Source organism: Nocardioides soli (assembly GCF_014191495.1).
In the GTDB taxonomy this organism is placed as follows: domain Bacteria; phylum Actinomycetota; class Actinomycetes; order Propionibacteriales; family Nocardioidaceae; genus Nocardioides; species Nocardioides soli.
In genome coordinates this window covers 1-55,463 of sequence record NZ_JACHWR010000002.1, presented here as the reverse complement: position 1 = coordinate 55,463, position 55,463 = coordinate 1, and the positions used below count along the sequence as shown (strand labels likewise).

55 protein-coding genes, 3 tRNA genes and 1 pseudogene (1 of these 59 running past the window's edge) are annotated in these 55,463 nt (G+C 73.3%); 24 read left to right on the top strand and 35 right to left on the bottom strand.

The window, feature by feature from the left end; all coding sequences use genetic code 11:
* From FHU40_RS10740 to FHU40_RS10705, 8 genes are all read right to left on the bottom strand, one after another.
* Positions 1-704: the 5' portion of an FAD binding domain-containing protein gene (locus FHU40_RS10740; protein WP_183592344.1), read on the bottom strand. Its footprint begins 175 nt before the window's first position; only the first 704 of its 879 coding nucleotides appear in the window; it begins with the start codon at positions 702-704; its stop codon lies off the left edge, out of view.
* The gene (locus FHU40_RS10735) at positions 704-946 is read right to left on the bottom strand and encodes a hypothetical protein (protein ID WP_183592343.1); all 243 of its coding nucleotides are present in this window, start codon (positions 944-946) and stop codon (positions 704-706) included. The genes FHU40_RS10740 and FHU40_RS10735 overlap by 1 nt, the downstream gene beginning before the upstream one ends.
* Before the next feature lie 163 nt (positions 947-1,109).
* Complete coding sequence (locus tag FHU40_RS10730; RefSeq protein WP_183592342.1) at positions 1,110-2,051, bottom strand: hypothetical protein; 942 nt, start codon at positions 2,049-2,051, stop codon at positions 1,110-1,112.
* A 168-nt stretch (positions 2,052-2,219) separates the two neighbouring features.
* On the bottom strand, positions 2,220-3,179 hold the full coding sequence (locus tag FHU40_RS10725) for a LysR family transcriptional regulator (protein WP_183592341.1): 960 nt from the start codon (positions 3,177-3,179) through the stop codon (positions 2,220-2,222).
* A 9-nt stretch (positions 3,180-3,188) separates the two neighbouring features.
* Positions 3,189-5,570 (bottom strand): aerobic carbon-monoxide dehydrogenase large subunit, encoded by a 2,382-nt coding sequence (locus FHU40_RS10720; protein ID WP_183592340.1) that lies wholly within the window; start codon positions 5,568-5,570, stop codon positions 3,189-3,191.
* On the bottom strand, positions 5,567-6,040 hold the full coding sequence (locus FHU40_RS10715; RefSeq protein ID WP_183592339.1) for a (2Fe-2S)-binding protein: 474 nt from the start codon (positions 6,038-6,040) through the stop codon (positions 5,567-5,569). The genes FHU40_RS10720 and FHU40_RS10715 overlap by 4 nt, the downstream gene beginning before the upstream one ends.
* Positions 6,040-6,924 (bottom strand): FAD binding domain-containing protein, encoded by an 885-nt coding sequence (locus FHU40_RS29455; RefSeq protein WP_183592338.1) that lies wholly within the window; start codon positions 6,922-6,924, stop codon positions 6,040-6,042. Before FHU40_RS29455 ends, FHU40_RS10715 begins: the two co-directional genes overlap by 1 nt.
* Before the next feature lie 40 nt (positions 6,925-6,964).
* Entirely contained in the window at positions 6,965-7,681 is a 717-nt protein-coding gene (locus tag FHU40_RS10705; RefSeq protein ID WP_183592337.1) for a TetR family transcriptional regulator, read from the bottom strand.
* Here FHU40_RS10705 and FHU40_RS10700 point away from each other — a divergent pair.
* Positions 7,666-8,421: a phosphatase PAP2 family protein gene (locus tag FHU40_RS10700; protein ID WP_183592336.1), complete on the top strand. Its 756-nt coding sequence runs from the start codon at positions 7,666-7,668 to the stop codon at positions 8,419-8,421. The genes FHU40_RS10705 and FHU40_RS10700 overlap by 16 nt on opposite strands.
* Positions 8,422-8,473: 52 nt before the next feature.
* On the opposite strand, the gene FHU40_RS10695 is transcribed toward FHU40_RS10700, so the two are convergent.
* Positions 8,474-10,306 carry a phosphoenolpyruvate carboxykinase (GTP) gene (locus FHU40_RS10695; protein WP_183592335.1) on the bottom strand — a complete coding sequence of 611 codons (1,833 nt, stop codon included), beginning with the start codon at positions 10,304-10,306 and terminating at the stop codon, positions 8,474-8,476.
* Positions 10,307-10,494: 188 nt separating this feature from the next.
* Between FHU40_RS10695 and FHU40_RS10690 the strand changes: the two genes are divergently transcribed.
* Positions 10,495-12,261 carry an N-acetylmuramoyl-L-alanine amidase gene (locus FHU40_RS10690; protein ID WP_183592334.1) on the top strand — a complete coding sequence of 589 codons (1,767 nt, stop codon included), beginning with the start codon at positions 10,495-10,497 and terminating at the stop codon, positions 12,259-12,261.
* Positions 12,262-12,264: 3 nt separating this feature from the next.
* Here FHU40_RS10690 and pgfA read toward each other — a convergent pair whose 3' ends face one another.
* Positions 12,265-13,146 carry a cell envelope lipid trafficking protein PgfA gene (pgfA, locus tag FHU40_RS10685; protein WP_183592333.1) on the bottom strand — a complete coding sequence of 294 codons (882 nt, stop codon included), beginning with the start codon at positions 13,144-13,146 and terminating at the stop codon, positions 12,265-12,267.
* Between the two features lie 159 nt (positions 13,147-13,305).
* Positions 13,306-13,378 (bottom strand) — tRNA-Arg (locus FHU40_RS10680).
* A 445-nt stretch (positions 13,379-13,823) separates the two neighbouring features.
* Here FHU40_RS10680 and FHU40_RS10675 point away from each other — a divergent pair.
* On the top strand, positions 13,824-14,858 hold the full coding sequence (locus FHU40_RS10675; protein WP_183592332.1) for a phospholipase D-like domain-containing protein: 1,035 nt from the start codon (positions 13,824-13,826) through the stop codon (positions 14,856-14,858).
* Between the two features lie 478 nt (positions 14,859-15,336).
* Here FHU40_RS10675 and FHU40_RS10670 read toward each other — a convergent pair.
* Both FHU40_RS10670 and FHU40_RS10665 read right to left on the bottom strand, forming a co-directional pair.
* Positions 15,337-15,429 (bottom strand) — tRNA-Ser (locus FHU40_RS10670).
* A gap of 91 nt (positions 15,430-15,520) precedes the next feature.
* On the bottom strand, positions 15,521-16,021 hold the full coding sequence (locus tag FHU40_RS10665; protein ID WP_183592331.1) for a hypothetical protein: 501 nt from the start codon (positions 16,019-16,021) through the stop codon (positions 15,521-15,523).
* Positions 16,022-16,130: 109 nt separating this feature from the next.
* Between FHU40_RS10665 and FHU40_RS10660 the strand changes: the two genes are divergently transcribed.
* Both FHU40_RS10660 and FHU40_RS10655 read left to right on the top strand, forming a co-directional pair.
* A complete protein-coding gene (locus FHU40_RS10660; protein WP_183592330.1) occupies positions 16,131-16,514 on the top strand; it encodes a hypothetical protein in 384 nt (127 codons plus the stop codon).
* A gap of 84 nt (positions 16,515-16,598) precedes the next feature.
* A tRNA-Ser gene (locus tag FHU40_RS10655) sits at positions 16,599-16,683 on the top strand.
* A 309-nt stretch (positions 16,684-16,992) separates the two neighbouring features.
* Here FHU40_RS10655 and FHU40_RS10650 read toward each other — a convergent pair.
* Positions 16,993-17,226, bottom strand: coding sequence for a biotin/lipoyl-binding carrier protein (locus FHU40_RS10650; protein ID WP_183592329.1), 234 nt, complete (start codon positions 17,224-17,226; stop codon positions 16,993-16,995).
* Between the two features lie 68 nt (positions 17,227-17,294).
* Here FHU40_RS10650 and FHU40_RS10645 point away from each other — a divergent pair, with 68 nt between their 5' ends.
* Complete coding sequence (locus FHU40_RS10645) at positions 17,295-17,924, top strand: hypothetical protein (RefSeq protein ID WP_183592328.1); 630 nt, start codon at positions 17,295-17,297, stop codon at positions 17,922-17,924.
* Here the strand turns inward: FHU40_RS10645 and FHU40_RS10640 are convergent.
* Positions 17,836-19,032, bottom strand: a complete 1,197-nt coding sequence (locus FHU40_RS10640; RefSeq protein WP_183592327.1) for a hypothetical protein — start codon at positions 19,030-19,032, stop codon at positions 17,836-17,838. The genes FHU40_RS10645 and FHU40_RS10640 overlap by 89 nt on opposite strands.
* Positions 19,033-19,043: 11 nt before the next feature.
* A complete protein-coding gene (locus FHU40_RS10635; protein ID WP_343057819.1) occupies positions 19,044-19,808 on the bottom strand; it encodes a carbon-nitrogen hydrolase family protein in 765 nt (254 codons plus the stop codon).
* A gap of 18 nt (positions 19,809-19,826) precedes the next feature.
* Between FHU40_RS10635 and FHU40_RS10630 the strand changes: the two genes are divergently transcribed.
* From FHU40_RS10630 to FHU40_RS10615, 4 genes are all read left to right on the top strand, one after another.
* On the top strand, positions 19,827-20,375 hold the full coding sequence (locus FHU40_RS10630) for an NTP transferase domain-containing protein (RefSeq protein ID WP_183592326.1): 549 nt from the start codon (positions 19,827-19,829) through the stop codon (positions 20,373-20,375).
* A 93-nt stretch (positions 20,376-20,468) separates the two neighbouring features.
* Positions 20,469-20,795, top strand: a complete 327-nt coding sequence (locus tag FHU40_RS10625; protein ID WP_183592325.1) for a DUF6457 domain-containing protein — start codon at positions 20,469-20,471, stop codon at positions 20,793-20,795.
* A 179-nt stretch (positions 20,796-20,974) separates the two neighbouring features.
* On the top strand, positions 20,975-21,952 hold the full coding sequence (locus FHU40_RS10620) for an NAD(P)H-quinone oxidoreductase (RefSeq protein WP_183592324.1): 978 nt from the start codon (positions 20,975-20,977) through the stop codon (positions 21,950-21,952).
* Positions 21,953-21,994: 42 nt separating this feature from the next.
* Complete coding sequence (locus tag FHU40_RS10615) at positions 21,995-22,582, top strand: bacterial proteasome activator family protein (protein WP_183592323.1); 588 nt, start codon at positions 21,995-21,997, stop codon at positions 22,580-22,582.
* 90 nt (positions 22,583-22,672) lie between these two features.
* On the opposite strand, the gene FHU40_RS10610 is transcribed toward FHU40_RS10615, so the two are convergent.
* From FHU40_RS10610 to serS, 5 genes are all read right to left on the bottom strand, one after another.
* Entirely contained in the window at positions 22,673-23,248 is a 576-nt protein-coding gene (locus FHU40_RS10610; RefSeq protein WP_183592322.1) for a hypothetical protein, read from the bottom strand.
* A gap of 18 nt (positions 23,249-23,266) precedes the next feature.
* Complete coding sequence (locus FHU40_RS10605) at positions 23,267-24,076, bottom strand: HAD family hydrolase (RefSeq protein WP_343057818.1); 810 nt, start codon at positions 24,074-24,076, stop codon at positions 23,267-23,269.
* Positions 24,069-24,560, bottom strand: coding sequence for a GNAT family N-acetyltransferase (locus FHU40_RS10600; RefSeq protein WP_183592321.1), 492 nt, complete (start codon positions 24,558-24,560; stop codon positions 24,069-24,071). The genes FHU40_RS10605 and FHU40_RS10600 overlap by 8 nt, the downstream gene beginning before the upstream one ends.
* Positions 24,557-25,393 carry an HAD-IIB family hydrolase gene (locus FHU40_RS10595; RefSeq protein WP_183592320.1) on the bottom strand — a complete coding sequence of 279 codons (837 nt, stop codon included), beginning with the start codon at positions 25,391-25,393 and terminating at the stop codon, positions 24,557-24,559. Before FHU40_RS10595 ends, FHU40_RS10600 begins: the two co-directional genes overlap by 4 nt.
* Before the next feature lie 67 nt (positions 25,394-25,460).
* Complete coding sequence (gene serS, locus FHU40_RS10590) at positions 25,461-26,744, bottom strand: serine--tRNA ligase (protein ID WP_183592319.1); 1,284 nt, start codon at positions 26,742-26,744, stop codon at positions 25,461-25,463.
* A 170-nt stretch (positions 26,745-26,914) separates the two neighbouring features.
* On the opposite strand from serS, the gene FHU40_RS10585 reads away from it, so the two are divergent.
* From FHU40_RS10585 to FHU40_RS10560, 6 genes are all read left to right on the top strand, one after another.
* The gene (locus FHU40_RS10585) at positions 26,915-28,486 is read left to right on the top strand and encodes a diacylglycerol kinase family protein (RefSeq protein WP_183592318.1); all 1,572 of its coding nucleotides are present in this window, start codon (positions 26,915-26,917) and stop codon (positions 28,484-28,486) included.
* 352 nt (positions 28,487-28,838) lie between these two features.
* Entirely contained in the window at positions 28,839-30,503 is a 1,665-nt protein-coding gene (gene kdpA / locus FHU40_RS10580; RefSeq protein WP_183592317.1) for a potassium-transporting ATPase subunit KdpA, read from the top strand.
* Complete coding sequence (kdpB, locus tag FHU40_RS10575; protein ID WP_183592316.1) at positions 30,500-32,551, top strand: potassium-transporting ATPase subunit KdpB; 2,052 nt, start codon at positions 30,500-30,502, stop codon at positions 32,549-32,551. The genes kdpA and kdpB overlap by 4 nt, the downstream gene beginning before the upstream one ends.
* An 8-nt stretch (positions 32,552-32,559) precedes the next feature.
* Complete coding sequence (gene kdpC / locus FHU40_RS10570; protein ID WP_183592315.1) at positions 32,560-33,174, top strand: potassium-transporting ATPase subunit KdpC; 615 nt, start codon at positions 32,560-32,562, stop codon at positions 33,172-33,174.
* Position 33,175: 1 nt separating this feature from the next.
* Positions 33,176-35,665 carry a DUF4118 domain-containing protein gene (locus tag FHU40_RS10565; RefSeq protein ID WP_183592314.1) on the top strand — a complete coding sequence of 830 codons (2,490 nt, stop codon included), beginning with the start codon at positions 33,176-33,178 and terminating at the stop codon, positions 35,663-35,665.
* 187 nt (positions 35,666-35,852) lie between these two features.
* Complete coding sequence (locus tag FHU40_RS10560; RefSeq protein WP_183592313.1) at positions 35,853-36,530, top strand: response regulator; 678 nt, start codon at positions 35,853-35,855, stop codon at positions 36,528-36,530.
* 446 nt (positions 36,531-36,976) lie between these two features.
* Here FHU40_RS10560 and FHU40_RS10555 read toward each other — a convergent pair whose 3' ends face one another.
* The 4 genes from FHU40_RS10555 to FHU40_RS10540 are packed head-to-tail and all read right to left on the bottom strand — an operon-like array spanning position 36,977 to position 39,986.
* Positions 36,977-37,444, bottom strand: coding sequence for a nitroreductase family deazaflavin-dependent oxidoreductase (locus FHU40_RS10555; RefSeq protein ID WP_183592312.1), 468 nt, complete (start codon positions 37,442-37,444; stop codon positions 36,977-36,979).
* A 21-nt stretch (positions 37,445-37,465) separates the two neighbouring features.
* The gene (locus tag FHU40_RS10550; RefSeq protein WP_183592311.1) at positions 37,466-38,935 is read right to left on the bottom strand and encodes a DUF6297 family protein; all 1,470 of its coding nucleotides are present in this window, start codon (positions 38,933-38,935) and stop codon (positions 37,466-37,468) included.
* Entirely contained in the window at positions 38,932-39,597 is a 666-nt protein-coding gene (locus FHU40_RS10545) for an ATP-binding cassette domain-containing protein (RefSeq protein WP_183592310.1), read from the bottom strand. Before FHU40_RS10545 ends, FHU40_RS10550 begins: the two co-directional genes overlap by 4 nt.
* Positions 39,594-39,986, bottom strand: coding sequence for a DUF4446 family protein (locus tag FHU40_RS10540; protein WP_252274951.1), 393 nt, complete (start codon positions 39,984-39,986; stop codon positions 39,594-39,596). Before FHU40_RS10540 ends, FHU40_RS10545 begins: the two co-directional genes overlap by 4 nt.
* A gap of 52 nt (positions 39,987-40,038) precedes the next feature.
* Here FHU40_RS10540 and FHU40_RS10535 point away from each other — a divergent pair, with 52 nt between their 5' ends.
* Positions 40,039-40,899, top strand: coding sequence for a prephenate dehydratase (locus FHU40_RS10535; RefSeq protein WP_425490173.1), 861 nt, complete (start codon positions 40,039-40,041; stop codon positions 40,897-40,899).
* A gap of 30 nt (positions 40,900-40,929) precedes the next feature.
* Here FHU40_RS10535 and FHU40_RS10530 read toward each other — a convergent pair whose 3' ends face one another.
* Positions 40,930-41,697, bottom strand: a complete 768-nt coding sequence (locus FHU40_RS10530) for a VOC family protein (protein WP_183592307.1) — start codon at positions 41,695-41,697, stop codon at positions 40,930-40,932.
* A gap of 97 nt (positions 41,698-41,794) precedes the next feature.
* On the opposite strand from FHU40_RS10530, the gene larB reads away from it, so the two are divergent.
* From larB to FHU40_RS10515, 3 genes are read left to right on the top strand one after another with little or no spacing between them, the layout of a single operon-like run.
* Positions 41,795-42,481, top strand: coding sequence for a nickel pincer cofactor biosynthesis protein LarB (larB, locus tag FHU40_RS10525; protein ID WP_183592306.1), 687 nt, complete (start codon positions 41,795-41,797; stop codon positions 42,479-42,481).
* Positions 42,478-43,635 carry a nickel pincer cofactor biosynthesis protein LarC gene (larC, locus tag FHU40_RS10520; RefSeq protein ID WP_183592305.1) on the top strand — a complete coding sequence of 386 codons (1,158 nt, stop codon included), beginning with the start codon at positions 42,478-42,480 and terminating at the stop codon, positions 43,633-43,635. Before larB ends, larC begins: the two co-directional genes overlap by 4 nt.
* Before the next feature lie 9 nt (positions 43,636-43,644).
* Positions 43,645-44,847 carry an arginine deiminase gene (locus FHU40_RS10515; protein ID WP_183592304.1) on the top strand — a complete coding sequence of 401 codons (1,203 nt, stop codon included), beginning with the start codon at positions 43,645-43,647 and terminating at the stop codon, positions 44,845-44,847.
* Positions 44,848-44,978: 131 nt separating this feature from the next.
* Here the strand turns inward: FHU40_RS10515 and FHU40_RS10510 are convergent, their stop codons facing one another.
* From FHU40_RS10510 to FHU40_RS10495, 4 genes are all read right to left on the bottom strand, one after another.
* Positions 44,979-45,926: a DUF5926 family protein gene (locus FHU40_RS10510; protein ID WP_183592303.1), complete on the bottom strand. Its 948-nt coding sequence runs from the start codon at positions 45,924-45,926 to the stop codon at positions 44,979-44,981.
* A gap of 9 nt (positions 45,927-45,935) precedes the next feature.
* A complete protein-coding gene (locus FHU40_RS10505) occupies positions 45,936-46,742 on the bottom strand; it encodes a glycerophosphodiester phosphodiesterase family protein (RefSeq protein ID WP_183592302.1) in 807 nt (268 codons plus the stop codon).
* Between the two features lie 13 nt (positions 46,743-46,755).
* On the bottom strand, positions 46,756-47,958 hold the full coding sequence (locus FHU40_RS10500; RefSeq protein ID WP_183592301.1) for an ATP-binding protein: 1,203 nt from the start codon (positions 47,956-47,958) through the stop codon (positions 46,756-46,758).
* 178 nt (positions 47,959-48,136) lie between these two features.
* Positions 48,137-48,406 carry a hypothetical protein gene (locus FHU40_RS10495; RefSeq protein WP_215526043.1) on the bottom strand — a complete coding sequence of 90 codons (270 nt, stop codon included), beginning with the start codon at positions 48,404-48,406 and terminating at the stop codon, positions 48,137-48,139.
* Positions 48,407-48,490: 84 nt separating this feature from the next.
* Here FHU40_RS10495 and FHU40_RS10490 point away from each other — a divergent pair, with 84 nt between their 5' ends.
* A complete protein-coding gene (locus tag FHU40_RS10490; RefSeq protein WP_183592300.1) occupies positions 48,491-49,357 on the top strand; it encodes an Fpg/Nei family DNA glycosylase in 867 nt (288 codons plus the stop codon).
* Positions 49,358-49,375: 18 nt separating this feature from the next.
* On the opposite strand, the gene FHU40_RS10485 is transcribed toward FHU40_RS10490, so the two are convergent.
* Positions 49,376-50,065 (bottom strand): hypothetical protein, encoded by a 690-nt coding sequence (locus tag FHU40_RS10485; RefSeq protein ID WP_183592299.1) that lies wholly within the window; start codon positions 50,063-50,065, stop codon positions 49,376-49,378.
* 298 nt (positions 50,066-50,363) lie between these two features.
* Between FHU40_RS10485 and FHU40_RS10480 the strand changes: the two genes are divergently transcribed.
* Together FHU40_RS10480 and FHU40_RS10475 are read left to right on the top strand one after the other, a co-directional pair.
* Entirely contained in the window at positions 50,364-50,699 is a 336-nt protein-coding gene (locus FHU40_RS10480; protein WP_183592298.1) for a rhodanese-like domain-containing protein, read from the top strand.
* 155 nt (positions 50,700-50,854) lie between these two features.
* Positions 50,855-51,415, top strand: a complete 561-nt coding sequence (locus tag FHU40_RS10475) for a hypothetical protein (protein WP_183592297.1) — start codon at positions 50,855-50,857, stop codon at positions 51,413-51,415.
* A gap of 79 nt (positions 51,416-51,494) precedes the next feature.
* Here FHU40_RS10475 and aat read toward each other — a convergent pair whose 3' ends face one another.
* Positions 51,495-52,172 (bottom strand): leucyl/phenylalanyl-tRNA--protein transferase, encoded by a 678-nt coding sequence (gene aat, locus FHU40_RS10470; RefSeq protein WP_252274947.1) that lies wholly within the window; start codon positions 52,170-52,172, stop codon positions 51,495-51,497.
* 33 nt (positions 52,173-52,205) lie between these two features.
* Here aat and FHU40_RS10465 point away from each other — a divergent pair, with 33 nt between their 5' ends.
* On the top strand, positions 52,206-52,898 hold the full coding sequence (locus tag FHU40_RS10465; protein ID WP_183592296.1) for an EcsC family protein: 693 nt from the start codon (positions 52,206-52,208) through the stop codon (positions 52,896-52,898).
* On the opposite strand, the gene FHU40_RS10460 is transcribed toward FHU40_RS10465, so the two are convergent.
* The 3 genes and pseudogenes from FHU40_RS10460 to FHU40_RS10450 all read right to left on the bottom strand — a co-directional run.
* Complete coding sequence (locus FHU40_RS10460; RefSeq protein WP_183592295.1) at positions 52,859-54,073, bottom strand: hypothetical protein; 1,215 nt, start codon at positions 54,071-54,073, stop codon at positions 52,859-52,861. The genes FHU40_RS10465 and FHU40_RS10460 overlap by 40 nt on opposite strands.
* Positions 54,070-55,173, bottom strand: coding sequence for a hypothetical protein (locus FHU40_RS10455; RefSeq protein ID WP_183592294.1), 1,104 nt, complete (start codon positions 55,171-55,173; stop codon positions 54,070-54,072). Before FHU40_RS10455 ends, FHU40_RS10460 begins: the two co-directional genes overlap by 4 nt.
* Positions 55,170-55,463, bottom strand: a pseudogene (locus tag FHU40_RS10450) (hypothetical protein); the annotation flags it as partial. The gene FHU40_RS10455 and the pseudogene FHU40_RS10450, both read right to left, overlap by 4 nt.

The following is a 55,463-nucleotide window of genomic DNA, read 5'->3' as shown; positions in this document are numbered from 1 at the left end:
AGCAGCGAGTCGGCGGCGGCCCGCGCATCCAGGGTGCGACTGCCGACGCCGGTGAGCGCGATGCCGGCACGGGTGACCCGGTCGCCGTCGAGCTCCAGCGCGACCGCGGTGCCGGCCGTCGCGAAGTCGCCGACCCGGCGCTCCAGCTTCAGGAAGCCGCCGGCCACCCGGTCGCGGGCGGCCGGGATCGTGGCCTCGACCGCGACCTCGTCGTACTCCAGGACGTTCTGGAACGGGCCGACGACGAACTCGCCCACCGGGATGCTCCGGCGGCCGTGCGGCCCCTGGGCGACGACCTGCCCGCCGGCCGCGAGCACCGCCGCCGCCCAGTCGCCCTGGGGGTCGGCGTGGCACAGCGAGCCCACGAGCGTGCCGCGGGTGCGCACGATCGGGTCCGCGATCAGTGGCGCGGCCGCCGCCATGACCGGCTGCGCGCTCGCCAGTGCGGTGGCCCGCTCGAGGTCTCGGTGGCGGACGAGGGCGCCGACGCGGACGCCGCCGTCGGCCGCGATGGCGAGGTGGTCGAGGCCGGGCAGGTTGTTGATGTCGACGAGCAGGTCGGGGTTGGCGAAGCGGAGCTTGAGCAGCGGCACCAGGCTCTGCCCGCCGGCCAGCACCTTGGCCTCGCCCCGGCCCTGCGCCAACAGGTCGATGGCCTCGTCGAGGGTGCGGGGCGCCTCGTAGGCGAAGCGGGAGGGGTACATCAGGCCCCCTCGCTCGCCGGATCGGGCACGGCGACCGGCATCGAGTCGACCTCGGTCGGGTCCGGCCGGGGCTGCTGGTGCGGCGGCCACGGACCCTGCACCGGCTGGCCCGCGACCTTGAGGAACTCGACGAACTGCGGGAACGCCCAGACCGTCGGGCTCTTCCCCTCCTTCGGGGCGCCCTCGATCAGCTCGTACATCCGCGGGTTCCCCCGGCTGTGCCCGTCCGACTCGATCGGCACGCGCGCCACCTCCCCCTAGAGCCGCGTCAGGATTGACGCCACTGTGCTCCCGGTCACACCCGGCCGCAACAGCGAATCAACACTTCGCTTAGGTGCCGCCCGCGGCCGGGACGTCATACGGACGGTGGAAGGGGACACACTGTCCGTATGACGTCCGCGGGGGTCAGGCGGCGGCGGGGCGCCAGCCACCGGCGCGGAGCGCGTGCTCGACCTGGGCGAAGAAGTCGCCGGGGCGCAGCCGCAGCCCGAGCAGGGGCAGCCGGAGGAAGGTCTCGCCCTGGAGCACGACGGCGTTCTGGCGCAGCGCGTCGCCGACGACGTTCTCGGCCCAGGCGTGGTGGATGCCGTCGATCTCGAGGACCAGGGCGTAGTCGGGCCAGTAGAGGTCGAGGTAGTAGCGGTTGCGACCGTCCTGGCGCAGCACCTGGCGCGCCGGCGGCGGCAGTCCGCGCCGACGCAGCTCGCGGGCGACGTCGATCTCGCCCAGGGATCGGGCGCCGTCGAGGAGCTCGTTGACGACCGCGTGGAGCAGCAGCCGGCGCCGGTCGCGCCGGATCCTCAGCAGCTCCTCACCCAGCTCGTGAGGTGGCACCAGCCCCTGCTGGACCGCGATCGTCAGCACGTAGGTCGCCTCCCGGTCGGTGCGGGCCCACAGGCCGGCGCGCACCGCCGCGGTCGGCGTCCGGGTCCGCGGGATCCCGACCCGCACGATGTCGGCGGCGTCCCAGCGCCGGGTCTGCCTGATGTTGAACCGCCGGTTGCGGCGCACCCGTGCCCCGCGGGGCACCGACACCCGCACGCGATCCATCTCGAAGCGCTCGAGCCCGGCCGCGATCAGCGCGGAGCCGGCGTCGAGGCTGGCCCGCGGCCCACCCTGGAACACCGCGCCCCACATCTCACCCCACGCCGACAGCGTGCTGTTGTGCAGCTGCACCGACTGGTCGCCGACCAGCAGCCAGCGCCGGGCCCGCACCTGGCCGGTGATCTCCCAGCGGGTGATGCCCAGCGCATAGAGCTGGCGCCGCGACAGCAGGCCACCCTGCTCCTCGGCGAGCTCGCGCGCGGCGGCGAACCTGCGGTCGTCGTACGAAGGTCCTCGTGGCATGCCGACACCATGCGCACCGCTGCCCGCACCGCGTGGCTGCTCGCCACTCACCTGTGGACGACCGCGCCCGAGCCGCCGCTGTGGACGATTCGCGGCGCGCTGCTGTCGCGGGACGTCATACGGACGGTGGAAGGGGACACACTGACCGTATGACGTCCGCGGGGGCGGTCAGCTCCAGAGGGTGACGTGCACCGCCGGCTTGAACCGGCCGTGGGTGACCCCGCGACCGCGCAGCATCGCCTGGGTGGCCCGCGGCGTGGTCACGAACCGGGCCATCTCCTCCGCCGCCGGGGTGGCGCGCTGGCCGGCGAGGATCGAGAGGTTCCAGGACCCCTGGCCCTGGAGCAGCCGGCCGGGCACGCGGGCCAGCGCGCCGGCGGCGAGGTCCTGGGCGACCGCGAAGGAGACGGCGAGGCCGATGCCGGTGCCGCGCTTGGCCTCCTCGACGGCGGCGGCGTGGGACTGGAAGATCTGCTGCCGGTCCTCCGGTACGCCGATGCGGTGCAGCATCGCGGGGATCACGCCGGAGTCGTCGGCGGCCGACGGCCCGAGCAGCCAGGTCTGGTCGCGCAGCAGCGCGGTGCCCGGCTGGCCGGTGCGGGTCAGCGGGTGGTCGGGGGTGACCACGGCCAGGATCTGGTAGTGCAGGAACAGCGTGCTGGTCACCGCCGGGTCCGACGTCGCGGGCCGCGGGCCGATGGTGGCGTCGACGGTGCGGGTGAGCAGCATCGACTCGAAGTCCCGGGCGCGGTGGACACTCAGCTCCACGTCGAGGTCGCGGGCGCGGTCGGCGAAGAGGCCGATCAGGCCCGGCGCGGCGTACTCCGCGAAGAGCGAGGTGGTGCCGAGCCGCAGCAGCCGGCGGCCGGCGCCGGCGGCGCGCACCTCGAGCACGGTCCGGTCCTGCAGCCCGAGCAGCTCGACCGCGCGGCTGGCGAGCCGCAGTCCGCCTGGAGTGAACGCCAGCCCGGACGACGTCCGGTTGAAGAGCTGGTCGCCGAGCTCCTTGCGCAGCTGGCCGACGTGCAGCGAGACCGCGGCCTCGGTCACGCCCAGGTCGGCGGCGGCGGCCTTCACCGAGCCGAGCCGGACCACGGACGCGAAGGCCCGCAGCTGCGTGGGTGTCATGAGGGCACCTCAGAAGGGAGGAGCGGCACGGCCCTGCATCGCCTCCCAGACTCGTGACGGGGTGAGCGGCATGTCGGCGTGCCGGACGCCGTACAGCGCCAGCGCGTCGACCACCGCGTTCACGACCGCCGGCGGCGAGCCGACCGTAGCGGACTCGCCCACGCCCTTGGCCCCGATCGGGTGATGCGGCGACGGGGTCACGGTCGTGCCGCACTCCCAGTCGGGCACCTCGAGGGCGGTCGGGATCAGGTAGTCCATCAGCGAGCCGCCGAGGCAGTTGCCGTGCTCGTCGAAGCCGATGAACTCCATCAGCGCCATCCCGATCCCGTCGGCCAGCCCCCCGTGGATCTGTCCCTCGACGATCATCTCGTTGATCCGGGTGCCGCAGTCGTCGACCGCGATGAAGCGGCGCACCTTCACGACCGCGGTGCCCGGGTCGACGTCGACCACGCAGATGTAGGCGCCGAACGGGTAGGTCAGGTTGTCGGGGTTGTAGGAGATCTGCGCGTCCAGCCCGCCCTCGACACCGGCGGGCAGGTCGCCGGCACCGTGGGCGCGCATCGCGATCTGCTGGATCGTCACACCCGTGTCGGGCACGCCGCGGACGTCGAAGCGGCCCCCCGAGTCGTCCTTGGTCCACTCGAGGTCCTCGGGCGCGACCTCCAGCATCCCGGCCGCGATCAGCCGCGCCTTGTCGCGCACCCGCCGGGCCGCGAGCACCGCCGCCGCGCCCGACACCGGGGTCGAGCGGGATCCGTAGGTGCCCAGGCCGTACGGCGTGTTGTCGGTGTCGCCGTGCACCACGTCGACGTCGTCGGGACGGATACCGAGCTCCTCGGCGACCAGCTGGGCGAACGTCGTCTCGTGCCCCTGCCCCTGGGTCTGCACGGCCAGCCGGATCACCGCCGAGCCGGTCGGGTGCACCCGCAGCTCGCAGCCGTCCGCCATGCCGAGCCCGAGCATGTCCATGTCCTTGCGCGGCCCGGCGCCGACCGCCTCGGTGAAGAAGGAGACCCCGATCCCCATGAGCTCGCCACGCGACCGTCGCTCGGCCTGCTCGGCCCGCAGCTCGTCGTACCCCGCGATCCGCAGCGCTTCCGCCATCGCGCGGGGGTAGTCGCCGGAGTCGTAGACCCACCCCGTGCGGCTCGTGTAGGGGAACTGCTCGGGCCGGATGAAGTTCTGCATCCGCAACGAGACCGGGTCGCGGCCGAGCTCGGCGGCGAGCAGGTCCACCATCCGCTCCACCAGGTAGACCGCCTCCGCGATCCGGAACGAGCACGCGTACGCCACCCCGCCCGGGGCCTTGTTGGTGTGCACGGCGGTCATCGAGCAGTACGCCGCCTCGAGGTCGTAGCTGCCGGTGAACACCCCGAAGAAGCCGCCGGGGAACTTGCGCGGCGCGGCGGTGCCGTTGAACGCGCCGTGGTCGGCGAGCACGTGGCTGCGCAGCCCGAGGATCCGCCCGTCCCGGGTGGCCGCGATCTCCCCCTGCATCACGTAGTCGCGGGCGAAGCCGGAGGCGACCAGGTTCTCGGTGCGGTCCTCGGTCCACTTCACGGGCCGGCCGGTGAGCATCGAGCCGACGATCGCGTGCACGTAGCCGGGGTAGATCGGCACCTTGTTGCCGAAGCCGCCGCCGATGTCGGGCGAGACCACCCGGATCCGGTGCTCGGGCAGCCCGGCGAACATCGAGAGCAGCGTGCGGTGGGCGTGCGGCGCCTGCGTCGTCGCCCACAGGGTCAGCCGCTCCTCGACCCGGTCGTAGTCGGCGACCGCGCCGCAGGTCTCCATCGGCGCGGGGTGCACCCGCGGGAACACCAGCTCCTGGCGCACCACGACCTCGGCCCGGTCGAAGACCGCCGCGGTCGCGGCCGGGTCGCCGGTCTCCCAGTCGAAGCAGTGGTTGTCGCGCTTGCCCTCGAGGTCGTCGCGGATCAGCGGCGCGTCGTCGTCGAGGGCTCGGCGTACGTCGACGACGGGCTCGAGCACGTCGTACTCCACGTCGATCAGCTCGAGGGCGTCGCGGGCGGCGTACCGGTCCTCGGCCACGACGAACGCGACCTCCTGCCCCTGGAACCGCACCTTGTCGGTGGCGAGCACCGCCTGCACGTCGCCCGACAGCGTCGGCATCCAGGCCAGCCCGCGCTCGGCCAGCATCGCGCCGGTGACGACCGCCTTGACCTTGGGATGCGCCTCGGCGGCGAGCGTGTCGACGCCGACGATCCGGGCGTGCGCGACCGGCGAGCGCAGCACGGCGAGGTGGAGCATGCCGGGGAGGCTGATGTCGTCGACGTACGTGCCGCGGCCGCGCACGAAGCGGCGGTCCTCCTTGCGGAGCATCCGGCCGTGACCGAGCGGCCGCTGGTCGTTGTCGACGAAGGTGCTCATGACCGCTTGCCCTCCGGGTGCGCCGCGGCCCACTGGACGGAGCGGACGATCGAGGCGTAGCCGGTGCACCGGCAGATCTGGCCGGAGATCGCCTCGCGGATCGTCGCCTCGCTGGGGTCGGGGTCGCGGTCGAGCAGCGCCCGCGCGGTCATCAGCATCCCCGAGGTGCAGAAGCCGCACTGCAGCCCGTGGCACTCCATGAACCCCTGCTGCACCGGGTCGAGCTCGCCCTCCCACTCCAGGCTCTCGACGGTGCGTACGTCGTGGCCGCTGGCCATCGCGGCCAGCACCGTGCACGACTTCACGGGCTCGTCGTCGTACAGCACCACACAGGTGCCGCAGTTGCTGGTGTCGCACCCCCAATGGGTGCCGGTCAGGCCGAGCTCGTCGCGCAGGAGGTGCACGAGCAGCAACCGCGCCTCCACGTCGCGGGTCACCGGCTCGCCGTTCACCGTCAGGCTGATCTCCATCAGGCTGCGCCCCCCTCCCGGACCCGCTCCCACGCCGCGCGGAGGGTACGCCGGGTGAGCTCGCCGGCCAGGTGGCGCTTGTAGTCGGCCGTGCCGCGGCTGTCGGTGACCGGGCGGCAGGCCTGCGCCGCGATCGCGCCCGCGAGCGACCACGCCTCGTCCGACGGCGGGCGCCCGCGCAGGGCGGCGGAGACCTCCGGGATGCCGGTGGTGTTGGGGCCGACCGCCGCGAGGCCGACCCGGGCGTCGGCGATCGTGCCCCGCTCGTCGACCCAGAGCGCGGCGCCGGCCGCGGCCACCGCCCAGTCGCCGGCCCGTCGGTCGACCTTGGCGTAGGCGCTGCTGCCCCGCGGCCGCACCGGGATCCGCACCTCGGTGAGCATCTCGGCGTGCCCGACGACGGTCTCGTAGGGTCCGAGGTGGAAGTCGTCCATCGACACGGTGCGCTCGCCCTCCGGCCCGCGGATCACGCAGCTCGCGTCGAGGGTGGTGCAGACCGACGACAGGTCCTCGGACGGGTCGGCCTGACACAGCGCGCCGCCCAAGGTGCCGCGGTTGCGCACCGGCGGGTCGGCGATCACCCGTTCGGCGTCGCGGAAGATCGGGCAGACCGCCGCGAGCTCGTCGGACTCGAGCAGCTCGCGGTGTCGGGTCATCGCGCCGATCCGCACCTGCGTCGCGGTGATCCGGATGTAGCCGAGCTCGGCGTGCAGGTCGTTGATGTCGACGAGGTACTCCGGGTTGGCCAGCCGCAGCTTCATCATCGGCAGCAGGCTGTGCCCCCCGGCGATCAGCCGGGCCTCCTCGCCGAGCCGCTCCAGCAGCCCGATCGCGTGCTCGACGCTGACCGCCCGCTCGTACTCGATCGGGGCCGGGACCTGCACCTGCGCCTCCTGCACCTCGTGACGCCCGTCACTGTGGATGCTACGAGCCCGGGCGGCACCCCGGGTGCGGATCGGCCGGGCCGAGCACCAGGCCGGACAGCTCGACGAGGCGGACCGCCAGGACGGCGGCGTCGGGGCGGTCCGGCCCCGCGTCGTCCAGCATCCAGGCGCGCACCGCGCCCAGGAACCCGGCCGCGGCGTACCGCACCGCCGTCGGGCTCGCCCCCGGCGCCCGCTCGGCCAGCCGGTCGGCGAGCCAGGTCTCGACGGCGTCGCGCGAGGCGGAGAATGCCGTGCCGGTGCCGATCGTGCGCCGCCACGACTCGCCCTGGGCGTCGATGTCGCCGAGGAAGGCGACGAGGAGCCGGTACGCCGCGTCCGGGCCGTCCACGATCTCGGCGCGCAGCTCGGCGAAGCGACGCTCGATGCCGGCGACCGCGACCTCGTCGAGGTTCGCGAAGTGCTGGTAGAAGGTCGGGCGGCTGACGCCGGCCTCGGCGCAGAGGGCCGAGACCGAGATGTCGCGCGAGTCGCGGGTGCCCAGCAGCGTGTGCAGCGCGTCGGTCAGCTGCGCCCGGCTGCGCTCGACACGCGGGTCGCAGGTATCTGCGGTGGCGATCGCCCCTCCTCTCGATGAGTTCGGCCCGTCGCCCGGGTCGGACCCGATGTGCCCCCGAAGGGGCCATCCGACTATCTTACAGTTGTAAGTCTTGACGAGGGGACGGTAGAGCGCCGATGGCGGTGAGCACGGTCGCACCGACCGCGTCTCGTCGTACCGGCGGCGCGGACGTGGTCCGCGAGCTGGCCCAGGTCCTGGGCGCCTTCCTCCTCTACAACCTCGGCCGGATGCTCGCCGCCCAGGAGCTCGACCGGGCCGACGCCCACGCGGGCGGCATCCTCGACGCGGAGCGCTGGCTGCGGCTGCCGACCGAGGGGTCGCTGCAGGCCTGGGCGCTCGGGCACGACTGGTTGATCGAGCTCGCGAACCGCTACTACGTCTCGGTCCACTTCCCGCTCACGATCGCGGTCCTGGTCTGGCTCTACCGCTACCGGCGCCCGGCGTACACCTGGGCCAAGCGCGCCCTGCTGACCGCCACCGGCGCCGCGCTCGTCTTCCACGTGCTGGTGCCGGTCACCCCGCCGCGACTGCTGTCGTCGCTCGGCATGGTCGACACCGGCCACGCCGGCGGCATGTCCATCTACCAGGCGCCGGTGCTCTCCAGCCTCTCCAACGAGTACGCCGCGATGCCGAGCCTGCACGTCGGCTGGGCGCTGCTGCTCGCGATCGTGCTGATCGCCGCCTGCCGGTCACGCTGGCGCTGGCTGTGGCTCCTGCACCCGCTGGCCACGCTGTTCGTCGTCGTCAGCACGGCCAACCACTACTGGCTCGACGGCGCCGCCGGCGCCGTGCTGGTGGTCGGCGCGCTGTGGCTGACCCGACCGGTGGGCCGGACCTCTCAGGCAGAGCCTGCACTTCTCGGCCGACGCACCACGTGAGAAGTGCAGGAATACCCGGTGCACCGGGTATTCCTGCACCTCACCAAATTCCTCAGGCCTCCGCGTCGAGAGCGGCGGCGACCCGGCGGTGGGCCTCCCAGATCTCCTCGGGCAGCCGGTCGAACTGCTTGAGGTGCTCCTCGCGGAAGCCCATCTCCTGGCGCCACCGGGCGACGTCGATGGTCAGGATCGTCTCGAGGTCCTCGGGGGTGATCTCCACGCCCTCGAGCTCGAGCTCCTCGACCGTCGGCAGCACGCCCACCGGGGTCTGCCGGCCGGAGACCTCGCCGTCCTTGAAGCGGCACAGCCACAGCAGGGCGCGCAGGTTGTCGCGGTAGCCGGGCCAGCGGAAGTGGCCGTCCTCGCCGCGCTGGAACCAGTTCACGTGCGCGAAGACCGGCTGCTCCTTGGCCGCGCCGATGATCTTGAGCCAGTGGGCGGCGTAGTCGCCCTCGGCGTAGGCCATGAACGGCCGCATCGACATCGGGTCGTAGCGCAGCTGGCCGTCGACGCCCTCGGCGGCGAAGGTCGCCTCGGCGCCGAGCGTCAGGCCGTCGTAGACGCCCTCGGCCAGGTCGGAGATCGCGCGGACCAGCGGCTCACGGTCGCTGGTGCGGCCGCCGAAGATGATCGCGTCGATCGGGACACCCTGCGGCGCCTCGAAGTCGGCGGCCACGTTGGGGACGTTGGCCAGCGTCGTGGTGAAGCGGCTGTTGGGGTGCGCCCACGGCGAGTCGTCCCCGGGCTCCCGCTCGGAGATCAGGTTGCCCTTCCAGTCCCGCCAGCCGGTGACGTCCTCCGGGTGGCTCTTCGTCTTGCCCTCCCACCAGACCTCCTCGGTCCGGTCGTTGTAGGCGACGTTGGTGAAGATCACGCCGGTGCCGTCGGCGATCGAGTCGAGCGCGGTCGGGTTGGTCTTCTCGTTGGTGTCCTTGGCGACGCCGAAGACGCCGAACTCCGGGTTCATGCCGTAGACCCGGCCGTCCTCGCCCACCCACAGCCAGGCGATGTCGTCGCCGTAGAACTCGACGTGGTAACGGTCACCCATCGCGTCGGGCGCCAGCGTCATCGCCAGGTTGGTCTTGCCGGAGGCGCTCGGGAAGCCGCCGCAGACGTGCCAGCGCTTGCCGGTCTGCTTGTCGGTGATGCCGAGCAGCATGAACTGCTCGGCCAGGAACACCCCGGACTCGCGGCCGTCGTAGCAGGCCTGGCGCAGGCCGTGCGCGATCTTGCCGAGCAGCGCGTTGCCGCCGTACGACGAGCCGTAGTGCAGGATCGTCCGCTCGTCGGCGACCGTGGCGAAGTAGCGCTGGTCGTCGGGCGTGCCCTGGCCGAGGTTGGGCAGGTCGCCGGTGACGTGCACGGCGCGCACGAAGCTGTCGGGGTCCTCGAGGTCGTTGAGGTAGTCGACGCCGACCCGCGACATCCGGATCATGTGCAGCACGACGGGACGGCTGTCGGTGAGCTCGACACCCGTGGCGTACGGCGCGAGGGGCGATCCGGGCGGCGCCATCAGGTAGGGGATGACGTACATGGTCTTGCCCGCCGAGGCGCCGCGCATCCGCTCGGTGAGCAGCTCGGTCATCTCCTTGGCGGGCTTCCAGTTGTTGTAGACGCCCTTGTCGGCGTCCTTGCTGGTGGCCACGACCGTGCGCTCCTCGGAGCGGGCGGTGTCCTTGTGGTAGCTGCGGGAGTAGTAGCGCCCCGGCCCGGCGGGCTGCAGCTCACCCGCGTCGAGCGACTCCTGGACCAGGCGAGCGTCGTCGGCGGCGCCGACGACCTCGATCCGGGCAGGCTGGGTGATCGCGGCCCACTCGGCCACGTACTCCCTCACCCGCGGGTTGGTCAGTCCTGCCTGATCCAGCGCACTCTCCACGTCGACCATGTCAGTCGTTACCTTTCGATCCCCTCGGGCATTTGTCGGGACGGTAACCCAAGCTCGGGACGGTCGCGGAAGCGGGGTAGGCCGAAAATGCCCAGAACCCAGTACAGACAGGGCTTTCGTCCTTCTCGTACGTAAGTTCTCGGCGGGTCCGTGTGACACATGGTGCTGATGTGACGCACACTGGCGGGGTGGAACGCACCCACGCGCATCGTCGACCCGTCATCCTCGGCCTGGCCGGGGCCGCCGCCCTGGGCACGGCAACCGCCGCGACCAAGCTCGCCGCGAGCCTCACCGACGGCGACCCCGCGGACCGTCCGCGCCTCGAGCTCTCTTCCGACTCGCAGGTCGGCTCACTGACGGTGCGGCTCGGCGACGACCTGCTGCCCGTGACCGCGGACGGCTCCTGGCGCTCCCGCACGCTCGGCACGTCCACGCACTCGATGGTGGGCTTCACCTGGACCGGACGGCGCGATCCGCAGATCCGGTTCCGCTCCCGGCTCCGCGGCCAGTGGACGCCGTGGCGCCCGGCCACCGTGATGCACGACGAGCCCGACGCCGGCGCCGCCGAGACCTCCTCCACCCGGGGTACCCACCTGGTGTGGATCGGGCGGTCCGACGGCATCGACATCCGGGTCGACGGCAACCGACCGGCCGACCTCTCCCTGGTGCTGCTGCACCCGCGGCGGCTGCGCGGCGACGCGACCGTCCGGCCGCGGCTGCGCTCGAGCCGGACCCGGGGGCGGGTCAGCGGGCGCGGCCGACTGCAGCGCAAGACCGTCACCCAGCCGGCGATGCTGACCCGGAAGAAGTGGGGCGCCGACGAGAGCTGGCGATCGGGCTCGCCGACGTACAACAAGACCCTGCAGCAGGTGCACGTCCACCACACGGCCAGCGGCAACGACTACGGCGAGGCCGACGTGCCGGCACTGCTGCGCGGCTTCTACCGCTACCACACCAAGAGCCTCGGCTGGTCCGACATCGGCTACAACTTCCTCGTCGACAAGTTCGGACGGATCTGGGTCGGCCGGTCCGGCGGGCCCGCGAAGCTGGTCCGCGGCGCGCACACCCTGGGCTTCAACGCCACGTCGACGGGGATCTCGGTGATCGGCAACTACGACAGCGTCTCGCCGACCCCGCAGATCATCTCCGCGGTGGCCGCGCTGGCCGCGTGGAAGATCGCGCCGTACGGCCTCGACCCGCTGGGCAGCGCGACCGTCACCTCCGAGGGCAGCGACAAGTTCCGCGCCCGGCGGGTGGTGAGCCTCCCGGTGATCGACGGCCACCGCGACACCAACGACACCGCCTGCCCCGGTGGTCGGCTCTACGCGCAGCTGCCGGCGATCCGGCAGGCCACCAAGCAGGTGATCGCCGCCGGCAGCGCGCCGCCGCCGCCGATCGCCGAGGCGACCCCGGCCGTGGTGGGCGGATCCACGGCGCTCGGCCAGGCCCTGACCGTCACCCCGGGCACCTACAACCCGGCGGATGCCGCGGTGGCCGTCGCCTGGCTCCGCAACGGCACCGCGATCCCCGGAGCGACCGCCGCGACGTACACGACGACGGCCGACGACCTCGGCGCCACGATCAGCGTCCAGGTCACCGCGACCCGCGACGGCTACTCGGCGGTGAGCTCCACCGTGGCCGCGCCGGCCGCCGTCACGACCACGACCCGCATGAAGGTGAAGCGCAAGCGGCTGGCCCGCAAGGCCGCGATCGGGGTCAAGGTGCGCGCCGCCGGCACCACGGCCCGGCCCACCGGCACGGTGACCGTGAAGCTGCGCAAGCAGACGATGACGCTGCCGCTCAACGCCAAGGGCAACGCGGTCGCGAAGTTCCCGCTCGTCAAGCCGGGCCGCACCACGGCGACCATCACCTACTCCGGCGGCCCCGGCTTCGATGCCTCGACGACGACCGCCAGGGTCGCCGTCCTCCGCAAGCGCAAGCGGCGCAAGCGCTGACGGCTACGCCGGGGTCCGCCGGCGCACCACCAGCAGCGCCAGCCCGCCCAGCAGGGCGACTCCGCCCACGACGTACCCGACGACGGGCACGATCGTCTCGAGCAGCCGCAGGCGCGAGATGTTGTCGCGCGCCTCGTCGACGTTGGTCTGCACCTGGTCGTCGGTGAACGCGAGGTCCAGGACGAGGATCTCGCCGACCCCGTCGGCCGACCGCTCCTGGTGCACCACCTGCTTGATGATCGCGCCCGTGCGCGGCTCGATGAAGTAGTCGGTGGTCTGCGCGTAGTCGCCGGGCACGCCCTCGAGGACGTCGACGCCGTCGGCGGTCGCCTCCGCCCGGTAGTGGTAGGTCTCGAGGCCGTCGAACTCCTCGGTACCCTCGTACGTCGCGTCGACCGCCGCGCCGACCACGCCGTCCCACACCGGGTAGGTCTGCCGCTGCGCGCCGAAGGGCCACTTGTTCTGCAGGCCCTCCTGCTGCGGGGCGTCGGCCGGCAGGTAGCCGTCGTTCGCGACGGTCAGCGCCGTGTGCCGGTCGGTCGCGAACGCCTCCGCCTCCGCGCTGATCAGCCGCCCCTGCGGGTCGTCGGCGCTCACGCACCCGTCGATGCCGCCCTCGTCGCGCACCACGCACAGCGAGGTCGCCCAGACGATCACCTCGTCGTCGGACGCCTCGGAGTCGGCGCGGTTGATGCTGTAGGCCAGCACCGGCCCCACCGGCTCCTTCGGCCCACCGACGCGGGCCTCACCCGAGAGGTGCGTGGTGCTGTCGGTGTCCAGCGGCGTCCGCTCGACCTGCCCGGGCACCCAGGTCTGCGCCAGCACCGCCGCGACCACCAGGAAGGCGCCGATGCCGACGAGGACGGGGGCGAGGATCTTGCGCATGACGGGCGGGCTTTCGTGCCGGGGAAGGAAGGATCTACCGATCAGTAGCCTACGAGGCCGATGCGTCCCACGGACGCGGTGGGTCCCGGTCTTCCGAAGGGGCCCGGAAACGTCACTGGGCCTCCGTCCTGCGACGGAGGCCCAGCGTCTCTCACCCTGCGCGCCCGTAGGGATTCGAACCCCAAACCTTCTGATCCGTAGTCAGATGCTCTATCCGTTGAGCTACGGGCGCATGCCGCCCTCACGAGCGACTGGACGAGGATAGCGGACCGTCGGGGTCGGGCCGAAATCAGCGTCGGCGCCACGGCGAGGACCGGGGGCCGGACAGGTCCGTCGTGGCGCTCCCCTGGGTCCGCGAAGGGTCGAAGCGGGGATCGTCGCGAAGGCACGAGTGACGCTCAGAACCGCTCAAGACAAGGGCGGTGACGCCGCACACCGGCCCGGTCGGGGCGGTGCGCCGCGACCCGATGGCGATGCTGCCGTTCATCAACCACGTGCCGACGCCGAGGAGTGACGGACCGAGCTCGACGGGCTCCGCGCCCGGCTCGGGGGCCGAGCGAACCAACCCCGCGGTACGCCGTACCCACGAGGGCCCCGTCCGCGGACGGGGCCCTCGCCATGGGGCCCTGTGGGAGGATCGTGCCCACACGGGACGTGGGGAACGGCCAGGAGGGGATGTGGGGACATCCGACGCGGGGGACCGCGCGCTCTTCGAGACCGCCGGTGCGGCGCTCTACGAGGAGATCGTCAGCTCGGGCGGCATCGTGGCCGGAGAGCCACGCGTCGTCGCGGGCGGTGATCTGCACGACGCGTTCGAACAGCTCCGCGAGATGGGGCTGGTGCGGCTCGACCCGGACAATGATCGCTGGGTCGCCGAGGACCCGGGGCTGGTCCACGGACGCGTGGTCGCGCCGCTGAGCCAGCAGGGTGCGCTGCTCCTCGAGGAGTCGCTGCGCTGGGCCGAGGCGCTGAACACGGTCAGCCAGACCTGGCGCAAGGCGCCGGAGGCCTCCGAGCGGGGCCCGTTCCGCTACCTGCACGGCGACACGATCAACGCGTTCCTGGGGACGCTGGGCGCCGAGGCCGAGGAGGAGGTGCTCACCGCGCAGCCGCAGAGCGGGCGGGACACCGGCAAGGGCCTCGAGGAGTCGCTGCAGATGGAGCGGGCGCTGCTGGAGCGGGGCGTGCGGATCCTCACGCTCTACCAGCACAGCGCCCGGCGCAGCACCGCCACCCGGGAGTACGTCGCGGCGCTCAGCCCGCTGGGCGCGGAGGTACGCACCCAGGACGAGTTCTTCAACCGGATGATCGTGGTCGACCGGCGGACGGCGATCATCCCGTCGCCGCAGGACCTCAAGATCGCGCTCGCGATCCGGGAGCCGACGATCGTCGCCTACCTCGTCGACGTGTTCATGCGCTCCTGGGAGCGGGCCCGGCCGTTCACCAGCCAGGAGGCCTCGGTCGTCAAGCACATCGCCGACGAGCAACGGGCGATGACGATGCGGATGCTGATCGAGGGACACTCCGACCCGGTCTCGGCCAAGCGGCTCGGCGTCAGCCCGCGCACCTACGCCGGCTACGTCGCCGACCTCAAGGAGGAGTTCGACGCGGAGACCCGCTTCCAGCTCGGCTACTCGCTGGGTCGGCTCGGCCTCCGAGCCGAGGCGGATCCGGCGGAGGACGGCACCGGGGACGGTCCAGGCGAAGACTGAGGGCAGTGGCCCGGGGGCGGGCCACTGCCCTCTATCAGTGAGGCGGGCTCTGGGGGGTGAGCCTCGGAGCCGGGCAACGTGGGGGGTGTGGCCGGCTCCCGCCTCAAGAACTGCGTCTCGGTCAGCGGCGGACCGACCAACCCCAGCTCATGTCAGCGTGTGCCGGAGCCGAGATCCCCAGCAGGCCGACGCTGAGGGTCGCCGAGGCGACCACGAACGCGATCTTGCGCGCAATCTTCATGTTGACCCACCTCATGTACTCATCGGACCCCACGGATGGTCCGGTGCCACCCATGATCCGGGATGCCCGCATCCCTTCCGAGCCAAACGATGCCTCAATTAAGTGCAATGCAACTTCCTGCAAACTCCTGCAGCGCCGCCGCGGAGCGCGGGACGCAGGCGAGGAGAGCGCGGGTCGGAATCGACCATACAACGCCTCGACCCCCTCCGCGCAGAGGCGCGAAGGGGGTCGGATCACTGGCGGAGGCGGCGGGATTTGAACCCGCGAGAGGGGTTTGCCCTCAACCCGCTTAGCAGGCGGGCGCCATAGACCGGACTAGGCGACGCCTCCCGACAGCCAGCACAGGCTACAAGGAGCCACCGACGGGTGCCGAATCAGGGCTCGGATCGGGGGCTGGACCGGCGCCCCGGTCCAGGCCGGGTCACGACAGCGGGGTCAGGCCCTGGCCGCGCTGGAGGTGGCCCTGGAGGACCCGTACGAACTCCTCGCGGTCGACGTCGAGCAGGCTCACCGGAATGGTCGTGGTGCCCCCGTCCGCGAGCCTCAGGACGACGACCGGCAGCCCGTCGGACGCCGTCGTCACCGCCTCCCGCACCTCGGTCCAGGCCGCCGCCGACGTGCCCGCGCCCCGCACCAGCCGCACCCGGTAGCCGTCGGGGCCCAGGTGCACCACCGGCAGGCGCCGGGTGAGCAGGTTGCCGGCCACCAGCACCCCGACGACGCCGATCAGGGCCACCAGCACGAGCACCAGGAAAGGCAGGCTCGCGACGGCGACGACGACGGTCGTCACCACCAGCAGCACGGCGAGCACGACCAGCAGTCCGCCGACCAGCCGGGCGGCGAAGGCGGGCGCGAACCGGAACTCCGACACCTCGGGCACGGCATCGGGTCCGGGACGGGAGCCGTCGGGTGCAGCGGACATGGGTTGATTGAACAAGACACCGGATTCGGGGCCGACAGCGGGTTGTCGTCCGGCCGCCTGGGAGCGACACTCGTAGTCCCCCACCGCTCCGGGTCACCGGGAGGTTGTCATGGCCGTCACCACTACGGGACTCCCGGCCGCACTGCTGGGCCTCGGCCAGGCGCTCGACGCCTACGGCCGGCCCGAGGTCTCCGTCGGACAGTGGCGCTGGCGGGTCCGCCAGGGCCTGGCCGCCGTCCGCGACGCGCTGGTCGCCGAGACCGGCACCGGCACCGAGGCCTGGACCGCCGCCCGCGAGGGCAGCGTGCTTCGCGAACGCAACGCCCTGCTCGCCCGGATCGGCACGCTCGGCCCCCACGTGCTCCAGCACCCCGATCCCGAGGTCGTCCGCGCGGAGCTCCAGCGGCTGCTCGTCGACGTCGGCCACCACGCCCAGCGGCTCAGCGACCTGGCGTACGACGAGGTCGAGCTCGAGCTCGGCGGCTCCGAGTAGGCCGGTCGCCCACCCCGGCCTGGGGCGGGCCCACCGAGATCGGCGCCCTACACTGCTCGGGTGCCCGGGCCCCGGCCCGGCCACGGAGGGGTGCCGGAGTGGCCGATCGGAACCGCCTTGAAAGCGGTCGTGGGGAGACCCACCGCGGGTTCGAATCCCGCCCCCTCTGCTTCAGCTGCCTCAGGCCGAGCTTGCGAGGCCTGAGATCCAGCAGCAAGGTCGAGGAGCCGCGCGACCGACGCAGGAGGTCGCGACCGGCGTCACGAGACTCAGCTGCCTCGGCCTGAGCTTGCGAAGGCCGAGACCCAGCAGCAAGGTCGAGGAGCCGCGCGACCTCAGCTGCCTCGGCCTGAGCCTGCGAAGGCCGAGACCCAGCAGCAAGGTCGAGGAGCCGCGCGACCGACGGAGGAGGTCGCGACCGGCGTCTCGAGACCAGGCCGTCAGGGGCCGTCAGGGGCCGTCAGGGGCCGTCAGACCGTCAGTCGGCGACGATCTCCAGGAGCGCGTCGCCCTCCTGGACGACGTCGCCGGGGGCGACCTTGACCGCGCGCACCGCCCCGGCCGCCTCGACGAGCACGGGGATCTCCATCTTCATCGACTCGAGCAGCACGACGGTGTCCCCGGCCGCGACCCGGTCGCCCGGCGCGACGGCCACGCTCATCACGTTCGCCACCATCTCGGCCACGATCTCGGTCACCTGTTCGCGGGGCATGCTCAGAACCTAGACCGTTACCTCGTAGTACGCCGTATCTGACCCGCCCCGTCGCTGCTCCTCCGGGCGTGACCACGCTCCGCCTCCGTCTCGCGCTGGCGACCGCCGGCGACGTGCCGCAGCCCTACGTCTGCGACGACCTCGACGCGACGGTTCGCCTGGACGCCGACGTGTACGTCGGCACCGCGGTCAGCAGCCCGCGCCAGCGCGAGGCGTGGTGGCGCAAGATGCGGGAGGCCGGGCACGAGACCTACCACCGCCACGGCGACGCGCCGATCTCCACGCGGCTGCCGGTGCAGCACTCCTGGACGGGCGCCGTGCGCCTCGACGTGAGCGTGCCGACCCAGGTGCTCGGACCCCGGTGCTCCGGCCGCCGGGTCGAGCGGGCCCGGGCCCGCGGCGTCACCAGTGTCGTCGCGGCCGAGGTCGGCGCCTGCGCCCCGACCTACCACCCCGAACAGCTGGTGGCCGCCCACCGCGGCTCGCTGTGGGTCGCGGTGGTCCCCGCGCCCGGGATCGACGTGGTCGTCGGCCCCGAGCTGCTGGTGCCGGCCGGCGAGCTGCACGCCGGACCGGTGCTGGCGGTCGACCTCGAGCTGACCGGGCGACTCAGAGCAGGGCGCGCGTGCGCGACGGCTCCGGACGCAGTGCGGCGGCCTCCTCCGCCCGTCGCCCACGCCGACCGCGCGGCGCGGTGAAGGCGAGGTCGATCCGGATCACCACGTAGCCGATCGCCAGCCCGACGATCGCGCCGTAGGTCACCGCGAGCACCGACTCGGTGAGCGCGACCGCGGGGTTGACCAGCGCCTGTGCGACCGAGACCGTGGCCGCGACGCCGAACGCACACACCCACCACCCCTGGCGGCGGCGGGCCCGCATGTGCACCCCCCAGGCCAGGGCGGGGATGCCGAGCACGGTCTCGAGCGGCCGCGGGAACGCCCCCAGGTTGTCGCGCGACCAGACGACGACGTCGAGCAGGTTGCCGACCAGGCCGGGGGTGCCGTAGCGCCGGAGCAGCTCGGCGTAGGCCAGCGTGATCGCCAGCACCCCGGTGCCGAGCAGCACGATCACGAGCCCGCGCCGGCCCAGGCCGTGCAGACCCGCGCCGAGCCGGTAGACGAGTGCGAAGGAGCCGAGCAGCGACAGGCCGAGCGTGGCGTACTCGAAGCGCACGACCGTCACCACCGGCGCGAAGCCGACCGTGGCCATCGCACCGACGGCGGCGAGCACGACCGCGATCACCACCTCGCGGACGGCGCCGATGAAGCGGACCGCGGGGACCGTCGCCATCACCGCGAACACCGACGCGACCACGCAGGTCAGCACCGCGGCGCCGGTGCGCAGCGACTCGTCCCCGCTGAGCACCGCGGCGAGGCCGAGCACGAGGGCGAGCAGCCCGACGACGACCGGCCGGCCGCCGCTGCGGACGGCGAGCGCCCAGGAGTACGCCGTGGCGACCGTCACCGCGCCGGCGCTGCACAGCCAGCCGGGGCCGACCTCGAGCAGGCACGAGACGAGCGCGCCGACGCCGGCCAGGACGACGGCCGACCAGAGCACGAACGGCCACCGGGAGCGGGCCAGCTGCTCCCGTCCGGTCAGCCGGCGCGGCCCCAGCCCGACGGCGCGGACCGGTTCGACCGCGGGGGTCGGTTCGGGCCCGGCGACCGGCCCGGGCGCCGGCTCGGGGGCGGGTCGGTCGACCGGGGCCGGCAGCGCCTCGACCGGGGCCGGGTCCACCGGGGTCCGCCGGCCGCCGCGGCGCCGCGACGGACGCGCGGCACGACGACGAGGGACGGACCTGGACACGGGCAGGAAGGTTACATTCGCCGGTTCGCCAGCGAGGGGTTGGTCCTGCGGGCCCGCTCCAGCACCGTGTGCTCGACCACAGCGGTCACCACCTCGGGACCGTCCCCGGCCTCGGCGAGCACCTCGCCGAACGGGTCCACGGCCAGCGAGTGGCCGGTGTAGCGGGGCCCCGGCTGGCCCACGGCGACCACGAAGGCGGTGTTCTCGATCGCCCGTGCCCGCACCAGGGTGCGCCAGTGGTCGACCTTGTGCGGCCCGGCGACCCACGCGGCCGGGACCAGCAGCACCTCCGCCCCCGCGTCGACCAGCGCCCGCGCGAGCTCGGGGAACCGGAGGTCGTAGCAGGTCATCAGGCCGACGCCGAACCCGTTCAGGTCGAACACGACCGGGCTGGTCGGGCCCGCGCTGAGCCGGTCGGACTCGCGGTAGCCGAACGAGTCGTAGAGGTGGATCTTGCGGTACGCCGCGTCGGCGGCGCCCCGGGCGAGGAGGGTGTTGAAGGGTCGGTCGGGGTCGTCGCCCCGCTCGAACATGCCGGCCACGACCGTCGACCCGCGGTCGCCGGCGACCCGGGCGAGCTCGGTCGCGAACGGCCCGTCCGCGGGCTCGGCGTACGGGCTGACGTCGGCGCCGGCCGGTCCGAAGTCACGGGCGAACGCCTCGGGGAAGACCACCAGGTCGGCGCCGGCCGGCGCGAGCCGGTCGAGCAGGGCGCGGTTGCCGTCCGGCTCCAGGCCGGAGGCGTGCTGGACGAGGGCGACTCGCAGGCTGGCCACGGTGCGAGACTGCCACACATGACCTTCGCCGCGATCGTGCTGGCCGGCGGTCGGGCGGTGCGCATGGACGGCGCCGACAAGGCGTCGGTCGAGTACGCCGGGCGATCGCTCCTCGAGCACGCGATCGGGGCGCTGCGCGACGCGCACGAGGTGGTGGTCGTGGGCGACCCGGTGCCGACGACCCGGCCGGTGACCTTCTGCCGCGAGGAGCCGCGGTTCGGCGGGCCGGTGGCGGCGCTGCTGACCGGGTACGACGCGCTGGCGCGCCGGCCGGCGACCGTGGGCGTGCTGGCCGTGGACATGCCGCGGGTCACGCCGTCGACGTTCCGGCGGCTGCACGAGGCGGCCGACGGCCGGGACGGGGCGTTCCTGACCGACGCCGAGGGACGCCGCCAGCTCGCCGGGGTGCTGGCCGCCGACCGGCTCGACGGCGTCCGCCCCGATCCGGGCGCGCAGCACGGGATGTCGATGCGCGCGCTGCTCGCCGGCCTCGACCTGGCGCTGCTGGCGCCGGCGGGGGCGGAGGGCCGCGACGTCGACACCTGGGCGGACCTGCGCGACCTGTGACCGCCGCCCGGCGGCCCCTCCCGGCGGCGGAGTCGGGCGGAGTCGGGCGGAGGGGCTTGCCACGCGCCCAGCGGAGCGGCAAATCTGGGAGGCGTGAACCTCCACGACTGGATCGACGAGCTCAGCGACGTCCTCGACGTGGACACCGAGGTCGACGAGGGACTGATCCTCGACCTGGCCCGGATCGCCGCCCACAACGTGGCCCGGCCGGCCGCCCCGATCACGACGTACCTCCTGGGCTTCGCCGCCGGCGCCGGCGGCGCGGACCCGGAGGACCTCGAAGCGCTCGCCGCGCGGGCGCAGCGGTTGGCCGAGAGCTGGGACCGCCCCGCGGGGGCGCCCGATCCCGACGACGTCGACGACGAGATCCCCGACGACTCCTCGGTGGACCACACCGGCGAGACCTACGACGGGGCCTGATCTCTAGTGTCGTGCGTTGGAAGTTGTTGCACGGTTGGCGTGCTCAGGGTGCGTGCGCTGCAAGGCGCCGGAGCGCCGCCATACCCGCTCGTCTCGCAAGCGACGGCAACGCCGCAGAGTGCGTGCCATGGGTGCGCGAAGCGTCAAGAACTTCTGACGCCCGGCACTACGCTGGGCGCATGCGCGCCGTCATCGCCGCCGAGCCCGGCGGCCCCGAGGTCCTGTCCGTCGCGGAGCTGCCCGACCCCGAGCCCGGCCCCGGCGAGGTGCTGCTCGACGTCGCCGCGGCCGGCCTGAACCGGGCCGACCTGCTGCAGCGCCAGGGCTTCTACCCGCCGCCGCCCGGAGCGTCCGACGTGATCGGCATGGAGTGCAGCGGCACGGTCGCGGCGATCGGATCCGGCGTCGAGGGCTGGTCGGTCGGCGACCAGGCCTGCGCCCTGCTGGCCGGGGGCGGGTACGCCGAGCGGGTCGTCGTACCGGCCGGGCAGCTGATGCCGCTGCCCGCCGGCGTCGACCTGGTCACCGCCGCGGCGCTCCCCGAGGTCGCCGCCACGGTGTGGTCGAACGTGTTCATGGTCGCCGGCCTGCAGCCGCAGGAGACGCTGCTGGTGCACGGCGGGGCGGGTGGCATCGGGTCGTTCGCGATCCAGCTCGCCCACCGGCTGGGCGCCCGGGTGGCCATCACCGCCGGCAGTCCCGACAAGCTGGCGGCCTGCGCGGCGCTGGGTGCCGACGTGACCATCGACTACCGCGAGCAGGACTTCGTGGCCGTCGTGAAGGACGCGACCGACGGCCGCGGCGCCGACGTGATCCTCGACAACATGGGCGCCAAGTACCTCGACCGCAACATCGACGCGCTCGCGATCCAGGGCCGGCTGGTCATCATCGGCATGCAGGGCGGCACCCGGGCGGAGCTCGACATCAACAAGCTGCTCCGCAAGCGCGGCGCGGTGATCGCGACCAACCTGCGCGGTCGGCCGAGCGACGAGAAGGCCGCCATCTGCGTGTCGGTCGTCGAGCACGTGTGGCCGCTGGTCGCCGAGGGCCTGGTGCGCCCGGTCGTGGGCAGGTCGTTCCCGCTGGCCGAGGCGGCCGGTGCGCACGCGTTCATGGAGTCGGGCGAGCACAGCGGGAAGATCCTGCTCACCGTCTGATCCCTTCCCGATGCCTTCACCGACACCGATACGGTGGAGATCATGAGCGAGCAGGACTCCCCGCAAGCCGAGCAGCAGGTCGTCATCATCGGACCCGACGGGCAGCCGGTGGCCGCCGTGCCCGCCTCCGCCGTGTCCGCGGCGGCCGACGGGGACGACGACAGCGAGCGCTCGGTGACCGAGCTGGTCGAGCAGCCGGCGAAGGTGATGCGGATCGGCAGCATGATCCGGCAGCTGCTCGAGGAGGTGCGCTCGGCGCCGCTCGACGAGGCGAGCCGGCAGCGGCTCAAGGAGATCCACCAGGCCTCGATCAAGGAGCTCGAGGAGGGCCTCGCCCCCGAGCTGGTCGAGGAGCTCGAGCGACTGTCGCTACCCTTCACTGACGACGCCACGCCGTCCGACGGCGAGCTGCGGATCGCCCAGGCCCAGCTGGTGGGCTGGCTCGAGGGCCTCTTCCACGGCATCCAGACCGCGATCTACGCCCAGCAGGTGGCCGCCCGGGCGCAGTTCGAGCAGATCCGCCGCGGCCTGCCGCCCGGCATGAGCCGCCCCGGCGCCCCCGGCGTCCAGCCCGGCGCCGGCGACCAGCCGCCGCCGACCCCGGGTGATTCCGGCGGCATGTACCTCTGACCGCTCGGGCACTTCCCTCGCTTCTGCCCGTCTGCACACCCCGAGAAGTGCAGGGATACCCGGTGCACCGGGTATCCCTGGGGGAAGCCGTCAGGCCCGCCGCCCGCGCCAGGCCACGAAGACCAGGCCCAGCAGCCCCACGATCACCAGGGCGGCGCCCGGCGCGGCCAGTCGCCGGAGCTCGACGGGCTCGTCGGCGACGGTCGTGAAGGTGGCCGGCTCCGGCTCGGGCTCGACCGCCGGGCGACCGGCGCCGAGCAGCCGCTCGACCTGCCCGACGTACACCTCGGTCGCCGGCGCGGTGCCGCTGCGACTGTCGGTGCTCAGCGCGTCGCCGTCGCGCCGGACGAAGAACACGTAGTCCGCCCCGGGGCGCAGCCCCGGCTTGCCGCACCTGGCGCGCCGGGCGTCGGTGGTGACCTCGACCTGCGACGTCGCGACCGGGCCCTTGAAGACCAGGTCGGCGTCGACGACGTAGGTCACGGTCGTGCCGGCGACGCTCCGATCGGCGACGGTGCCGGTGAAGACACCGTTGGCGCCCTTGGCATGCTCCTCCAGGCTCCCCCGGTCGGCCGGGCACGCGGCCACGGCCGGCGCCGCGCCCACCGCGACCACGCCCGCCGAGGAGAGCAGGAGCGCGGCGAGGGCCGATCGGACGAGGGACACGACGAACATCTCAACAGATCACAGGTCGAAGAGACCAGCCAGCACCCGGGCCACGCCGTCGTCGTCGTTCGAGCCCGCGCGGTGGAGCGCGGTCTCCAGGACGGTCGGGTGGGCGCCGGCCATGGCGTACGACGAGCCGGCCCAGGCCAGCATCGGCAGGTCGTTGGGCATGTCGCCGAAGGCGACCACGTCGGCCGCGTCGACGCCCAGGTCGGTGCACAGCAGCTCGAGCGTCGAGGCCTTGGTCACCCCGGGGGCGCTGATCTCCAGCAGCGATGAGGTCGACGACCAGGTGATCACGAGCCGGCCGCCGACGGCCTGCTCGGCGAGCTCCCAGAACTCCTGCGGGCCGAGCCGCTCGTGGCGCGCCAGCAGCTTGAGCGCCGGTCGGTCGAGGAGCTCCTCCACCGGCCCGCGGCGGGCGTCGGCCGGCACCGGAGCCAGCTCGACGAAGTGGTCCTCGAGCCCGAACCCCGCCAGCGTCTCGACGGCGAACGCGGCGTCCGGCAGCGCGGCGCGCAGCAGCCGACAGGCCTCGAGGCCGAGGGCGGGCTCGATCGGGCGCTCGAGGTGGGACCGGTGCCGGGCGACGTCCCACACCAGCGCCCCGTTGGAGACGACCGCGAGGCCGTGCTCACCGACGTGCTCGAAGACCTCCTCGGTCCAGCGCAGCGGGCGCCCGGTCACGAAGACGACGGGCACGCCGCGCGCCTCGATCTGGGCGAGGACCTCGGCGGTGTACGCCGACACGCTGCCGTCGCTGCGGACCAGGGTGCCGTCGAGGTCGGTGGCGACGAGGCGGGGCCGCGCCGCGCGCACCTCAGCCACCGGCGGGCAACGGCCGCGCCATCACGAGCTCGCCGTCCTCGTTGGCGCCGCGCAGCTCGGTGAAGCCGCACTTCGCGAGCACCCGGATGCTCGGCTTGTTGGTGGGCTCGACGCTGGCCCGCACGCGGACGCCGAGCGCGTCGGCCTCGGCCAGCAGGGCCTGGAGCGCCTCGGTCGCGAAGCCGTAGCCGTGGGCCTCGTCGACCAGGCCGTAGCCGACCTCGACCTCGGGCACCCCGTCGGCGGCCGGCTCCGGCGGGCCGAAGAAGCCGATCGAGCCGAGCGCGGTCACGCCGCGGACGATGTGCCGCGGCGCCCAGCAGTCGCCCTCGCGCCACAGCCCGGCGGCGTCGAGGTCGTCGCGCCGCGGGTAGTCGGGGTGCCAACCCGGGCGGCGCTCACCGCTCCGGATCGCCGCGACGTCGTCGGCCGTCCACAGCGGCAGCCGGAGCCGCTCCGTGGTGACCATCGCGGGCAGGGTCATCCGGGGTACCACCGCGAGAGCTCGGTGGCGAGACCGTCCTCGTAGACGCTGTCGGTCACGGCGTCGGCGGCGTCGAGCACGAGCTGGATCGCCTGCCCCATCGCGACCGCGCGGCCGGCCCACTCGAACATCTCGAGGTCGTTGCGGCCGTCGCCGACGGCCAGCGCCGCCGCGGGGTCGATGCCGAGCTCGCGCGCGACGTGGTCGAGGCCGGAGGCCTTGGAGACGCCCACCGGCGCGAGATCGAGCCAGGCGGTCCAGCCGACGACGTAGTTGGTGCCGTGCAGGCCGAGCTCCTCCGCGAGCTTCACGAACTCGTCGGCCGTCGCGTCGGGGTCGCGGATGATCACCCGGCTGACCTCGGCCGCGAGCAGGTCGTCGATGCCGGTGACGACCATGTCGCCGGAGAGCTCGCCGTCGGGGAACGCCCGGCTCACCTTGTAGCCGACGCCGCGGTCCTCGACCGCCACGATCGCGTTCGGCTGCCGCTCGAGGATCGCCTCGACGGCCGGTCGAGCGTCGAAGGTCTCCTCGTGGACCACCTCGACCGGGGGGTAGCGGAGTACGACGGCGCCGTTGGACGCCACGATCCAGAGCCGGTCGCGCCGCTCGTCGTACAGGTCGAGCATGTCGGCCACGCCGGTCATGCCGTGCGGCGACCGGCCGCTGGCGAGGACGACGTGGGCGCCCGCGTCGAGCGCCCGGTGCACGGAGGCCTTGACCGCCGGGGAGATCTCCTCGTGGGTCATGCCGGCACCCTCGACCCACTTCAGGATCGTGCCGTCGATGTCGAGGGCGACCAGCTCGGGCCGCCAGCCGTTGCGCGTGTTCACTCGGGGTCCCCGCGGAATCGTGGGCTGGAGGAGCGAAGCGGGGGAAGCGCGCGATTTCGTGGGGTGATCACTGCTGGACCGGCTCCAGGACGTCGCGGCCGAGCCACTTCTGGAGCGCCTTCGGGACCCGCACCGAGCCGTCGGCCTGCTGGTGGGTCTCGAGGATCGCGACGATCGTGCGGGTCATCGCGCACAGCGTGCCGTTGAGCGTCGAGATCGGCTTCGTGCCGCCCTGGTCGCTCGGGAACCGCCCGCGGGTGTCGAGCCGGCGGGTCTGGAACTCGGTGCAGTTCGAGGTCGAGGTGAGCTCGCGGTACTTGCCCTGGGTCGGGATCCACGCCTCGCAGTCGAACTTGCGGATCGCCGAGAGCCCGAGGTCGCCGGCGGCGACGTCGATGACCCGGTAGGCCAGCTCGAGCTTGTCGAGGAACTGCTTCTCCCACTCGAGCAGCCGCTGGTGCTCGGCGTACGACTCCTCGGTCGTCGTGTAGACGAACATCTCGACCTTGTCGAACCAGTGCACCCGGATGATGCCCTTGGTGTCCTTGCCGTGCGAGCCGGCCTCCTTGCGGAAGCAGGGGCTGAACGCGGCGTACCGCAGCGGCAGCGCGCCGCCGTCGAGGATCTCGTCGGAGTGGTAGGCCGCCATCGGCACCTCCGAGGTGCCGACGAGGTACATGTCCTGCCCCTCGATCCGGTAGACGTCGTCGGCCGCCTGGCCGAGGAAGCCGGTGCCGTCCATCGCGCGCGGCTTGACCATCGACGGCGCGATCACCTGGGTGAAGCCGGCCTCGCGGGCCTGCTCCATGGCGAGGTTGATCAGCGCCAACTCGAGCTCGGCACCGGCTCCGGTGAGGAAGTAGAAGCGCGAGCCCGACACCTTCGCGCCGCGGTCGAGGTCGATGGCGCCGAGGATCCGGCCCAGCTCGACGTGATCGCGCGGCTCGAAGCCCTCGGCGGCGAAGTCGCGGGGCGTGCCGACGGTCTCGAGGACGACGAAGTCGTCCTCGCCCCCGGCCGGCGCCTCTGCGGCGGCCAGGTTGGGGATGCTCATGATCGCGTCCTGCCACCCGGCCTCGGCCTCGCCCTGCGCGGCCTCGGCCTGCTTCACCTCGGCGGCGAGCGCCTTGGTGCGGGCCAGCAGCTCCTGCTTCTCCTCGCCCTGGGCCTGCGCGACCTGCTTGCCGAGCGCCTTCTGCTCGGCCCGCTTCGACTCGAAGTCGGTGATCGCCTGACGTCGTGCCTGGTCGGCGGAGAGCGCCCGGTCCACGACCTCGCCGGAGAGGCCGCGCTTGGCCTGGGCGGCGCGCACGCGGTCGGGGTCTTCACGGAGGATGCGGGGATCGATCATCTCGGGGTCCCCGCGCAATCGGGAGCGCAGCGAGCGATTTCGTGGGGTGAGGTCACGCTGCCAGGCTATCCGGGGCGGGTCGGGGCGCGCTCGCGAGATAGCGGTGCCTGGGGAGAACCGGCGCTCCCGGCATACTTTCCGAGCAGACGCCCCCGACCGTGAGGATCCACGTGCTCGACCGCCCCCGCGCCACCGTGCTGAGCTGGGCCGCCTTGTGCTTCGTGCTCTTCGGGCTGTTGCTGCTGGCGGTCGTGGGTGACGCCGCGTGGCTCGTCGACCTCGACGACCGCGGCGAGGGATCGCAGACCTGGGCGACCGACGTCGGCTGGCTGCACGACGTGCTGCGGGTGATCGAGGTCGCCACCGGGACGATCGCGATGACGGCCTACACCGCCGTGCTCTTCGTGCTGCTGCTGCGTCGCTACCACCGGGCGGCGTTCTTCACCGCCGGCGTGATGATCGTGACGGCGGTGGCGACGACCCTGCTCAAGGGCCTGGTCGACCGCGACCGGCCGCCGTGGCAGAGCACCGAGGCGCTGCTGCACAACGGCGCCTTCCCCTCCGGCCACGCGTCCTCGATCACGGCGTTCGCCGGCATCGTGATCGTGCTGGTCGGGATGCTGGTCCGTCGGCGCAGCGTGCGCCGCCTGGCGTACGTCGGGGCGGTGCTGCTCGTCGTGGTCGTCTGCCTCGACCGGGTGCTGCTCGGGCGCCACTACCCCTCCGACGTGGTCGGCGGGGTGCTGCTCGGCGCCGGGTTCGTGCTGCTCGCGATCGGCCTCTACAACCCCCGGCCGCGCGGCCACGCGGAGAGCGTCGAGCCGCTGCCCGAGGTCTTCGTCTCGGAGAAGCAGCTCGCGGTGATCCTCAACCCGATCAAGGTGGAGGACGTCGGGCAGTTCAAGGCGATCGTGTCGACGATGGCCGCCGAGGCCGGCTGGTCCACACCCAGCTGGCACTACACGACCGTCGAGGACCCCGGCACCGGCATGGCCGAGGCGGCGTCGGTCGCGGGCGCCGACCTGGTGCTGGTCTGCGGGGGCGACGGCACGGTGCGCGAGGTGTGCGCCGAGCTCGCCGGCACCGGGATCCCGGTCGGGATCATCCCCGCCGGCACCGGCAACCTGCTGGCCCGCAACCTCGACATCCCGCTCTACCTGCGCGCGGCGATCGACGTCGCCCTCAACGGCCAGGACCGAGCGATCGACCTGGTCGAGGTCTCCGGCGACGGCTTCGAGGACACCCACTTCCTGGTGATGGCCGGCATGGGGTTCGACGCCGCGATCATGGAGGGCGTCAACGAGGACATCAAGAAGAAGATCGGCTGGGTCGCCTACGTGCTCTCCGCCCTGAAGTCCCTGATGTTCCCGGCCGTCCGGGTCGAGGTCTGCGTCGACGACGGCGAGTTCACCAAGCATCGCGCCCGCACCATCGTCGTCGGCAACGTCGGCTTCCTCCAGGCGGGCATGCCGCTGCTGCCGGACGCCGCCATCGACGACGGCGTGCTCGACGTGGTGCTGCTGCACCCGCGCAAGTTCCTGTCCTGGATCCCGCTCGCCTACCGGGTGCTCGCTCGCCGCCCCCGCACCGACGACCTCGTCAAACGGATGACCGGCCACACCGTCGTGGTGCGCGCCGCCGCCGACACCCCCCGGCAGCTCGACGGCGACTCGATCGGCCCGGGCCGGGAGCTGCGGATGACCTGCGTGCACGGCCGGCTGCTGGTGCGCGTCCCGCGCTGAGTCGCGTCCGGATGGTTTCGAGGCTCGTCGCTGGCGCTCCTCACACCTCAACCACCGTGATCGACCGAGTAGGTGGTGGTTTCGAGGCTCGTCGCTGGCGCTCCTCACACCTCAACCACCGCCACGGTGGTTGAGGTGCGAAGGCGCCCTGGCGCCTGAGCCTCGAAACCACCACCCGTCAGGGATCCGTCAAGGCGTCCATGTGGCCCGTCAAGGAACCGTCAAGACGCGCGCGAGCACGCCGCGCGCGGACCTATGACTGAGGCGTGTCCGATGTCATCTACGTGCTCCTGACCCTCGCGGTCTTCGGGTTGCTCGCCCTGCTGGTGGGCGCCCTGGATCGGGGGTCCCAGTGAGCGATCTCGCTCCCGCCCTCGGCCAGATCGCGGTGCTCGTCGCCGCGCTGGCGGTCGCCGTCCCCCTCCTGGGCCGCCACCTCGCCCACGTCTACACCTCGCCGCGGCACCTCGCGGTCGAGCGCACGGCGTACCGGCTGCTGCGCGTCGACCCGGACGCCGACCAGCACTGGAAGACGTACACGATGTCGGTGCTGGGCTTCTCGCTCGTCAGCCTGCTGCTGCTCTACCTGCTCGGGCGGGTGCAGGAGCACCTGCCGCTGAGCCTGGGGTACGCCGCGCTGCCGGCCGACGGCGCGTGGAACACAGCGGTCAGCTTCGTGACCAACACCAACTGGCAGTGGTACGCCGGGGAGTCGACGGTCGGCCACCTCTTCCAGATGTCCGGCCTGACCGTGCAGAACTTCGTCTCCGCCGCGGTCGGCATGGCGGTCGCCGCCGCCTTCGCCCGGGGCCTCGCGCGCCAGCTCGCCGGCGGCCGGGTCGGCAACTTCTGGTCGGACCTGGTCCGCGGCGTGCTGCGGGTGCTGCTGCCGATCTCCGTCGTCTCCGCGGTCGTGCTCGTCGCGGGCGGGGCGATCCAGAACCTGATGGGCACCCGGACCGTCGAGACGCTCGCCGGCGGCACCCAGCAGGTGACCGGCGGCCCGGTGGCCAGCCAGGAGGTGATCAAGCAGCTCGGCACCAACGGCGGCGGCTTCTACAACGTCAACGCCGCCCACCCCTTCGAGAACCCGACCCCGCTCACCGACGTCCTCCTGATCTTCCTGATGCTGGTGATCCCCTTCGCGATGGCCTGGGCCTTCGGCCTGATCGTCCGCGACCGCCGCCAGGGGATCGCCGTGCTGTCGGTGATGGCGCTGCTGCTCGGCGTCGCGGTCACGCTGCTCACCTGGGCCGAGATGGCCGGCGTCGGCCGGGCCCCCGAGGCCGCGGGCGGCGCGATGGAGGGCAAGGAGGTCCGGTTCGGCGAGGCGGCCTCGGCGCTGTTCGCCGCGGCCACGACCGGCACCTCCACCGGTGCCGTCAACTCGATGCACGACTCGCTCACCGCGCCCGGGGGCGGCGTGGCGATGTTCGGCATGATGCTGGGCGAGATCGCGCCCGGCGGCGTGGGCTCGGGCCTCTACGGCATGCTGATGCTCGCGATCGTCACCGTGTTCCTCTGCGGCCTGATGGTCGGGCGCACGCCGGAGTACCTCGGCCGGAAGATCGGCCAGCGCGAGATCGTCCTCGTCGCCCTCTACGTGCTCGCCACCCCGGTGCTCGTGCTGGTCGGCATCGCGATCGCGATCACGGCGCAGGACGGCCTCGCCGGACTCCAGGAGTCGGGGCCGCACGGGCTCTCCGAGGCGCTGTACGCCGTGACCTCCGCCGCGAACAACAACGGCTCGGCGTTCGGCGGGCTCACCTCGGGCACGCCGTTCTGGAACACGCTGCTCGGCCTGCTGATGCTGCTCGGGCGCTTCGTGCCGATGGTCCTCGTGCTCGCGCTGGCGGGGCGGTTCGCGAGCCAGCGACACTCCCCGCCGAGCGCCGGCACGCTCCCCACCCACCAGCCACTCTTCGTGGCGCTCCTCTCGGGCGTCGCCCTGGTCGTGGTCGGCCTGACCTACGTACCCGTGCTCGCCCTCGGCCCGATCGCGGAGTCCCTGTCGTGAACGCCATCGCCAACCTGAACCTCGCGCAGGCGCTCCCCGGCGCCGTCCGCAAGCTGGACCCGCGCGAGCTGGTCCGGGCCCCCGTCCTGCTGGTCGTCGAGATCGGCGCGGTCGCCACCACGGTGCTGTCGGTGGCCGACCCGAGCACCATGGGCTGGATCGTCACGGTGTGGCTCTGGCTCACCGTGCTGTTCGGCACGCTCGCCGAGTCCGTCGCCGAGGGCCGGGGCAAGGCCCAGGCCGCCAGCCTGCGGGCGCTCCAGCAGGAGACGGTCGCGCACAAGGTGCACGGCTCCTTCGACCAGCTGCGCTACACCGGCAACCTGGCGGAGCTGCCCGTCGACGAGGTGCCCAGCACCGCGCTGCGCGCCGGTGACGTCGTGGTGGTCGCCGCGGGCGACCGCATCCCCGGCGACGGCGACGTCATCGAGGGCGTCGCGTCGGTCGACGAGTCGGCGGTGACCGGCGAGTCCGCCCCCGTGATCCGGGAGTCGGGCGGCGACCGGTCGGCGGTCACCGGCGGCACCGTGGTGCTGTCGGACCGGATCGTCGTCCGGATCACCTCCGACCCCGGCCGGTCCTTCGTGGACCGGATGATCGCGCTGGTCGAGGGCTCCGAGCGACAGCGCACGCCCAACGAGCTCGCGCTCAACGTGCTGCTCTCCTCGCTCACCGCGATCTTCGTCGTGGTCGTCGGCTCCCTCTACTTCGTGGCCGACTACAGCGACGCCCACCAGTCGCTGATCGTGCTGACCGCGCTGCTGGTCTGCCTGATCCCGACCACGATCGGCGCCCTGCTCTCCGCGATCGGGATCGCGGGCATGGACCGGCTGGTCCGCCGCAACGTGCTGGCGATGTCCGGCCGCGCGGTCGAGGCGGCGGGCGACGTCGACGTACTCCTCCTGGACAAGACCGGCACCATCACGCATGGCAACCGGCAGGCGGCCGAGCTGCTGCCGCTCACCGGTGTCGCCCAGGACGAGCTCGCGCAGGCGTCCCTGCTGTCCTCGCTCGCCGACGAGACGCCCGAGGGGCGCTCGATCGTCGCGCTGGTCGATGGTTTCGAGACAGGCGCAGAGCGCCTTCCTCAACCACCGGGGGAGCTCGTCCCGTTCAGCGCCACGACCCGGATGAGCGGCATCGACACGGGCAACGTGAGCATCCGCAAGGGCGCCGACTCGGCGGTCGCGAAGTGGGTGCACAGCACTGGCGGCCACGCCACCGACGAGCTGGACGCGATCGTCGAGCGGATCGGCGCCAGCGGGGGTACTCCGCTGGTCGTCGCCGAGCGTCGCGGCCTGCAGCCGGCCCGGGTGCTCGGCGTCGTCCACCTCAAGGACATCGTCAAGGACGGCATCCGCGAGCGGTTCGACGAGATGCGCGCGATGGGCATCCGCACCGTGATGATCACCGGCGACAACCCCCGCACCGCCGCGGCGATCGCCCGGGAGGCCGGCGTCGACGACTTCCTCGCCGAGGCGACCCCCGAGGACAAGATGGCGCTGATCCGCCGGGAGCAGGAGGGCGGCCGGATGGTCGCGATGTGCGGCGACGGCACCAACGACGCGCCCGCGCTGGCCCAGGCCGACGTCGGGGTCGCGATGAACACCGGGACGACCGCGGCCAAGGAGGCCGGCAACATGGTCGACCTCGACTCCGACCCGACGAAGCTCATCGACGTCGTCGAGATCGGCAAGCAGCTGCTGATCACCCGGGGCGCGCTCACGACGTTCTCGGTCGCCAACGACGTCGCGAAGTACTTCGCGATCCTGCCGGCCATGTTCGTCGTGGCGTTCCCCGACCTCGGCGTGCTCAACGTGATGCGCCTGTCGAGCCCGGAGTCGGCGATCGTCTCCGCGGTCGTCTTCAACGCGCTGATCATCATCGCGCTGATCCCGCTGTCGCTGCGCGGCGTGCGCTACCGGCCGTCGTCGGCGGCCGCCCTGCTGCGCCGCAACCTGCTGATCTACGGCGTCGGCGGACTGGTCGCACCGTTCGTCGGGATCAAGCTGCTCGACCTCGTCATCTCGCTCATCCCGGGGCTCTAGGAGGACCGATGAAGGACATCTACACGCTCTTCCGCCACAGCATGGCCGGGCTGCGGGTGCTGGTCGCGATGACGCTGCTCCTCGGCCTCGCCTACCCCCTGGCGATCACCGGCATCGCCCAGGTCGCCTTCCCCTGGCGGGCCGACGGGTCGCTGATCACCGCCGCCGGAACCCACACGACCGACGCGCACGACGCCGTCGGCTCCGCGATCGTCGGCCAGGTCGGCGACTCCGACGCGCTGTTCCGCAACCGCCCGTCCGCTGCCGGGAACGGCTACGACATGCTCGGCACCGCCGGCTCCAACCTCGGCCCGAACAGCTCCGATCTGGTCGCGTCGATCGAGCGGCGCCGGGCCGAGATCGCCGCCCGCGAGGGCGTCGACCCGGCGGACGTGCCACCCGACGCGGTCACGGCCTCGGCGTCCGGCATCGACCCGGACATCTCGCCGGCGTACGCCGCGATCCAGGTGCCCCGCGTGGCCCGTGCGACCGGCCTGGCCGAGGCCGACGTGCGCCGGCTGGTCGAGGAGCACACCTCGGAGCGCACCTGGGGCGTGCTGGGCGAGCCCCGGGTCAACGTCCTGGAGCTGAACATCGCGGTCCGGGAACTGGCAGGATCCTGACATGAACGAACCCCGCCGGGGGAGGCTCACCGTCTACCTCGGCGCCGCACCCGGCGTCGGGAAGACCTACGCGATGCTCGGCGAGGCGCGCCGGCGCTGCGACCGCGGGACCGACGTCGTCGTCGGCTACGTCGAGACGCACGGCCGCGAGCACACCGCGACGATGCTCGGCGGGCTCGAGGTGGTGCCGCGCGCGGAGGTCTCCTACCGCGGCACCACCTTCACCGAGATGGACACCGACGCGGTCATCGCCCGCAAGCCCGCGGTCGTCTGCGTCGACGAGCTCGCCCACTCCAACGTGCCGGGCAGCGCCCGCGAGAAGCGGGCCGAGGACGTCGAGCTGATCCGGCGCGCCGGCATCGACGTGATCACCACGGTCAACATCCAGCACCTGGAGTCGCTCAACGACGAGGTGGAGCGGATCACCGGCGTCCGGCAGCGCGAGACGGTGCCGGACGAGGTGGTCCGCACGGCCGACCAGATCCAGCTCGTCGACATGTCCCCCGACGCGCTGCGCCGCCGGATGGCGCACGGCAACATCTACAAGGCCGACCAGATCGACGCCTCGCTCACGTCGTACTTCCGCGTGGGCAACCTGACCGCGCTGCGCGAGCTCGCCCTGCTCTGGCTGGCCGACCGGGTCGACGACGCGCTCGGCGACTACCGGCGCGCGCACCGCATCGAGCAGCCGTGGCCGGCCAAGGAGCGCATCGTGGTCGCCCTCACGGGCGGCGCCGAGAGCGAGACGCTGCTGCGCCGCGGGGCCCGGCTCGCCCAGCGCGCGGCCGGCTCGGAGCTGATCGCCCTGCACGTGATCGCCGCCGACGGCATCGCGAGCGCCGACGAGTCCCGCATCGACCGGGCGCAGCAGCTCGCGGCCTCGCTCGGTGGCACGTTCCACTCGGTCGTCGGCGAGGACGTGTCGCGCGCCGTGGTCGACTTCGCGACCGGCGCCAACGCGACCATGATCATCGTGGGCGTCTCGCGGCACGGCCGGCTGCGCCGTCTCTTCACCGGCACGACCGGCGAGCGGATCGCCTCACTCGCCGGCACCATCGACGTCCACCTCGTCACGCACGAGCAGACCGGGGGCGCGGGGCGGCCGCGGTGGTACGCCTCGCCGCTGACCCGGCGCCGCCAGGTGGCCGGCCTGGTGCTGTCGGTGCTGCTGCCGGTGCTGCTCACGCTGGTGCTCAAGCTCTCCGACGACCCCGACCAGCTGCCGCTCGACGTCCTGCTGTTCCTGGCGGTGACGGTGCTCGTCGCCCTGATCGGCGGGATGCTGCCGGCGCTGGTCGCGGCGCTCGGCGGCTTCCTGCTCATGAACTGGTACTTCACGCCGCCGGTCAGCAGGTTCACGGTCGCGGAGCCGACCAACGTGGTGGCCCTCGTCGTCTTCGTCGCCGTCGCGATCGGCGTCGCTAGCGTGGTCGACCGCGCCTCCCGACGGGCCTCCGACGCCGTGCGCGCCCGCACCGAGGCGACCACGATGGCCTCGCTGTCGCGCTCGGTGCTGACGGGCCAGGACACGGCCGACGCGGTCGTCGAGCGGCTGCGGGAGACGTTCGGGCAGCGGGCGGTCAGCCTGCTGGCCCGTGGGCCGGTCGGCTGGACCGTGGTGGCGGCCAGCGGCACCGCCCCGGCGACCGGACCCGACGCCGGCGACACCCAGGTCGCGGTCGACGACGACCACGTCATCGTGCTCAGCGGGTCGCCGCTGCGCGCCACCGACCAGCGGGTGCTGGAGGGCTTCGCGGCCCAGACGGGGCTGGTGCTGGAGTACCGCCGGCTGCGCGAGCGCGACGAGCGCGCGGCCGCGTTGGAGCGCGCCGAGGCGACCAGTACGGCGATCCTGCGGGCGGTGTCGCACGACCTGCGCACGCCGCTGGCGACGATGCGCACCGCCGTCGACGGACTGGTCTCCGACAGCGTCGACCCGGCGGCACGGACCGAGCTGGTCGGCGCGGTCGAGTCGTCGACCGAGCAGCTCGAGCGGCTCATCGACAACCTGCTGGACCTCTCCCGGATCGAGTCCGGACTGGTGCGCCCCATGCTGCGCGACCTCAGCCTCGAGGAGGTGCTGCCGCTGGCGGTGGCGGGCCACCCGCCGGGCACGGTGTCGCTCGAAGTCGAGGAGTCGGTGCCGCTCGTGCACACCGACCACGGCCTGCTCGAGCGGGTCGTCGCCAACCTGGTCGGCAACGCGGTGCGGGTCTCGCGCGGCGCCCAGGTGCGGGTGCTCGCACACGTGCTGCCCGAGTCGGTCGAGGTGCTCGTGGTCGACCGCGGCCCCGGCGTACCCCCCGAGCAGCGGGAGCGGATGTTCGAGCCCTTCCAGCGCCTCGACGACAGCTCCGGCGCGGGGCTCGGCCTCGGCCTCGCCGTGGCGCGCGGGCTGACCGCGGCGCTGGGTGGCACGCTGTCGGCGGAGGACACCCCGGGCGGAGGGCTGACGATGGTGCTGTCGATCCCGCGGGCGGGTGGGTCGTGAGCCGGCGGGTCGGCGGTGCGTCAGCAACCGTTCGGGGGCGTCGGAAGGTTGCCTGCTCACCGCTGACCGGGGCCGGAGCCGGCGTCCGGGCCGGCGTCCGCGCCGGCGTCCGCGCCGCCCGGCGGTGCGTCAGCAACCGTTCGGGGGCCTCGAAAGGTTGCCTGCTCACCGCTGACCGGAGCACGCCGTGAGCAAGGTCCTGGTGGTCGACGACGAGCCGGCGCTGGCGCGGGCGCTCGCGATCAACCTGCGCGCCCACGGCTGGGAGGTCGTCACCGCCGCCGACGGCCGCTCCGCGCTCGAGGCGGCCGCCACCGAGCACCCGGACGTGGTCGTGCTCGACCTCGGCCTGCCCGACCTCGACGGCACCGAGGTGATCGCGGGCCTGCGCGGCTGGAGCCCGGTGCCGATCGTGGTGCTCTCGGCGCGCCAGCACGGCGAGGACAAGGTCGAGGCGCTCGACCTGGGCGCCGACGACTACGTCACCAAGCCCTTCGCGATGAACGAGCTGATGGCCCGGCTGCGCGCCGCCGTACGCCGCTCACAGGACTCGCCCCCGTCGACATCGGTGGTCACGGTGGGCGACCTGGTCATCGACATGGCGCGCAAGCGGGTCGCCCGGCGCGGCGTCGACGTGCGGCTGACCCCGACCGAATGGGCCTTCCTCGAGCTGCTCGCCCGCAACGTCGGCAAGCTGGTCACCCGCGAGCAGGCGCTCCGCGAGGTGTGGGGGCCGGCGTACGAGCACGAGACCCACTACCTGCGGGTCTACGCCGCCCAGCTGCGCCGCAAGCTCGAGGACGACCCGGCGCACCCGCGGCACCTGGTCACCTCGCCGGGGCTGGGCTACCTGCTGGAGGAGTGAGTGGGGGCGTCGGTGTGGTCGTGCCCCCGGTGCTTCATCAAGGGATGATGGCGAAGCCGCGCATCCCTGGCCGGCCTCACCCGGGTAGGCGCGGGTCGACCTTCATCCCTTGATGAACCTGCGGCGGGTGGTGGCAGAGCCCGCCTCCGGCCCGGATCACCTCGTTTCCCCGGCCGCCCGGGAAATGAGCGCGAAACGCCGACGCGCTCCGACGGTCACACGCGTCCGGCCCCCCGGGGCGTGGGAGATTCGTCGGCCGGCCGACGCAACTCACGCTGGGACGACGAACCTTCGTCGTCCCAGCGTGAGTTGCGTCGTCCCGGTGGAACACCCACCGCCCGCTGCCGCCAGTTGGCATAGTCCGTCACGATCTGGTTGCCCGAAGACCGGAACGGCAACCGGAACGTGACGGACTATCCCAGCCGCGGGCCAGCAGACAGCCCGGGTCAGCGCGGGGTGAGCCAGAAGAGCGGCAGCTCGCGGTCGGTGCGGTCGGCGTACGTCGCGTAGTTGGGCCACCCGGCGACGGCGACCGCCCACTTCTCGTCGCGCTCCGGACCGGCCAGCTCGCGGGCGTCGACGGCGAGGGTGCGGCCCCGGTAGGTGATGGTCGGGTCCTGGGCGGCGCGCAGGTTGGCGGCCCAGGCGGGCGGTTCGGGGGCGCCCCAGTTGGAGCCGACGACCAGCCAGCCATCGCCGTGCGGGACGGTCAGCAGCGGCGTGGTGCGCAGGATGCCCGACCGGCGGCCCGGCACCTGGAGCACGAGCTCGTGCAGCCCGGTCGTCGTCATGATCGTGACCCGGCCGCGCGAGAGCCGCTGGAGCGTCTCGTCGATGCGGACGATGAGGCCGGCGTAGCGCGGCAGCCACGGCTGCGCCCCGAGCTTGATCGCCATCCACCGCAGGGGGTTCATGGCCGGATCGTAGGGCCCCGATCAGCGCCTCGAAACCAGAAAGGCGAGGACGGCGGCGCTGAGCGCCACCGACCAGGCCGCGCCGACGGCGGTCGGCGCCGCGAGCAGCGGGATGGTGCCGAGCAGCAGGACGTCGAACCCGCGCAGCACGCTGCCGTAGAGCGAGGTCGGCACCGCACCCATCGGGGAGGCGATCAGCGGGAGCCGGTAGTCCGGCGGCCGGCTGGTGGTCCACCGCACCGCCGCCGCGGCGACCGTGACGCCGGCGGCCAGGGCGGTCAGCAGGCTGTCCGGCCACGGTCCGCCGACCGCGTGGTGCACGGCCGGCGCCGTCGCGAGGCCCCACAGGACCAGCACCAGCCCGGGTACGCCGAGGCACGCCACCCGCACCACCCAGGCCGGCTGCGGGAAGCAGCGCAGCAGGCTCATGGTCCGCGAGAGCACCCGCAGCGCGGTGAACAGCCCGACGCCGCCGACGAACCCGGTCAGCGTCACCACCACGAGCACCAGGTGCCCGAGGCCGAGGGTCGCGGCGACGTACGGCAGCACCAGCCCCGCGGCCAGGGCGGTGAGCACGGCACCGTTGCGCCGCAGTCGCACCACCTCGCGCCACACCAGGGCGCCCCCTCCCACGGCTCGGCCGCGCACGATCCGCACCGTGCTGCGCGCCCGCCAGTGCCGGGCGAGCAGCACGTCGAAGAGCAGCGTCAGGTCGAGGCTGGAGAGCGCGCCCGAGAGCCCCGGCAGCAACGCACCACCGTCGGTGAGGCGCTGGCGACGGATGCCGGCGAGCGCCCGGCCCGCGCGGACGACGTACGCCGCGGCGCCGGCCCCGACCAGCACCGCCGCGCCGGCCAGGACCGGGGTCGCCGGGCTGCCGGAGGCGCCGGGGACCAGGCCCGCGGCGACCAGCACCAGTCCGGCCCACAGGACGGCCGCGAGCATCCGGCCCAGCGCCCGGATCCCACGGTCGGAGGCCGCCTGGGCCCGGGCGGCGAGGGCGACCAGGAGCACGCACAGCAGCGCCGCGAGCACGGCGGACCACGCCACGGCCGAGGCAGCGAACCCGCCCAGGAGGCCGCCGACGGCCGCCGGGACCGCGCCGGCGACAGCGGCCACCGCGAGGGTGCCGAGGAGCCGACCGCGCAGCAGCGCCGTGCGGTCGAGCGGCGTGGCGAGCAGCCAGCTGCCGACCGCCGGCGACGCGAGCATCGGGCCGAGCAGGCGGGCGACCCCGAGCACCGCGGTCACGCCGGCGAGGGCCAGCAGCCAGCCCAGCGCGCCACGGGCGTCGACACACGCCTCGGACGTGCACGCGCCCGAGGTGACGACCCGCAGGTTGAGCAGCACGTTGATCGCCATCGCGCCGACGACCAGGGCGGAGAAGATCGCGACGTACGCGTCCTGGAACGCCTCCAGGAGGCTGGTGTCGGTGCGGCCGCGGCGCCAGGTGCGGACCTGGCGCCGGAGCTCGCGGACCTCCGCGCTCATGGCTCGGACGACACCGGTGGCTCGGGCGTGCCGAGCGCGTCCAGGTCGAGCACGTCGTCGGCGACGGCCGCGACCAGGTCGGGGTCGTGGCTCGCGAGCAGGATGCCCAGCCCGTCGACCTTCTCCCGCCGGAGCCGCTCGACCAGCCAGGCGAGGCCGGGCCGGTCCAGGCGGGCCTCCGGCTCGTCGAGGACCAGCAGCCGGCGCGGCCGCACGAACGCGCTCGCCAGCGCCAGCCGGCGGCGCTGCCCCGACGAGAGCGTGCCGGGCAGCTGTGCGGCCTGCGCGACCAGCCGGACCTCCTCCAGCACCTCGTCGACCAGCGCCTCCGCGTCGTCGACCCGGTGCGCCCGGGCGAGCAGGTCGAGGTGCTCGACCACGCTGAGGTCGGGGAAGAAGTCGAGGTCGTCGGTCACCGCCGCGACGTCGCGGCGGACCCGGACCGAGCGCTCGTCCACGGGGCTGCCGTCCAGCTCGACGGTGCCCGACGTGGGCTCGTCCGCGCCGGTCACGCACCGCAGCAGCGTCGACTTGCCGGCGCCGTTGCGCCCGCGCAGCGCCAGCGCCCGGCCGGGTGCGACGTCGAGGTCCACGCCCTCGAGGACGGTGACCTCGCCGTACTTCTTGGTGAGCCCGCGGACCCGCAGCAGGGGCGCCGTCACGGCCGCGCGTGGTCGATCGCCTCGAGCTCCTCGGGGGAGAGCTGCTGCTCGCAGGTCCAGTCGCTGATGCTCTTGGCGTAGGTTCGCGCGTCGCTGCGACCGTGGATCGAGGTCAGTACGACGCCGCTGCCGCTGTCGTCGAGCAGCGCGACCGACCACGACAGGTGGCCGCCCATGTCGCCGAACGCGTCGTAGCGCACCACCGCCAGATGGCGCAGCGCGTCGGTGCCTTCGCGACGCAGCGCGGCGACCTCCTGGCGCAGGCCCTGGACGTCCTCGGGCACCGCGTCGACCCCGCCGTCGCCGGCCCGCGGCGTGCGCCGCGCCTGCAGCGTCAGCGCCAGGGCGACGGCGGCCAGGGCCAGGGCAACCACGGACACGAGCTCCACGACGTCGAGCCTAGGCGCTCGGACCAGCGCGCCGCGTGGGACCATGACGGGTGTGACCCGACGCATCGCCTACCAGGGCGAACCCGGCGCCAACTCCCACCAGGTGTGCAAGGAGCACTACCCCGACTGGGAGGCGCTGGCGTGCGCGTCGTTCGAGGACGTCTTCGCGGCGGTCGACGGTGGCCCGGGAGTCGAGCCGAGTGCCGACCTGGCGATGATCCCGATCGACAACTCGATCGCGGGCCGGGTGGCCGACATCCACCACTTCCTGCCGGACTCCGGGCTGCACATCATCGCCGAGCACTTCCTGCGGATCCGGTTCCACCTGATGGCGGTGCCGGGCGCGGGGCTCGACGGCATCCGCACCGTGCACAGCCACGTGCACGCGCTCGGCCAGTGCCGCAAGATCATCCGCCAGCACGGCCTGACCCCGGTGATCGCCGGCGACACCGCCGGGGCGGCCCGCGAGGTGGCCGAGCTCGGCGACCCGACGATGGCCGCGATCTCCCCGCCGCTGGCCGCGGAGATCTACGGCCTGGAGATCCTGGCCACGGACGTCGAGGACGAGGACCACAACACCACCCGATTCGTGGTGCTCTCCCGCGACTTCGTCCAGGCGCCCGCCGGCAACGGCCCGGTCGTGACCAGCTTCATCTTCAACGTCAAGAACCTGCCCTCCGCGCTCTACAAGGCACTCGGCGGCTTCGCCACCAACGGTGTCAACATGACCAAGCTGGAGAGCTACATGGTCGGCGGGGAGTTCACCGCCACGCAGTTCCTCGCCGAGGTCGACGGGCACCCCGACGACCCCGGCGTACGCCGGGCGCTGGACGAGCTCGCGTTCTTCACCACCGAGGTGAAGATCCTCGGGGTCTACCCGGCGGACTCCTTCCGGGCCACCGCCTCGGGCTGACCCGCCGGGCGGCCCGTCATCCGCCCGTCATCAGCTCGCCATCAGGTTGAACATCCCGCCCTGCGGGTCGGCGAGGACCGCCATCCGGCCGACTCCCGGGACGTCGAAGGCGGGCGCGACCACGGTGCCGCCGAGTCCGACCGCCCGCTCGATCGTGGCGTCGACGGACTCGACGTTGAAGTAGACGTTCCAGTGCGGCGGCACCTCTGCCGACATCGGCGGCAGCGCACCACCGACCTGACGGCCGTCGACGACCAGGCAGGTGTACGCCGGGCCGCCGCCCATCGCCATCTCCTCCCAGGCGACCCCGAGGACCTCGGAGTAGAACCTCGTGGCGGCCGGGATGTCGGGCGTCACGACCTCGTTCCAGATCGGGGTGCCGGGCTCGTTGGCGCGCTCGGTGCCGATCGAGGTGCCGGGCTGCCACAGGTTGACCCGCGCCCCGGTCGGATCGGCGATCGCGGACATCCGGCCCATGTCCATCACATCGAAGGGCTGGGCGTCGACCCGCCCACCGGCGCCGGCCACCCTTGCCGTCGCCGCATCGACGTCGCCGACGGTGAGGTACACGCTCCAGAACGCCGGATGGTCCTCCATGCCCGGCATCGGCCAGCTGATCCCGGCGACCGTGTCGCCCTCCTTGCTCACGGCGACGTAGTAGTGGTCGTCCTCCATCGGGACGTCCTCCAGCTCCCACCCGAACAGCGGACCGTAGAACTCCTTGGCCGCGGCCTGGTCGGGCGTCACCAACTCGACGTAGCTGGGCGTGCCCTGGGGGTACCTCTCGAACTTCGGCATCTTCCTGCTCCCTGCTTCCGGTGCTGCCTCGTGATCGACCCGCTGTCCAGCCAACACCCGGCCACCGACAGTCGCAACGGTCGAGTAGGTTCGGCCCGTGGAGCAGCAGGACCCCCGGATCGCCGACCTCGGCTTCGCCCGCGTCGACGTCGACCGCGCGGCGCGCACCGGTGACCCCGAGGTCGTCTACGGCGCGGGCAAGACGCCCGACCAGGTGGTCGCGATCCTGCGCACCCTCCACGCCCAGCACCCCGAGCGCGCGGTGCTGGCCACCCGGCTCGGCCACGAGACGCTCGAGGCCGTGACGCAGGCGCTGCCGGAGGCCGCCGTCGACCTGGTCGCCGGCGCCGCGACGCTCGGACCGCTGCCGGAGCCGCGGGGCACGGTCGCAGTGATCAGCGCCGGCACCTCCGACGCCCCGGTCGCGGCCGAGGCGGCGCTCACGGTCGCGGTGCACGGCGCCGGGGTCGACCGCGTCGACGACGTCGGCGTCGCGGGCCTGCACCGGCTGCTCGGCGTCCGCGACCGGCTCGAGGACGCCGACTGCCTGGTAGTGGTCGCCGGCATGGAGGGCGCGCTGCCCTCGGTGGTCGGCGGGCTGACCGGCGTGCCGATCGTGGCGGTCCCGACCAGCGTGGGCTACGGCGCCTCGCTCGGCGGCGTCGCCGCCCTGCTCGCGATGCTCAACTCCTGCGCCCCCGGCATCACGGTGGTCAACATCGACAACGGGTACGGCGCGGGCGTCCACGCGGCCCGGGTCGCCCGCCAGTCGGTGCCCCGATGACTGTCTGGATCGACGCCGCCGCGGGCGCCAGCGGCGACATGCTGCTCGGCGCGCTGGTCGGCGCGGGCGTGCCGCTCGCGGCGCTGCAGGACGCGGTCGACGCGGTCGCCCCCGAGCCGGTGACGCTCCGCGTCGAGGAGGTACGCCGCGGCGCCCTCGCCGCCACCCGGGTCCACGTCGATGTCACCGAGTCCCACCACCACCGCACGTGGCGCGACGTGCGGTCCATGCTGACCGGCCACGAGCTCGCGCTGACCGTCTTCGAGCGGCTCGCGGTCGCGGAGGCCGCGGTGCACGGGACCACCCCCGACGAGGTGCACTTCCACGAGGTCGGGGCGCTCGACGCGATCGCCGACATCGTGGGCGTCTGCGCGGGCTTCGAGCACCTGGGTGCCACCGAGGTCACGGTCTCCCCCGTCGCGGTCGGCTCCGGCACGGTCGAGACCGCGCACGGCACCCTCCCGGTGCCGCCTCCGGCCGTGGCCGAGCTGCTGCGCGGCGTGCCGACCTTCGCCGGTCCGGTGGCCATGGAGCTGTGCACCCCGACCGGCGCGGCCCTGCTCACGACGCTGGCCACGGCGTACGGCCCGCAGCCGCCGATGGTCGTCAACCGGATCGGCGTCGGCGCGGGCGGGCGCGACCCGGAGGGGCACGCCAACGTGCTGCGGCTCTTCCGGGGTCTCGAGGCCTCGACCTCCGGGAGCGAGCGCCCGGTGCTGCTCGAGTGCAACGTCGACGACCTCGACCCCCGGGTCTGGCCGGCGGTGCTCACCGCACTGCTCGAGACCGGGGCGGCCGACGCCTGGCTGACCCCGATCCTGATGAAGAAGGGCCGGCCGGCCCATACCCTCAGCGTCCTCGTCGACGCCGGCCATGCGGCCGTCGTGCGCACCGAGATCTTCCGGCAGACCACCACGATCGGGCTGCGCGAGCAGCCGCTCACCAAGCACGCCCTCGACCGCGAGATGCTGCCGATCCAGGTCGACGGCCACACGATCGCGGTCAAGCTCGCCCGGCACGAGGGCGTCGTGGTCAACGCCCAGCCGGAGTACGACGACGTGGCCCGGGCGGCCGCGTCGCTCCGGCGTCCGGTCAACGAGGTGCTCACCGAGGCGCAGGACCTCTGCCGCGCCTTCCTCGGGACCGGCTCGTAGTCTGGCCGCATGGCCACCCACGGTGCCGACAGCGAGGTCGGCCGGCTCCGGACCGTGCTGCTGCACCGGCCCGGCAACGAGCTGCGCCGGCTCACCCCCCGCAACAACGACCGGTTGCTCTTCGACGGGATCCCGTGGGTGGCGCGCGCCCAGGACGAGCACGACGCGTTCGCGGCGGCGCTGCGCGACCGCGGGGTCGAGGTGCTCTACCTCACCGACCTCCTCACCGAGGCGCTGGCGAGCGAGGCGGCGCGCGACGGCGCGATCACGACCGCCCTCGCCGGGCTGCACCTCGGCGACTCGCTGCGCGCCTACCTGGGCGGCTTCCTGCGCGAGTCGTCGCCGGCGGAGCTGACCGGCTACCTGACGGCGGGGATCCGCAACGACGAGGTCCGCGGCGGCTACGGGCTGGTGACCTCGCTGCTCGCGCACGACGACTTCCTCGTCGACCCGCTGCCCAACCTGCTCTTCACCCGCGACTCCTCGGTCTGGGTGCGCGACCGGGTGGCGGTCACCTCGCTGGCGATGCCCGCGCGCTCGCGCGAGACCCAGCTGACCGAGCTGATCTACGCCGAGCACCCGCGCTTCCGCGGCACCCGCACCATCCACGGCTGGCGCCACGAGCACGTCGAGGGCGGCGACGTGCTGCTGCTCGCCCGCGGCGTGATCGCGGTCGGCGTAGGCGAGCGCACCACCCCCGCCGGCGCGGAGCGGTTCGCCGGCCAGGTGTTCTCGGCCGGCCTCGCGCACACCGTGCTCGCCGTACCCATCGCGCAGGAGCGGGCCACGATGCACCTCGACACCGTGTGCACGATGGTCGACGTCGACAAGATCGTGATGTACCCCAACGTCGCCGACTCGCTCCAGGCGTACGCCGTGACCGCCGCCGACGACGGGCCGCTCACGGTGGCCGACGCCGAGCCCTTCCTGGTCGCGGCCGCCAAGGCGATGGAGATCGACACGCTGCACCAGATCGACACCGGGCTCGACCCGGTCACGGCCGAGCGCGAGCAGTGGGACGACGGGAACAACACTCTCGCGATAGCGCCGCGGGTGGCGGTGGCCTACGAGCGCAACGTCGAGACCAACGCCCGCCTCGAGGAGGCCGGCATCGAGGTGGTGCGGATCGCCGGCTCCGAGCTCGGTTCGGGCCGCGGCGGGCCGCGGTGCATGAGCTGCCCGGTCTGGCGCGAGCCGCTGCCGGCCGACTGACCCTCCGCACCGCACGGACGGCACCTGGAAGACCCGGTCGTTGGCGACGGGGGATGCGCCAACGACCGGGCTCCGTGGACACTACGCGGCCGTCTCGGACGGCTCCAACCCAGGGGTGACCGGGACGCCGATCAGCGCAGCGTGACCTGCCGGTTGGCGAGTCCGGACCGCGCGGAACGCTCCGCGGTGGTGAGGTTCGAGTCGTCGGCGAGCGCCGCGGCGAGGTCGGCCGCGATCCGCTGGGCGGGCTCCTCCAGCACCTCCGGACCGGTGCCGACGGGCAGGTCCCAGACCGGGGCCAGCAGGCCGTGGGCCCGGAACATGCCGACGAACCTCGAGCCGTCGACCAGCACGTCCTTGCCGGCCGCGTGCAGCCGCGCGAGCGCGTCGAGGAGCCGGTCCTCGGGCTCGGGCATCACCCACCGCAGGTGCTCCTTGGTGCCGACGTTGGTCCAGTACGCCGCCTCGACGCCGGCCAGCCGCGCGGTCGGCTGGGCGACCGCGTTGGCCTGCTCGAGCGCCGCGGTGGCCGCGGCCCGGTCGTCCTCGTCGACGTCGGCGAACCAGAAGTCGAATCCCTCCTGCACCTCGACCGTCAGCGCGGCGTCGTCGACGAGGTCCTGGAACCGGGCGCCGGGTCCGGGCGGGTCGGTCAGGCCGATCGCGCCCGTCTCCTCCCGGCCCACCGCGTCGAGGGCCGCCTCCAGGGCGGCGCCCAGGTCGCGCGCCGGGTCGCCGAAGTTGTGCTGCACCTGGAGGCCCAGCCAGATCTCGCCGCTGTCGCGCACCATCGCCGGCGCCGCCATCGGCAGCAGCGTGCAGAGCTTGACGACCCGCTCCGGGTCGGCGGTCAGCCTCAGCGACGCGACGGCGGCGGGCACCAGCTCGCGCATCGCGACGATGTCGCACTCGGACGCCAGGCCCGCGAACGGCCGCGCGACGTACACCTCGGCGGCACCGCCGGGCGCGCCGTGGCAGGCCTTGTAGCGCTTGCCGGAGCCACAGGGGCAGGGCTGGCGCGGGCCGACCTCCCCCGGCGCGGTCTGGGGGCGGGACTTGGTGCGGGACTTCTTGGCCATGCGGGGAACCTATCCGGCCACCCCGTCGCGGTGGTCGAGAAGGTCGAGAACGTACGCCGGGCGGTCGGTGATCACCGCCTGCACCCCGAGCTCCAGGCACAGGTCCAGGTGGGCCTCGGTGTTGACCGTCCAGACGTGCATGCCGTGGCCGGCGGCGGTGATCCGCGGGCCGAGCCTCGGGTGCTCGGCGAGCTCCTTGATGCCGGGGCCGACCAGCCAGTCCGGCCCGATCAGCCGGCGCAGCATCGGCCAGTGCCGGGCGTGCTCGATCAGCATCACCAGTCGCAGGTCGGGGGCGAGCCGCTCGACCCGCTGCAGCGCGATCCGCGAGAAGCTCATCACGCGCACCGGCGACCCGGCGCGGTCCCAGCCGAAGTGCCGCAGCTGCTCGACGAGCCGACGCTCGACCAGGCCGCTGTACCGCGTCGGGTGCTTGGTCTCGATGGCGATCTCGACGCGCCGGTCGTAGTCGGCCACCGTCTCGAGGAGCGTGCGCAGCGTCAGCACCCGGTCGAGCCGCTCGTCGGGGCCGGGGGCCTCGTCGTCGAGGTCGGCCCAGGGGTTCTTCCAGGAGTGGAAGTCCAGCGCGTCGAGGTCGGCGAGCTCGCTGTTGGAGACCAGCGTGCGGCTGCTCGACGTACGCCGCAGGTCACGGTCGTGCACGCAGACGAGGTGGCCGTCGGCGGTGAGCCGGACGTCGCACTCGAGGCCCTCGGCGCCGGCGTCGAGCGCCGCGACGTAGGCCCGGAGGGTGTGCTCGGCGTTCTCGTGGCTGGCGCCGCGATGGGCGACGACCTGGGGTCTCACGGCCTTCATTCTTCCCCGTGGGTCAGCGGCTGCGGAGGAACCTGCCGAAGTGTGGCACGGTGAACGCCACGCTGCCCCGCTCGGCGGCGTAGACGAGGCCCTTCTTGATCAGCCCGTCGCGCGCGGGCGAGAGCGACTGCGGCTTGCGGCCGAGGTGGCGCGCGATGTCGGACGTGGCCACCGCGGCGTCGCCGTGCTCGGCGCCGAGGTCGGCCATCGCCGACATGTAGTCGCGCTCGGCGGGCGTGGCCCGCTCGTACCGCGCACCGAAGAAGCCGACCGCGAGCTCGGCCTCCGCGTCGGGTGCGGCGGCGTGGACGTCGGCGGCGCGGACCGGCGACCCGACCGCGGCGTCCCAGGTGACCTTCCCGTAGGCCTGCACGAAGTAGGGGTAGCCGTCGGTGAGCCGGTAGAGCTCGTCGAGCGCCTCCTGCTCGAACTCCACCCCCTCGGAGCCGGCCGGGACGGTCCAGGCCCGGTCGGCCATCTCGCGCGGCAGCCGGTCGACGCTGACGTAGCGGAACAGCCGCTCGGCGTACGACTTGGACGCGGCGAGCGCGACCGGCAGGTGTGGCAGGCCGGCGCCGACCACGATCAGCGGCGCGCCCTGCTGGCTGATCTCGTGGCAGGCGCCGCAGAGCGCCGCGAGCTCGGCGGTGGCGGCGTCCTGCATCTCGTCGACGAAGAGCGCGACGCCGACGCCGAGGTCGCCGGCCAGGGTCGCGACGTCGGTGAACAGCTCGACCAGGTCGAGCTCGAGGTCGCCCGAGTCGGCGCGGCCCTTGGCGGCGGTGACATCGACGGGCGGGGTCCAGCGTCGCCCGGCCCGCGCGGCGGCCCGGCGGTCGTCGAGCGTGGTCGTCAGCGCGAAGCTCTTGAGCACGCCCGCGACCTCGTCGACCCGGTCGGGGTCCCGGTGCCGGTGCGCCACCTCGCGCACCGCGGCGTGCACCGCCTGCGCGACCGGGATCCGGACGCTCTGGTCGGGCCGTGCCTCGATCTTGCCGGTCCCCCACGCCCGGCGCACGGCCTGGCCGCGGAGGGCGTTGAGCAGCACGGTCTTGCCGACGCCGCGCAGCCCGGAGAGCACCATGCTCCGCTCCGGACGGCCGGCGGCGACCCGCTCCAGCGTCACCTCGAACTGCTGGAGCTCGCGGTCGCGGCCGGCCAGCTCGGGCGGTCGCTGGCCGGCGCCCGGTGCGTAGGGGTTCCGGATCGGGTCCATGTGTTCGACGGTATCCGGGTGTCTAGGGGATTTCGTAGATTTGGCGGCATGCCGTCGCGCGCGTCGGTTTCATCAAGGGATGAAGGCGGAGTCACGCTTCCCAAGGTGAGCACAGCGAGGGATGCGCGACTTGATCCTCATCCCTTGATGAACCGGCGGCCGCCGTGACGAACCGGCCTCAGGCGGACTCGGCCGTCCCAGCCTCGATCTCATCGAGCCGCTCACGGGCGTCGTCGTAGGAGCGCACCAGCCCGGCGCGCAGCAGCTCGATCAGCGCGGGCACCTCGTCGACGGCCAGCCGGAAGCTGCCGGCGCACACGTTGTCGCGCCACAGCGACAGCACGACCAGGCCCGACTCGTGGTGCCAGCTCACCCGCAGGGCGCGGTCGTCACCCCGGGCGTCGAGGTAGATCGACCCCAGCTCGGGGAGCGGGCGCACGACGGACACGCCCCCATGATGCTCCCGGAAGTCGACGCCTGTCATCGGTTCCGCCAGGTCGCCGGGCCTGCCCAGCTTCACTAGACTCGCGCCGTGCCCGAGCTGCCCGAGGTGGAAGCGCTGGCCCTCGACCTCCGGGGGCGGCTCGACGGCCACGCGATCGCGAAGATCCACGTGGCGCAGTTCAGCGCCCTCAAGACCTTCGATCCTCCGCTGAGCGCGCTCGAGGGCACGCTGGTCGACGACGTCACCCGGCACGGCAAGTTCCTCGACATCGAGGCGTCCGGACTGCACCTCGTGCTCCACCTCGCCCGCGCCGGCTGGATGCGCTGGCGCGACGAGGTGCCCACGATCCCGCCGAAGCCGAGCACCAAGTCGACGCTCGCGCTCCGGATCGTGCTCGACGACCAGTCCGGGCTCGACGTCACCGAGGCCGGCACCCGCAAGAGCCTCGCGGCGTACGTCGTCCGCGACCCGCAGGACGTGCCCGGCATCGCCAGCCTGGGCCCCGACCCGCTGACCGACGACTTCACGATCGACCGCCTGCGGGCGATCCTGGAGCGGGAGGGCGGCAAGCAGCTCAAGGGCGTGCTGCGCCACCAGGGCACGATCGCGGGCATCGGCAACGCCTACTCCGACGAGATCCTGCACGCCGCGAAGATGTCGCCCTTCAAGCCCGCCGGCCACCTCACCGACGAGGAGCTCGAGGTGCTGTACGCCGCGCTGCGCACCACCCTCGGCGACGCGGTCGACCGCTCGCGCGGCCTGGCGGCGAGCGAGCTGAAGGGCGAGAAGAAGTCCAACCTCGCCGTCCACGGCCGCACCGGCAAGCCCTGCCCGGTCTGCGGCGACACGGTGCGCGAGGTCTCCTTCGCCGACTCGAGCCTGCAGTACTGCCCGACCTGCCAGACCGGCGGCAAGCCGCTCGCCGACCGGCGGATGAGCAAGCTGCTGAAGTAGTCCCCGGGCCCAGGCCCGTCAGAAGGTGACGTCCCCTTGCGTGATGGCGGCCTGCTGGGCAGCCAGGACTGTCGGCACCGTGCTACAGCCGTCGATGAATGTTCGTGCGTCGGGATGCACCATCGCTGCGACCTCGAGAATGGCGTCGTAGACCTGTTGCAGGGGAGAAACGTAGATCGGTTCGTGATGGGCGATGCGATTGCGCAGGTGTTGTATGTCGCGAAGCTTGGCGTGGACGTAGCGACGACCGTGCTGGGCATGCGGGAACGCCTTGACCAGGCGTGGTTGCCAGAGCGTCGTTTCGTAGCGCAGGGCGAGGTTCGAGTGGACTCCTTCACTGAGGAGCCCGACCCACAGCCCGAACGAGGTTGCTGCGACGACCTGGTCGGGCGTCGGACTGGCCGTACCGCGCTGCTGGAGGGTGGTGATGGCCGAGGTGAGGTGCGCCCTCTCTCCAGCGCACAGGTTCAGATGTGGGTCGTTCCACCAGTCGGCGCGTTTCCGGCCAATGGTGAGCTGGTCGTGAATGGCATTTCGGATGGCGATCTCAACGATGCCGATCGGCCCCCAGAAGGCAGCTGCGGCAGCATGATTCCAGCCGTAGAGCCGGGCAGCGTAGATGCGGTTCCCGCCGTAACGGGAGAGGTAGCGATTGAAGCGTGGCCCGCCGATGAATGCTTCAAGACCTGCGAGGGATGCGGGGTCCAACCTAGCCCCTAGAAGACAGTAGCCCCAGGGGTCCGGCTCTCGCCGAAGGTCCCTGGGGCGCTACGTGTACGAGTATGGTCGGCACCGGCCCCGACTTCAAGTCGATCGATGGCGTGAGTTGCGATGCCTCGATCCATGTCGCTCCCTCCTCGTCGCCGGTGCCTGTCTGCGGCAATCTGCCACGGGGCACCGACATGGTCGGGAGACGCACAGCGCACCTCGGGGTCGTCGGGACGGCGCGGGGAGCCTAGTGTCGGATCATCGACCGCGCAGCCGAACGCCCCAGAGAGGCCGACCGATGACCCAGATCCCGACCGTCGCCGTCGACGGCGTACCCGACCCGCTTCCGGAGGGGTTGGTGGTGCTCGACGTGCGCGAGCCGGTCGAGTGGGCCTACGGCCACATCGAGGGCGCGCTGCACATCCCGCTCTCGCTGCTGCCGCTGCGCCTCGACGAGCTGCCGGCCGGGCAGACGCTGGTGGTCTGCAAGATCGGCGGCCGCTCCGCGCAGGCCGTCTCCTGGCTCCAGCAGCAGGGGTACGACGCGGTCAACCTCGCCGGCGGGATGCTCGACTGGGAGGGCGCCGGCCGGCCGATGGTCAGCGACACCGGACAGCCGCCCCAGGTCGTCTGACGCTCACCGCCGGATCGCGGGCAGCGGCGGGCGCAGCGCCCGCGGCAACAACAGACAACAGCAGACATCGGAGTTCGACGGGTTTCTGACGGGATCTTCACGGGCGGCCGCGAAGGTGTCCGTCGTCCGATGTTCGACAGCTGATGGGAGTTGTGATGATGAAGCGTAAGACCCGTCGACTCGCGGCCGCGGGTATCGCGGTGGGTGCGATCGGCGGCCTGGGCGCAGGCGTGCTGGGCACGGGTGCGGCGCAGGCCGCGCACGCGGAGATCGATCGTTCCGGGAACGGCGGCGGCCTCGCATCGATGTCCTCGCCGTTCATCCCCGGGGTCGAGCACGTCGCCGCCGACGTGCTGCTGCACCTGGATCCGGACGGTGGGCCGGAGGGCGCCAGCTACGAGGGTCCGGCGGGCTCGAAGTGGAACGGCCCGGCCGACCGGGTCGAGACCGATGGTGACGGTCTGGCCGCGATGTCCTCGCCCTACCTTCCCGGCGTGATGCATCTGCCCGCCGCGGTCGGGCTGGCGCTCGGCCCGGGCGGGAGCCTGGAGGGCGCGCGGTACCTCGCCCCGGAGGGGTCGATCTTCGACGGCCCCGTCGCGGAGGTCGACGCTCGCGCGCAGGCGTTCTGGGACGAGCAGGTCGCCGCCGGCGCCACTCCGGAGCAGGCCGACCGGAGGCTCGCCGGCCTCGTCGACCGAGGCAACGCGGAGTAACCGCGCGACGAGGGAGGGCCCGGCACCGCCGTCACCGCGGGCCGGGCTCTTCCCGTTCCCGGGCGGGTCGCTCGCCGCCTCAGCGCCAGATCGCGGGCAGCGGCGCGCGCAGCGCCCGCGACAGCAGCCCCAGGTACGTCGTGCGCTGGATCTCGACCACGCCCAGCGAGGCCAGGTGCGGGGTCATCCACTGCACGTCGAGCAGCCGCGCGTCGACGTACTCGTCACGGAGCAGCCCGACCAGCCCGACCAACGCGACCTTCGACGCGTCGCGCTCGTGGTGGAACATCGACTCACCGGCGAACAGCCCCCCCACGGCGACGCCGTACAGCCCGCCGGCCAGCCGACCGTCGCGCCAGGCCTCGACGGAGTGCGCCCAGCCCAGCTCGTGCAGCCGCAGGTACGCCGATCGGATGTCGCCGTCGATCCAGCCCTGCGGCCGGGCCGGGTCGGCGCACGCGTCGACGACGTCGGCGAACGCCGTGTCGACGCGGATCTCGAAGTCGCGGCACGACCGCCGCAGCGACCGCGACACGACCAGCCCGTCGAGCGGCAGCACCCCGCGGTCCACCGGGCAGAACCAGTGCAGCGGGTCCCCCGGCTTGCCTCCCGGCATCGGGAACAGCCCGCGCCGGTACGCCGCGAGCAGCGTGCCCGGCTCCAGGTCGGCGCCGATGCCGACCATGTCGTCGAACAGATGCTGGCCCAGCGGTTCGCCGAACGACCAGCGCGACGGTGGCGGTTCGACGGGCGGCACAGGGTCGACGGTAGCGGTCCGTACGATCGAGACATGGCAGGAAAGGGCAGCGTGAGCAGGATGGCGGGGCGCTACGTCGCGCCGCGGTTGCCCGCGCTCGCCCCCGACCTCAACGCCGGCTTCGTGCGGGAGGCCCTGCACCGCGCGATCCACGGCATCGGACCGCTGGCCCCGGCGGCGGTCGCGGCGGAGCGCCGGCTGCACGACGCCCGCGGGCACCGCAGGCGCGCGCTGAACGCGATCATCGACGACCACGTCCGCTACGCGGGCGCCCAGGGCATGCTGACCAGCGTCGGCGGGGCGTTCACGGCCGTGGTCACCGTGCCCACGAACATCACCGGCCTGGCCCTGATCCAGGCCCGGATGGTGGCGGCGATCGCCCACCTGCGCGGCTACGACCTCGACGACCCCCGCGTGCACGACGCGGTGCTGGCCTGCCTGCTCGGCGAGGAGAAGGTCGACGCGCTGGTGCGGGCCAGCAAGATCCCCGCGCCGCCGATGGCGCTGGCCACCGCGCCGGTGCACGATCCCGAGACCCAGCGGGTGCTCGCGGCCGAGGTGACCTCCGAGCTGGTCGCCAAGGTGGCCGGCAAGCGCGCCGCCGTCGCGGTCACCCGCAAGGTGCCGATCGTCGGCGGCGTGGTCGGCATGGGCGTCGACGGACTCGCGACCTGGCGGATCGGCCGCTACGCCGGCTCGGAGCTGCGCCCGCGGGCGCGGCGGTAGGCCCGGAGCAGTCCGCGGCCGAGCTGGCCGTCCTGGAGCCGGCGCACGGTGCGCTCGCGCCAGCGGTACGTCGGTCGCAGGTAGGAGCGCTCCAGCGCCTTCTGGGTGTCGAGCAGCTCGGCGCGCAGCTGGGCCTCGACGTGCCGCAGCCGGGCTGCCTCGAGCAGCACCGCCTTGAGCGCGTCGACGCCCGCCTCGGCCACCTGGGCCTCGTCGGGGTGGTCGGGGTCGACGTAGTCGGTGACCGCGGGCGCACCGACCAGGTCGCGCAGGTCGCCCACCACGTCGTACCCGCGCCCCTCGATCTCCTCGATCCACGACGAGGTCACCTGACTGACCCACGGGTGCAGCTCGGGCGGCAGCGCGAGGCGCGGCGAGCCGCTGCGCTGCGAGAGCGTGTTGTGGGCGAGCAGCTCGCGCACCAGCGGCCGGTAGTCGGCGGGCTCGAGCTCCTGGTTGGCGGCGCGGTTGAGGCGGCGCACCAGCGTCGTCTCCGGTACGCCGAGCGACGGGTTGGCGCGCTCCGCCTCGAGGTCGAGGTCGAGCCCGTCGAGGCCGAACACGAGGCTGAACCGCTTCCAGAGCAGCTGCTGCGGGCCGCCGGGGGGCGGCACGGTGACCACGTGGATCCGCTCGGGCGGCAGGTCGTGGCCCCACCGGTCGAGGATGTCGGGCAGCTCCTGGACGCCCCAGAACCACGTCGAGATGCGGGTGTCGCGCGCCGGGTCGCGGATCTGGTCGAGGAAGGCCCGGTAAGGCAGCCCGGCGCGGTGTTTGACGTTCTCCTGCCACTCCGCGGGCAGCTGGCGCACCAGGTCGCGCGCGGAGATCACCAGGTGGATCTCGGTGCCGTCGCCGTGGCCGAGCGAGGCGAGCGCGCGGCCGGCCTGCGCGCGCGAGGCGGTCGCGAGGATCTCGTGGCTGACGATCGCGGTGCCGCGGTGGCGGCGGACCCGCTCGGCGAGCCGGTCCCAGGCGCCCACGGCCTCGGCCTCGAGGCCGCCCCAGGGCATCCGCATCAGGTCGAGCGCCGCCAGGAAGTGGGCGTCGAAGCGGTCGGCCGGGTAGAGGATGCCCGAGCTCGCGAGCCGGCGCCGGTTGCGGAACAGCACGTCCTGGAGGTACGACGTGCCGGTCTTCGGCGTGCCGACGTGCAGGAGGACCTTCGCGCTCACGGTGCTCCTCCACTCCGGTCCAGCAGCAGGCGCATCCCGAGCGCCAGCGCGCCGGCGTCCGACGGCTCGGGGACGCCGGGGCGAGTCACGGGCAGCAGGCCGTCCGGATCGCCGTGGACAGGGTAGCCACCGCGCAGCAGCGCGTCGCGCATCCGGGTCGCCCGCCCGTGCACCCGCTCCAGGTGCCGGGCGGGCAGCACCAGCTCCGGCCCGGGCGCGCTCGCGAGCCACGGCAGCAGCGTGGCGCGCAGCAGGTCGCGACGCAGCGGGGGTACGGCGAGCAGCCCGATCACCTGCCCGACCCGGCGGGCCAGGTCGACGGCGTCGGCCGACAGGCGGGGCGCGCCGGCGGGAGCCCGGCGCACCCGCACCAGGCGCGGGACGGCGTCCAGGTCGAGCACGATCCGCACCCGGTGCCGGCCGACGTGGCCGCGCCAGAAGTCCGCCGTACGGGCCAGGTCGACACGCTGCGGGAGGTCGCCGCGCACCGCCCGCGCGACCCACTCGCGGAAGGGCGGCGCGCCGTACCCGAGGCTTCGGGCGGTCCACTCGTCGACGAGCATCCGGCCCAGGTCGGCGCCGAGCACCAGCACCACCGAGCCACGTCCGCCCGGCGGCCGGCCGCGGGCGATCAGGTCGCGGCGCCGCGGGTCGGCCAGCACCGGGTCGCCGACCAGGCGGTAGCGCTGCCGCCACGGCCGGACCGCGCGGGCGCGCGGCGGCTCGGGCAGGCCGGCGGCGACCACGTCCTCAGCGAGCAGGCCGGCCAGCACGCGCAGCAGCTCGTCGTCGGGGAGGTCCGCGGGGTCGACGGGGCCGGGGCCGAAGGGCCGCGGCTCGACGGCGCCCACGAGCTCGAGGTCGGGGCGGCCGCGGCCGGGGGCACTGGCCTCGAGCACCCGGCCGACCAGCGCGGCCGGCACCGGCCCGGTGAGGTTGAGGCGGCGCAGCAGCTCGAGCTGCTGGGCGCCCGGCAGGTAGCGGCCGCCGGGCTCGCCGGCCCCCGACCACTCGCGCCACGGCGTCGCGCCCCCGTCGCGCAGGTGGGCGTGCCAGCCCCACGCCCGCCGGAGTCCCGGAGAGTCGGGGTCGGGGCTCACCGCTCCCGCAGCCGTTCGGCCTGGGTGCGCATCCGCGAGACCAGGGTCCGGTCGGGGTCCGAGCGGCGCGCCGCCTCGCGGGTCATCGCGGCGAGCGCGTTGAGGGCGGTCTCGAGCTGCCGCTTGCGGCCGACCCGGTCGGGGTGGCGGTAGCGCTCGTCGGGGTCCGGGCGCACCGGACGCAGCTCCTCGACGTCGCCGACGACGTGGACGCCGCTGCCCTCGATCCACTCGATCCAGCGCTCGGCCCGCTCCTCGGCCCAGTCGAAGTGGTCGGGTGGCAGGCGGAC

What these genes read in the sequence shown, in the direction of transcription:
- FHU40_RS10730 (WP_183592342.1), bottom strand. Translation starts at nt 2,051, where the DNA reads ATGCCACGAGGACCTTCGTACGACGACCGCAGGTTCGCCGCCGCGCGC.
- FHU40_RS10725 (WP_183592341.1), bottom strand. Translation starts at nt 3,179, where the DNA reads ATGACACCCACGCAGCTGCGGGCCTTCGCGTCCGTGGTCCGGCTCGGC.
- FHU40_RS10720 (WP_183592340.1), bottom strand. Translation starts at nt 5,570, where the DNA reads ATGAGCACCTTCGTCGACAACGACCAGCGGCCGCTCGGTCACGGCCGG.
- FHU40_RS10715 (WP_183592339.1), bottom strand. Translation starts at nt 6,040, where the DNA reads ATGGAGATCAGCCTGACGGTGAACGGCGAGCCGGTGACCCGCGACGTG.
- FHU40_RS10695 (WP_183592335.1), bottom strand. Translation starts at nt 10,306, where the DNA reads ATGGTCGACGTGGAGAGTGCGCTGGATCAGGCAGGACTGACCAACCCG.
- pgfA (WP_183592333.1), bottom strand. Translation starts at nt 13,146, where the DNA reads ATGCGCAAGATCCTCGCCCCCGTCCTCGTCGGCATCGGCGCCTTCCTG.
- FHU40_RS10665 (WP_183592331.1), bottom strand. Translation starts at nt 16,021, where the DNA reads ATGTCCGCTGCACCCGACGGCTCCCGTCCCGGACCCGATGCCGTGCCC.
- FHU40_RS10660 (WP_183592330.1), top strand. Translation starts at nt 16,131, where the DNA reads ATGGCCGTCACCACTACGGGACTCCCGGCCGCACTGCTGGGCCTCGGC.
- FHU40_RS10650 (WP_183592329.1), bottom strand. Translation starts at nt 17,226, where the DNA reads ATGCCCCGCGAACAGGTGACCGAGATCGTGGCCGAGATGGTGGCGAAC.
- FHU40_RS10630 (WP_183592326.1), top strand. Translation starts at nt 19,827, where the DNA reads ATGACCTTCGCCGCGATCGTGCTGGCCGGCGGTCGGGCGGTGCGCATG.
- FHU40_RS10620 (WP_183592324.1), top strand. Translation starts at nt 20,975, where the DNA reads ATGCGCGCCGTCATCGCCGCCGAGCCCGGCGGCCCCGAGGTCCTGTCC.
- FHU40_RS10615 (WP_183592323.1), top strand. Translation starts at nt 21,995, where the DNA reads ATGAGCGAGCAGGACTCCCCGCAAGCCGAGCAGCAGGTCGTCATCATC.
- FHU40_RS10600 (WP_183592321.1), bottom strand. Translation starts at nt 24,560, where the DNA reads ATGACCCTGCCCGCGATGGTCACCACGGAGCGGCTCCGGCTGCCGCTG.
- serS (WP_183592319.1), bottom strand. Translation starts at nt 26,744, where the DNA reads ATGATCGATCCCCGCATCCTCCGTGAAGACCCCGACCGCGTGCGCGCC.
- kdpC (WP_183592315.1), top strand. Translation starts at nt 32,560, where the DNA reads ATGAAGGACATCTACACGCTCTTCCGCCACAGCATGGCCGGGCTGCGG.
- FHU40_RS10565 (WP_183592314.1), top strand. Translation starts at nt 33,176, where the DNA reads ATGAACGAACCCCGCCGGGGGAGGCTCACCGTCTACCTCGGCGCCGCA.
- FHU40_RS10555 (WP_183592312.1), bottom strand. Translation starts at nt 37,444, where the DNA reads ATGAACCCCCTGCGGTGGATGGCGATCAAGCTCGGGGCGCAGCCGTGG.
- FHU40_RS10550 (WP_183592311.1), bottom strand. Translation starts at nt 38,935, where the DNA reads ATGAGCGCGGAGGTCCGCGAGCTCCGGCGCCAGGTCCGCACCTGGCGC.
- FHU40_RS10530 (WP_183592307.1), bottom strand. Translation starts at nt 41,697, where the DNA reads ATGCCGAAGTTCGAGAGGTACCCCCAGGGCACGCCCAGCTACGTCGAG.
- larC (WP_183592305.1), top strand. Translation starts at nt 42,478, where the DNA reads ATGACTGTCTGGATCGACGCCGCCGCGGGCGCCAGCGGCGACATGCTG.
- FHU40_RS10515 (WP_183592304.1), top strand. Translation starts at nt 43,645, where the DNA reads ATGGCCACCCACGGTGCCGACAGCGAGGTCGGCCGGCTCCGGACCGTG.
- FHU40_RS10510 (WP_183592303.1), bottom strand. Translation starts at nt 45,926, where the DNA reads ATGGCCAAGAAGTCCCGCACCAAGTCCCGCCCCCAGACCGCGCCGGGG.
- FHU40_RS10505 (WP_183592302.1), bottom strand. Translation starts at nt 46,742, where the DNA reads ATGAAGGCCGTGAGACCCCAGGTCGTCGCCCATCGCGGCGCCAGCCAC.
- FHU40_RS10500 (WP_183592301.1), bottom strand. Translation starts at nt 47,958, where the DNA reads ATGGACCCGATCCGGAACCCCTACGCACCGGGCGCCGGCCAGCGACCG.
- FHU40_RS10480 (WP_183592298.1), top strand. Translation starts at nt 50,364, where the DNA reads ATGACCCAGATCCCGACCGTCGCCGTCGACGGCGTACCCGACCCGCTT.
- FHU40_RS10475 (WP_183592297.1), top strand. Translation starts at nt 50,855, where the DNA reads ATGATGAAGCGTAAGACCCGTCGACTCGCGGCCGCGGGTATCGCGGTG.
- FHU40_RS10465 (WP_183592296.1), top strand. Translation starts at nt 52,206, where the DNA reads ATGGCAGGAAAGGGCAGCGTGAGCAGGATGGCGGGGCGCTACGTCGCG.